This window comes from Streptomyces flaveolus, assembly GCF_014648815.1.
GTDB lineage: Bacteria > Actinomycetota > Actinomycetes > Streptomycetales > Streptomycetaceae > Streptomyces > Streptomyces flaveolus.
In genome coordinates, this window is sequence record NZ_BMRV01000004.1 from 55,680 (window position 1) to 111,565 (window position 55,886).

52 protein-coding genes, 1 tRNA gene and 2 pseudogenes (2 of these 55 cut by a window edge) are annotated in these 55,886 nt (G+C 72.4%); 21 read left to right on the plus strand and 34 right to left on the minus strand.

All coding sequences use genetic code 11. The features are described from left to right. On the minus strand, positions 1-255 hold the start of the coding sequence (locus IEZ05_RS11165) for a sensor histidine kinase (protein WP_189229909.1). Its footprint begins 948 nt before the window's first position; 255 of the gene's 1,203 nt are visible here — the first part of the coding sequence; the start codon lies at positions 253-255; its stop codon lies beyond the left edge, outside the window. Positions 256-373: 118 nt separating this feature from the next. On the opposite strand from IEZ05_RS11165, the pseudogene IEZ05_RS37070 reads away from it, so the two are divergent. Continuing rightward, positions 374-1,184 (plus strand): annotated as a pseudogene (locus IEZ05_RS37070) (SAM-dependent methyltransferase); the annotation flags it as partial. Positions 1,185-1,591: 407 nt separating this feature from the next. Beyond that, a pseudogene (locus IEZ05_RS37190) lies at positions 1,592-1,855 on the plus strand (SAM-dependent methyltransferase); the annotation flags it as partial. Here IEZ05_RS37190 and IEZ05_RS11180 read toward each other — a convergent pair. Continuing rightward, positions 1,820-2,971, minus strand: a complete 1,152-nt coding sequence (locus IEZ05_RS11180; protein WP_189229910.1) for an NADH-quinone oxidoreductase subunit D — start codon at positions 2,969-2,971, stop codon at positions 1,820-1,822. The pseudogene IEZ05_RS37190 and the gene IEZ05_RS11180 sit on opposite strands and share 36 nt — an antisense overlap. A gap of 31 nt (positions 2,972-3,002) precedes the next feature. Between IEZ05_RS11180 and IEZ05_RS11185 the strand changes: the two genes are divergently transcribed. After that, entirely contained in the window at positions 3,003-3,545 is a 543-nt protein-coding gene (locus tag IEZ05_RS11185) for a PH domain-containing protein (RefSeq protein WP_189229911.1), read from the plus strand. After that, entirely contained in the window at positions 3,530-4,858 is a 1,329-nt protein-coding gene (locus tag IEZ05_RS11190) for a PH domain-containing protein (protein ID WP_189230326.1), read from the plus strand. The genes IEZ05_RS11185 and IEZ05_RS11190 overlap by 16 nt, the downstream gene beginning before the upstream one ends. 64 nt (positions 4,859-4,922) lie before the next feature. Here IEZ05_RS11190 and IEZ05_RS11195 read toward each other — a convergent pair whose 3' ends face one another. Beyond that, complete coding sequence (locus IEZ05_RS11195; protein ID WP_189229912.1) at positions 4,923-6,158, minus strand: prolipoprotein diacylglyceryl transferase; 1,236 nt, start codon at positions 6,156-6,158, stop codon at positions 4,923-4,925. A gap of 181 nt (positions 6,159-6,339) precedes the next feature. Further along, entirely contained in the window at positions 6,340-7,461 is a 1,122-nt protein-coding gene (locus tag IEZ05_RS11200; RefSeq protein WP_189229913.1) for an alpha/beta hydrolase, read from the minus strand. 230 nt (positions 7,462-7,691) lie between these two features. Between IEZ05_RS11200 and IEZ05_RS11205 the strand changes: the two genes are divergently transcribed. The 6 genes from IEZ05_RS11205 to IEZ05_RS11230 all read left to right on the plus strand — a co-directional run bounded on the left by IEZ05_RS11205 (position 7,692) and on the right by IEZ05_RS11230 (position 13,189). Further along, positions 7,692-9,512 (plus strand): phosphatidylglycerol lysyltransferase domain-containing protein, encoded by a 1,821-nt coding sequence (locus tag IEZ05_RS11205; protein ID WP_189229914.1) that lies wholly within the window; start codon positions 7,692-7,694, stop codon positions 9,510-9,512. 425 nt (positions 9,513-9,937) lie between these two features. After that, the gene (folP, locus tag IEZ05_RS11210; RefSeq protein ID WP_229869678.1) at positions 9,938-10,888 is read left to right on the plus strand and encodes a dihydropteroate synthase; all 951 of its coding nucleotides are present in this window, start codon (positions 9,938-9,940) and stop codon (positions 10,886-10,888) included. Beyond that, positions 10,885-11,397 carry a nuclear transport factor 2 family protein gene (locus IEZ05_RS11215; protein WP_189229915.1) on the plus strand — a complete coding sequence of 171 codons (513 nt, stop codon included), beginning with the start codon at positions 10,885-10,887 and terminating at the stop codon, positions 11,395-11,397. Before folP ends, IEZ05_RS11215 begins: the two co-directional genes overlap by 4 nt. A gap of 236 nt (positions 11,398-11,633) precedes the next feature. Continuing rightward, positions 11,634-11,993 carry a dihydroneopterin aldolase gene (gene folB, locus IEZ05_RS11220; protein WP_189229916.1) on the plus strand — a complete coding sequence of 120 codons (360 nt, stop codon included), beginning with the start codon at positions 11,634-11,636 and terminating at the stop codon, positions 11,991-11,993. Then, on the plus strand, positions 11,990-12,601 hold the full coding sequence (folK, locus tag IEZ05_RS11225) for a 2-amino-4-hydroxy-6-hydroxymethyldihydropteridine diphosphokinase (RefSeq protein WP_189229917.1): 612 nt from the start codon (positions 11,990-11,992) through the stop codon (positions 12,599-12,601). The genes folB and folK overlap by 4 nt, the downstream gene beginning before the upstream one ends. Before the next feature lie 102 nt (positions 12,602-12,703). Next, on the plus strand, positions 12,704-13,189 hold the full coding sequence (locus IEZ05_RS11230; protein WP_189229918.1) for a DUF3180 domain-containing protein: 486 nt from the start codon (positions 12,704-12,706) through the stop codon (positions 13,187-13,189). A gap of 24 nt (positions 13,190-13,213) precedes the next feature. On the opposite strand, the gene folE is transcribed toward IEZ05_RS11230, so the two are convergent. The 6 genes from folE to dacB all read right to left on the minus strand — a co-directional run bounded on the left by folE (position 13,214) and on the right by dacB (position 20,804). Next, on the minus strand, positions 13,214-13,819 hold the full coding sequence (folE, locus tag IEZ05_RS11235; RefSeq protein ID WP_189229919.1) for a GTP cyclohydrolase I FolE: 606 nt from the start codon (positions 13,817-13,819) through the stop codon (positions 13,214-13,216). Between the two features lie 121 nt (positions 13,820-13,940). Then, positions 13,941-15,980, minus strand: coding sequence for an ATP-dependent zinc metalloprotease FtsH (ftsH, locus tag IEZ05_RS11240; RefSeq protein ID WP_189230327.1), 2,040 nt, complete (start codon positions 15,978-15,980; stop codon positions 13,941-13,943). 175 nt (positions 15,981-16,155) lie between these two features. Then, positions 16,156-16,716 (minus strand): hypoxanthine phosphoribosyltransferase, encoded by a 561-nt coding sequence (gene hpt / locus IEZ05_RS11245; RefSeq protein WP_189230328.1) that lies wholly within the window; start codon positions 16,714-16,716, stop codon positions 16,156-16,158. A gap of 73 nt (positions 16,717-16,789) precedes the next feature. Further along, entirely contained in the window at positions 16,790-17,836 is a 1,047-nt protein-coding gene (gene tilS, locus IEZ05_RS11250) for a tRNA lysidine(34) synthetase TilS (RefSeq protein ID WP_189229920.1), read from the minus strand. Between the two features lie 194 nt (positions 17,837-18,030). Beyond that, complete coding sequence (locus IEZ05_RS11255; RefSeq protein WP_189229921.1) at positions 18,031-19,158, minus strand: zinc-dependent metalloprotease; 1,128 nt, start codon at positions 19,156-19,158, stop codon at positions 18,031-18,033. Between the two features lie 62 nt (positions 19,159-19,220). Then, the gene (gene dacB, locus IEZ05_RS11260; RefSeq protein ID WP_229869679.1) at positions 19,221-20,804 is read right to left on the minus strand and encodes a D-alanyl-D-alanine carboxypeptidase/D-alanyl-D-alanine endopeptidase; all 1,584 of its coding nucleotides are present in this window, start codon (positions 20,802-20,804) and stop codon (positions 19,221-19,223) included. A gap of 79 nt (positions 20,805-20,883) precedes the next feature. On the opposite strand from dacB, the gene IEZ05_RS11265 reads away from it, so the two are divergent. Together IEZ05_RS11265 and IEZ05_RS11270 are read left to right on the plus strand one after the other, a co-directional pair. Then, complete coding sequence (locus IEZ05_RS11265) at positions 20,884-21,375, plus strand: inorganic diphosphatase (RefSeq protein WP_007452023.1); 492 nt, start codon at positions 20,884-20,886, stop codon at positions 21,373-21,375. 114 nt (positions 21,376-21,489) lie between these two features. Next, the gene (locus tag IEZ05_RS11270) at positions 21,490-23,202 is read left to right on the plus strand and encodes a threonine/serine exporter family protein (protein WP_189229922.1); all 1,713 of its coding nucleotides are present in this window, start codon (positions 21,490-21,492) and stop codon (positions 23,200-23,202) included. A 119-nt stretch (positions 23,203-23,321) separates the two neighbouring features. Here IEZ05_RS11270 and IEZ05_RS11275 read toward each other — a convergent pair whose 3' ends face one another. Next, positions 23,322-24,239, minus strand: coding sequence for a DedA family protein (locus IEZ05_RS11275; RefSeq protein ID WP_189229923.1), 918 nt, complete (start codon positions 24,237-24,239; stop codon positions 23,322-23,324). Positions 24,240-24,372: 133 nt separating this feature from the next. Between IEZ05_RS11275 and IEZ05_RS11280 the strand changes: the two genes are divergently transcribed. Then, a complete protein-coding gene (locus tag IEZ05_RS11280) occupies positions 24,373-24,738 on the plus strand; it encodes a YbjQ family protein (protein WP_003975421.1) in 366 nt (121 codons plus the stop codon). Between the two features lie 15 nt (positions 24,739-24,753). Here IEZ05_RS11280 and IEZ05_RS11285 read toward each other — a convergent pair whose 3' ends face one another. Further along, positions 24,754-25,515 (minus strand): MerR family transcriptional regulator, encoded by a 762-nt coding sequence (locus IEZ05_RS11285; protein ID WP_189229924.1) that lies wholly within the window; start codon positions 25,513-25,515, stop codon positions 24,754-24,756. A 99-nt stretch (positions 25,516-25,614) separates the two neighbouring features. Between IEZ05_RS11285 and IEZ05_RS11290 the strand changes: the two genes are divergently transcribed. Next, positions 25,615-27,033, plus strand: a complete 1,419-nt coding sequence (locus IEZ05_RS11290; RefSeq protein WP_189229925.1) for a glutamate decarboxylase — start codon at positions 25,615-25,617, stop codon at positions 27,031-27,033. A gap of 7 nt (positions 27,034-27,040) precedes the next feature. Here IEZ05_RS11290 and IEZ05_RS11295 read toward each other — a convergent pair whose 3' ends face one another. The 6 genes from IEZ05_RS11295 to IEZ05_RS11320 form a co-directional block, all read right to left on the minus strand. Then, entirely contained in the window at positions 27,041-27,802 is a 762-nt protein-coding gene (locus IEZ05_RS11295) for an ABC transporter permease (RefSeq protein ID WP_229869680.1), read from the minus strand. Beyond that, the gene (locus IEZ05_RS11300) at positions 27,799-28,740 is read right to left on the minus strand and encodes an ATP-binding cassette domain-containing protein (protein WP_189229926.1); all 942 of its coding nucleotides are present in this window, start codon (positions 28,738-28,740) and stop codon (positions 27,799-27,801) included. The genes IEZ05_RS11295 and IEZ05_RS11300 overlap by 4 nt, the downstream gene beginning before the upstream one ends. 74 nt (positions 28,741-28,814) lie before the next feature. Beyond that, entirely contained in the window at positions 28,815-29,456 is a 642-nt protein-coding gene (locus IEZ05_RS11305; RefSeq protein ID WP_189229927.1) for a PadR family transcriptional regulator, read from the minus strand. A gap of 10 nt (positions 29,457-29,466) precedes the next feature. Then, a complete protein-coding gene (locus tag IEZ05_RS11310; RefSeq protein WP_189229928.1) occupies positions 29,467-30,012 on the minus strand; it encodes a DinB family protein in 546 nt (181 codons plus the stop codon). Between the two features lie 103 nt (positions 30,013-30,115). Next, a complete protein-coding gene (locus tag IEZ05_RS11315; RefSeq protein ID WP_189229929.1) occupies positions 30,116-31,576 on the minus strand; it encodes an aldehyde dehydrogenase family protein in 1,461 nt (486 codons plus the stop codon). Positions 31,577-31,670: 94 nt separating this feature from the next. Continuing rightward, the gene (locus IEZ05_RS11320; protein ID WP_189230331.1) at positions 31,671-32,495 is read right to left on the minus strand and encodes a helix-turn-helix domain-containing protein; all 825 of its coding nucleotides are present in this window, start codon (positions 32,493-32,495) and stop codon (positions 31,671-31,673) included. A 377-nt stretch (positions 32,496-32,872) separates the two neighbouring features. Here IEZ05_RS11320 and IEZ05_RS11325 point away from each other — a divergent pair, with 377 nt between their 5' ends. Further along, a complete protein-coding gene (locus tag IEZ05_RS11325; RefSeq protein ID WP_229869681.1) occupies positions 32,873-33,352 on the plus strand; it encodes an ATP-binding protein in 480 nt (159 codons plus the stop codon). A 32-nt stretch (positions 33,353-33,384) separates the two neighbouring features. Here the strand turns inward: IEZ05_RS11325 and IEZ05_RS11330 are convergent, their stop codons facing one another. From IEZ05_RS11330 to rpmG, 5 genes are all read right to left on the minus strand, one after another. After that, positions 33,385-33,654 (minus strand): DUF397 domain-containing protein, encoded by a 270-nt coding sequence (locus IEZ05_RS11330; RefSeq protein WP_077799099.1) that lies wholly within the window; start codon positions 33,652-33,654, stop codon positions 33,385-33,387. Between the two features lie 295 nt (positions 33,655-33,949). Then, the gene (gene rpsR / locus IEZ05_RS11335) at positions 33,950-34,183 is read right to left on the minus strand and encodes a 30S ribosomal protein S18 (RefSeq protein WP_189229931.1); all 234 of its coding nucleotides are present in this window, start codon (positions 34,181-34,183) and stop codon (positions 33,950-33,952) included. A 6-nt stretch (positions 34,184-34,189) separates the two neighbouring features. Next, complete coding sequence (locus tag IEZ05_RS11340) at positions 34,190-35,350, minus strand: CobW family GTP-binding protein (protein WP_189229932.1); 1,161 nt, start codon at positions 35,348-35,350, stop codon at positions 34,190-34,192. Next, on the minus strand, positions 35,347-35,601 hold the full coding sequence (locus IEZ05_RS11345; RefSeq protein WP_189229933.1) for a type B 50S ribosomal protein L31: 255 nt from the start codon (positions 35,599-35,601) through the stop codon (positions 35,347-35,349). The genes IEZ05_RS11340 and IEZ05_RS11345 overlap by 4 nt, the downstream gene beginning before the upstream one ends. Positions 35,602-35,609: 8 nt before the next feature. Further along, positions 35,610-35,774 carry a 50S ribosomal protein L33 gene (gene rpmG, locus IEZ05_RS11350; protein ID WP_044382365.1) on the minus strand — a complete coding sequence of 55 codons (165 nt, stop codon included), beginning with the start codon at positions 35,772-35,774 and terminating at the stop codon, positions 35,610-35,612. 61 nt (positions 35,775-35,835) lie between these two features. Here rpmG and rpmB point away from each other — a divergent pair, with 61 nt between their 5' ends. The 4 genes from rpmB to IEZ05_RS11370 are packed head-to-tail and all read left to right on the plus strand — an operon-like array spanning position 35,836 to position 37,594. After that, positions 35,836-36,072, plus strand: coding sequence for a 50S ribosomal protein L28 (rpmB, locus tag IEZ05_RS11355; protein WP_189229934.1), 237 nt, complete (start codon positions 35,836-35,838; stop codon positions 36,070-36,072). Next, positions 36,072-36,377: a 30S ribosomal protein S14 gene (gene rpsN / locus IEZ05_RS11360; protein ID WP_189229935.1), complete on the plus strand. Its 306-nt coding sequence runs from the start codon at positions 36,072-36,074 to the stop codon at positions 36,375-36,377. The genes rpmB and rpsN overlap by 1 nt, the downstream gene beginning before the upstream one ends. A gap of 54 nt (positions 36,378-36,431) precedes the next feature. Continuing rightward, positions 36,432-37,046 (plus strand): hypothetical protein, encoded by a 615-nt coding sequence (locus tag IEZ05_RS11365; protein WP_308426923.1) that lies wholly within the window; start codon positions 36,432-36,434, stop codon positions 37,044-37,046. A gap of 26 nt (positions 37,047-37,072) precedes the next feature. Continuing rightward, positions 37,073-37,594, plus strand: a complete 522-nt coding sequence (locus IEZ05_RS11370) for a DUF4232 domain-containing protein (RefSeq protein WP_189229936.1) — start codon at positions 37,073-37,075, stop codon at positions 37,592-37,594. An 18-nt stretch (positions 37,595-37,612) separates the two neighbouring features. On the opposite strand, the gene IEZ05_RS11375 is transcribed toward IEZ05_RS11370, so the two are convergent. Then, positions 37,613-38,746, minus strand: coding sequence for a DUF2786 domain-containing protein (locus IEZ05_RS11375; RefSeq protein WP_189229937.1), 1,134 nt, complete (start codon positions 38,744-38,746; stop codon positions 37,613-37,615). Positions 38,747-39,017: 271 nt separating this feature from the next. Between IEZ05_RS11375 and IEZ05_RS11380 the strand changes: the two genes are divergently transcribed. Together IEZ05_RS11380 and IEZ05_RS11385 are read left to right on the plus strand one after the other, a co-directional pair. Continuing rightward, positions 39,018-39,782: a Clp protease N-terminal domain-containing protein gene (locus IEZ05_RS11380; RefSeq protein WP_189229938.1), complete on the plus strand. Its 765-nt coding sequence runs from the start codon at positions 39,018-39,020 to the stop codon at positions 39,780-39,782. Between the two features lie 184 nt (positions 39,783-39,966). Then, positions 39,967-41,649 (plus strand): bifunctional 3'-5' exonuclease/DNA polymerase, encoded by a 1,683-nt coding sequence (locus IEZ05_RS11385; protein ID WP_189229939.1) that lies wholly within the window; start codon positions 39,967-39,969, stop codon positions 41,647-41,649. A 7-nt stretch (positions 41,650-41,656) separates the two neighbouring features. Here IEZ05_RS11385 and IEZ05_RS11390 read toward each other — a convergent pair whose 3' ends face one another. The 10 genes from IEZ05_RS11390 to IEZ05_RS11435 all read right to left on the minus strand — a co-directional run. Beyond that, complete coding sequence (locus tag IEZ05_RS11390) at positions 41,657-42,007, minus strand: hypothetical protein (protein WP_189229940.1); 351 nt, start codon at positions 42,005-42,007, stop codon at positions 41,657-41,659. Between the two features lie 177 nt (positions 42,008-42,184). Beyond that, positions 42,185-42,261, minus strand: a tRNA-Thr gene (locus IEZ05_RS11395). Positions 42,262-42,367: 106 nt separating this feature from the next. Beyond that, positions 42,368-43,975, minus strand: a complete 1,608-nt coding sequence (locus IEZ05_RS11400; RefSeq protein ID WP_189229941.1) for an alpha/beta hydrolase — start codon at positions 43,973-43,975, stop codon at positions 42,368-42,370. 93 nt (positions 43,976-44,068) lie between these two features. Beyond that, the gene (locus IEZ05_RS11405; RefSeq protein ID WP_189229942.1) at positions 44,069-45,274 is read right to left on the minus strand and encodes a DNA polymerase III subunit delta'; all 1,206 of its coding nucleotides are present in this window, start codon (positions 45,272-45,274) and stop codon (positions 44,069-44,071) included. A 106-nt stretch (positions 45,275-45,380) separates the two neighbouring features. Next, positions 45,381-48,701 (minus strand): dTMP kinase, encoded by a 3,321-nt coding sequence (gene tmk / locus IEZ05_RS11410; RefSeq protein ID WP_189229943.1) that lies wholly within the window; start codon positions 48,699-48,701, stop codon positions 45,381-45,383. A gap of 153 nt (positions 48,702-48,854) precedes the next feature. Beyond that, entirely contained in the window at positions 48,855-51,698 is a 2,844-nt protein-coding gene (gene topA / locus IEZ05_RS11415; protein WP_189229944.1) for a type I DNA topoisomerase, read from the minus strand. A gap of 271 nt (positions 51,699-51,969) precedes the next feature. Continuing rightward, positions 51,970-52,167: a hypothetical protein gene (locus IEZ05_RS11420; RefSeq protein WP_189229945.1), complete on the minus strand. Its 198-nt coding sequence runs from the start codon at positions 52,165-52,167 to the stop codon at positions 51,970-51,972. Between the two features lie 193 nt (positions 52,168-52,360). Then, the gene (locus IEZ05_RS11425) at positions 52,361-53,878 is read right to left on the minus strand and encodes a DUF7059 domain-containing protein (protein ID WP_189229946.1); all 1,518 of its coding nucleotides are present in this window, start codon (positions 53,876-53,878) and stop codon (positions 52,361-52,363) included. Positions 53,879-53,963: 85 nt separating this feature from the next. Continuing rightward, positions 53,964-54,554 carry a small secreted protein gene (locus tag IEZ05_RS11430; RefSeq protein ID WP_189229947.1) on the minus strand — a complete coding sequence of 197 codons (591 nt, stop codon included), beginning with the start codon at positions 54,552-54,554 and terminating at the stop codon, positions 53,964-53,966. 206 nt (positions 54,555-54,760) lie between these two features. Beyond that, on the minus strand, positions 54,761-55,886 hold the end of the coding sequence (locus tag IEZ05_RS11435; protein ID WP_189229948.1) for a sodium-translocating pyrophosphatase. The gene runs 1,280 nt beyond the window's last position; the window shows 1,126 of its 2,406 coding nt (coding positions 1,281-2,406); the start codon falls outside the window, past its right edge — the gene reads right to left on this strand; the stop codon is at positions 54,761-54,763.

Sequence of the window (55,886 nt, forward strand, 5' to 3'; positions counted from 1 at the left end):
CGTGGGGATGTCCAGCGCCAGCTGGCCCACCCCGAGGGCGACGGCCAGCAGCAGCATCTTCTCCGGCATGCGCCGGCGCAGCGCGATCACCGCGCACAGCAGCACCACGAACGGGACGACCAGCGCCGTGGCGTCCTTCCCGTGGGCCTCCTGCTGTGTGGTCACGGACATCGCGGAGATCCCGAGCAGAACAAGGGCCCAGAAACAGTCGACCCCGGTCGGGTGTCTGCGGAGGAAATCGTAGAGGCGCTGCACGTAACCCAGCGTAGGGAAGCGGAATAGGTGCAGGGGTCAACCGGAGGGCCGATCCGCGTCTCCCGCGCATACTCCGCAAGGTGGAGGCTCCGTTCGCCTGTGCGCCTAGCCTGGGCCCGTGACGACGAGGACAGCGGGGACGGCAGAGGCCGGCGGGACGGGCGACGACTGGCGTGGCTGGCGGGAGGCCACGGCGGACGCCCTGTACGGGCCGACGGGGTTCTACCGCGGGCCCGAGGGGCCCGCCGGGCACTTCCGTACGTCGGTGCACGCGTCGCCGCTGTTCGCCGGGGCCGTGGCGCGGCTGCTGTGCCGGGTCGACGAGGCGCTGGGCCGGCCCGCGTCGCTCGCGTTCGTGGACATGGCCGCGGGGCGGGGAGAGCTGGTCACGGGCGTGCTGGCCGCGCTGCCCGCCGACGTGGCCGCCCGCACGCGCGCGTACGCCGTCGAGGTCGCCGGCCGCCCCGACGGGCTCGACCGGCGGATCGAGTGGCTGGCCGAGCCGCCGCGCGGGGTGACGGGGCTGCTGTTCGCCAACGAGTGGCTGGACAACGTGCCGGTGGACGTGGCGGAGGTGGACGCCGACGGAGTGGCACGGCGGGTGCTCGTCCGGGGCGACGGGACGGAGCGGCTCGGGGAGCCGGTGACCGGGGCGGACGCCGAGTGGCTGGCCCGCTGGTGGCCGCTGCCGGGCGAGGAGGGGCTGCGGGCGGAGATCGGGCTCCCCCGGGACGCGGCGTGGGCGTCCGCCGTCTCCACGCTCGAACGGGGACTGGCCGTGGCCGCGGACTACGCCCACACGCGGGACACCCGCCCGCCCTTCGGAACGCTCACCGGCTTCCGGGAGGGCCGGGAGACGGCCCCGGTACCGGACGGCTCGTGCGACATCACGTCCCACGTGGCCCTGGACGCGTGCGCGACGGCGGGCGGCGCGGGGCTCGGGGGCGGCGCGGGTATGGAGGGCGGCGCGGGTACGGAGGGCGGCGCGGGCGACACCGGGTCCGGGGCGGGGAACACCGTGCCCCACCCGGGCGGCACGGCCTCCGGCCCGGGTGACGCCGGGCGCGGGGAGGCCCACGGGCGCGATGCGGACGGCACCACGCCCCACCCGGGCGCAACGGCCACCACCGGATCCCGCACAGCCCACGCGGAGCGCGCGTGCACCGCGGCCCACCCGGGCGACACGGCCGCCGGCCCGGACGCCGCCGGGCGCGGCGAGGCCCACGCGGGGCGCGATACGAACGGCACCACGCCGTCCTCGGGCGGCACGGCCTCCGGCCCGGGCGCCACCGGGCGCGTCGCAGGCGAACCGGGGCGCGATGCCGGCGGCGCGGGGTGCGCGCCGGCGTGCACGCCCCCCGGCGCGCGGTTGCTCCCCCAGCGCGACGCCCTGCGTGCCCTCGGTGTCGCCGGCACCCGTCCCTCGCTCGCGCTCGCCTCCACCGACCCGGCGGCGTACGTGCGCGCCCTCGCGAGCGCCTCCGAGGCCGCCGAGCTCACCGCGGCCGGCGGGCTCGGCGACTTCGTGTGGCTGCTCCAGCCGGTCGGGCCCGACGCCGCGCGGCTACTTGTCGATGTCGCCGACGACGAAGAACAGTGACCCCAGGATCGCCACCATGTCCGCGACCAGCGTGCCGGGCAGCAGCTCCGTTAGCGCCTGGATGTTGTTGAACGAGGCCGAGCGCAGCTTCAGCCGGTACGGGGTCTTCTCACCCTTGCTGACCAGGTAGTAGCCGTTGATCCCGAGCGGGTTCTCGGTCCACGCGTACGTGTGCCCCTCGGGCGCCTTCAGCACCTTGGGGAGACGCTGGTTGATCGGCCCGGGTTCCAGCTCGGCCAGCCGGTCCAGGCAGGCGTCGGCGAGGTCGAGGGCGTTGTGCGTCTGCTCCAGCAGGCACTCGAAGCGGGCGAGGCAGTCGCCCTCGGTCCGGGTGACGACCTTCAGGGTGTCCTGCAGCTCACCGTAGGCGAGGTACGGCTCGTCGCGGCGCAGGTCGAAGTCGACGCCGGAGGCGCGCGCGATCGGCCCGCTGACGCCGTACGCGTGCACGGCCTCGGCGCTCAGGGCGCCCACCCCGCGCGTCCGCCCCCGGAAGATCTCGTTGCCGAGCACCAGGTCGTCGAAGACGTCCATGCGCGAGCGCACGGCGGCGACGGCGGCACGCGCGCGTGCGGCCCAGCCGGCCGGCAGGTCCTCCTTGAGGCCGCCGACGCGGTTGAACATGTAGTGCATGCGCCCGCCGGAGACCTCCTCCATGACGTTCTGGAGGACCTCCCGCTCCCGGAAGGCGTAGAAGACGGGGGTGATGCCGCCCAGCTCCAGGGGATACGACCCCAGGAACATCAGATGGTTCAGCACCCGGTTCAGCTCCGCGAGCAGCGTGCGGGTCCACACCGCGCGCGGGGGGACCTCCATGCCGAGCATGCGCTCCACGGCGAGGACGACGCCCAGTTCGTTGGAGAACGCGGACAGCCAGTCGTGCCGGTTGGCCAGCACGATGATCTGACGGTAGTCACGCGCCTCGAACAGCTTCTCCGCGCCGCGGTGCATATAGCCGATCACGGGCTCCGCGCTCGTGATGCGCTCGCCGTCCAGGACGAGCCGCAGCCGCAGCACACCGTGCGTCGACGGGTGCTGGGGGCCGATGTTGAGCACCATGTCGGTGCTCTCCGCGGCGCCGCCGATACCGACCATGGTCTCCGTCTTGGGAGTCATGCGCACAGTCTCCCCTACGTACGCTGGGTCCATGGAGACGGGGAGCCCTGACCACACGGGCACGGCGGGCACGGCAGGGGCGGCGGGGGCCGGGGTCGGCGCGGCGGCGGGCGAACCGGTGTGGACCGGGCTGCCGCCGGGGCTGCTGCGGATGCGGCGGCTGCTGCTGGTGGTGTGGCTGGGCCTGCTCGCTCTCGCCGCAGGTCTCCTTCCCGGACTGTTCGCGGGCCCCGCCTGGGCACTCTTCGCGCTGCCGCCCCTGGCCGTGCTGGTCTGGAGCTGGGTGATGGTGGAGCGCAACTGGCGCTCCTGGCGGTACGCCGAGCGCGCCGACGACCTGCTGATCAGCCGGGGCGTGCTGTGGCGGGAGGAGACCGTCGTGCCGTACGGCCGCATGCAGCTGGTCGAGGTGACCTCCGGGCCCGTCGAGCGGTACTTCGGGCTGGCCAGCGTGCAGCTGCACACGGCCGCCGCCGCGACCGACGCGACCATCCCGGGCCTGGACCCGGCCGAGGCGGAACGCCTGCGCGACCGGCTCACCGAGCTGGGCGAGGCCCGATCGGCGGGGCTGTGAGCGGCACGGACGCCGAGGGCGCGGTGACCGAGCGCCGGCTGCATCCCGTCACCCCGCTGCGGCGGGCCTGGGCCCCGGTCGCCGTGATCGTCGGGTGGGCCGTGCACGACCCCGACCAGGCGCAGCGCCAGCTGACGAGGCTGACCACGACCACGCTGCTGATCGGTCTCGCCGTACTGATCCCCGCCGCCGCCCTGTACGGCTTTCTGACCTGGTGGTTCACCCACTTCGCGGTGACGGACGCCGAGCTGCGCATCCGTACCGGCCTGCTGTTCCGGCGCACGGCGCACATCCGACTCGAACGCATCCAGGCCATCGACGTCACCCAGCCGCTGCTGGCCCGGGTCGCCGGGGTCGCCAAGCTGAAACTCGACGTCATCGGCACCGCCAAGAAGGACGAGCTGGCCTTCCTGGGCGCCGCCGAGGCGCGTGCGCTGCGGGCCGAGCTGCTCGCGCGCGCGGCGGGCTTCGCGCCCGAGACGGCGCACGAGGTCGGCGAGGCGCCGTCCCGGCACCTGCTGCGCGTGCCGCCCGGTGTCCTCGCCGTCTCGCTGCTGCTGACCGGCGCGACCTGGGGCACGCTGGCCGCCGCCGTGGTCGTACCGACGCTGCTGTGGTCGGCCACCCACAGCCTGTGGACAGTTCTGGCGACCGCCCTGCCGCTGCTGGGGGCGGCCGGCGCGAGCAGCGTGGGACGGTTCGTCGGGGAGTACGACTGGACGGTGGCCGAGTCGCCGGACGGGCTGCGCATCGACCACGGGCTGCTGGACCGGGCCCACGAGACGGTGCCGCCGGGCCGGGTGCAGACGGTGCGGATCGTGGAGCCGCTGCTGTGGCGCCGGCGGGGCTGGGTCCGGGTCGAGCTGGACGTGGCCGGGTCGTCGAACTCCGTGCTGCTGCCGGTCGCCCCGCGCGAGATCGCCGAGTCGGTGGTGGCGCGGGTGCTGCCCGGGGTGACCGTGCCGGTGCCGACGGCGCTGTCGCGTCCGCCGCGGCGGTCCCGGTGGTGCCTGCCGCTGTGGTGGCGCGGCCAGGGGCTGGCCGTCACCGACGCGGTGTTCGCCGCCCGCCGCGGACTGCTGCGGCGGAGCCTGGCGCTGGTGCCGCACGCCAAGGTCCAGAGCGTCCGCCTGACCCAGGGCCCGTGGCAGCGGGCCCGGCGGGTCGCCGACGTACGGGTGGACACGGGGGCGAACAAGACCGTGACCGCGCGGCTGCGGGACGCGGACGAAGCGGCGGAGCTGCTGCGCGGCCAGGCGGAACGCTCCCGCACGGGGCGCCGGGACGCGCTGCCGGACCGATGGATGGCGTGACCGCGAACCGGTGACGCGGCACGACGACGGGCGCCGGTGACGGGGCCCGCCGGATCCGCGCCGGTCAGGACACCGCGCTGCGCAGCCCCTGTACGTCGATCTGCTCGGTCTCGTCGTGGGCGGTCAGGTCGATCACCTGGCCCACCCCCCGGGACTCCTCGCCGGCCGGCTTGAAGGCGGCCTCCGTCTCGGCCTTGTGCAGGGCGAGCGCCTCCTGGCCGACGACGTCGGCGAGATCCTCGTTCTGGACGGCCTCCAGGGCGGCGGGCGACGCCGTCGCGTCCTTGGCGTTCTTCGTGCCGAAGAAGTCGAAGCCGCCCTCGACCACCGGGCGCCGCGCGGGAGCGGCCGGCACGACGGCCACCGCGGTCGGCACCGTGTAGTGCCCGGCGGGCTGCCGGGCGGACTGCTGCTCGGGCTGCTGCGCCGACTGATCGGGCCGGTCGTCGGTCCGGCCCGGCGCGGTGGTGGGCGCGGCCTCGTGCCCGTCGGCCGCCTCGGGCTGGCCCTGGGCCTCGTCCTCCTGCGGGGGCTCGGCCGCCGCGGCGCTCTCGCCGCCGCCGTTGCCACCGCCGTCACCGTCGTCACCGCCGTCGTCACCGCTGCCGTCGTCACCGTCGACGGGCTCACGGTCCTCACCGGCGGGCGTCTCGTCGTCGAACCGTGCCAATGCGGCGCTCGCCCGCAGGAACAGCCGGGAGCCGGCCGGAGAGAAGACGGCGGGCGGCTCGGGCGCCTCCTCGGCGGCCTCCGTGGACCCGGCGGCCTCGGAGGCGCCGGCCTCCGGCACACGCGTCTCCTCCGCCGGAGCCGGCCGGGCCGCGGGCAGCGCGGGTGTCGTCGGCGCGGCCTCGATCTCCAGCAGGCGGCGGCCCTCCAGCGCGCTGGCGCGCTCGGTCTCCGCGGTGGCGTACCGGCGCAGCAGGGAGGCGTGCTCGTTGCGCAGCCCCGCCAACTCCGTGCGCTTGGTGCGCAGCCGTTGCTCCAGCTTCATGCGCAGCTCGCGCGACTCCTCCAGGTCGGACTCCAGTTCGGCGACCCGTTCCTCGTAACGCCACTCGTCGCTCGCCCGCGCGCGCGTGAGGTCGGCGACGCGCTTGCCCGCCTGCGCGTCCCAGTGACGCATGACGACCGCGCCGACGACCGCCGTCACCGCGGCGGCCGCCGCCAGCGCGCGGAGGATCACCGCCTCACTGAACACCCAGGGGCCGGCCGCGCAGACGACCGATACGCCTGCAATCGCCGACGGAGGAAGCAGCCTGTGCAGAGGCGGGGAATGACGGTGACGTCCACGTGGCATGGCCAGAAACTTACCGCGCGTAGGCGAATCTTGGCGCCCCGCCCCGCAAAAACACGGCCGTCTCCGACGCGTTCACACGGCATCAGGATTCCACTTGCCCAGGGACAGCCGAAATGAACTCAAGATCATTCAATCAAGATCATTCCCGGGATAGCCCCGGCCGCTGATCAGCGACCACCCGTCAGCGGCCGCTCAGCCGCCCGCTGAGCCACTGCAGCGTCGCCGGGATCTCGCGCCGCCAGGTATTGAAGTTGTGCCCGCCTCTTTCGAGGATGATCGACGAGATCCGGGTCGGCTTCTTGTCCTTCACCAGCTCTATGAACTTCAGCGTGTCCTTGTAGTTCGTCTCGCCGGACTTGCTGCTGGTGACGAGCAGCGAAGTGGCGGGCGCGGGCTTGTGCTTGACGTACCACCAGAGGTCGGCGCGATTGCGCAGTTCCTTGTCGCCCTGGAAGAGGTCGCCCGTGGTCGGGTCGCTGGGGGCGTCGTAGTACGCGGACAGACCGGCGCCCGCGGCGTAGACGCCGGGGTGGTGCAGGGCGAGCTTCAGCGCGCAGTAACCCCCGGTGGAATTGCCGACGATGCCCCAGCTGCCCGGTTTCCGGCCCACCCGGTAGTGGGCGAGAACGGCCTCGGGGAGGTCCTTGGCGAAGAACGACTCCGTCTGCGGGCCGCCCGGGACGTCCACGCACTCCGTGTCGCGCGGCGGCGCCACCGTGGGCCGCAGCATCACCAGCACCATCGGCTGCATGCGGCCGTCCTTGGCCAGCTCCAGCGCCGTGCGCGGATAGTGGAGCTTGCTCACCAGCGCCTCGGTCGTCCCCGGATAGCCGGTCAGGACGACGGCCGCGGGGAACGTGCGTGTGCGGTACCGCGGCTGGAAGTACTCGGGAGGCAGGTACACCTCGGCGGGCGTCGCGATGTGCGTCGTACGGCCGACGATCCTGACGTGCTGGATCTGGCCGCCGACCGCCGGCCGGGCCCCGCCGGCCTGCTTCACCCGCCCCGCGCCGACCACCTGGAGCGGACCGCCGCCGCCCGCCGAGTGGTCGACCACCACGCCCTGGCCGGTCTCCCGCCCGAACAGGTCGGCCCAGCTCGCGTAGAACCCGAAGGACTGGTTGGCGGCGAGACCGACCGCGGCGAAGACCGCCAGCTGGGTGGCGAACAGCAGGCCCGTCCGTCCTATGACGGCACGCCAGTTCCGCCCGGCCAGGCGTGGCCACAGCCACACCGTGCCGACGAACAGCAGCACGCCGGACACAACCGCCAGCGCCAGCACCTTGTTGCTTGTCAGACCCATGCCTTGCTTCCTGCCTACGCTTCCACGGGGTGTCCGGCCCCCCGTCGGGTTCGCGAGGGGTTGTCCCGTAACTTTCCTCGGCCTTTGTCGTGGCTTTGAGAAGGGGAGTGAACCTCTCTCCCCAAGACACCGTCCTAGAGGGCGCAATGTCGCCGGATGCCCGAAACGGGTCCGGATCCACGGTCTCTCGCAGAACTACGGGTGCGATGTCTGTCAGGACAGATGAGGAAATGTCGGGTGCGGTTCCGGGGGTGGCCGCCCCCAAGGCCGTCGGCCCCACGCGCGCAGGCCGGGTGCTGCGCGGTCCGCGCCCGGAGTCCGTGCCCGTCCTCGTCGGCAGAGCCTGCACGCTGGTCGGCCTGCTGAACGTCGCCGCGGGCGTCTTCCCCCGCTTCCGGCACAGCCGTATGCACGCCCTCGCCGAGGTACTGCCCGGAGCGTTCGGTCCGTTCGCCGCGGCGCTCTCGCTCAGCGCGGGCGTCCTGCTCCTGCTCCTCGCGCACGGGCTCAAGCGCCGCAAGCGCCGGGCCTGGCGGGCCGCCGTCGCCCTGCTGCCGCTGGGCGCCGCCGCGCAGTTCACCTACCGTCATTCCCTCGCCGGGGTGCTCGTCTCCCTCGTGCTGCTCGCTCCGCTGTTGCGCCACCGCGACCAGTTCGCGGCGCTGCCCGACCCGCGCAGCCGCTGGAAGGCGCTCGCCAACTTCGTCCTGATGGGCGCCGGTTCACTCGCCCTGGGGCTGGTCATCGTCAGTGTCCACCCGGACCGCATGATCGGCGACCCGAGCCTGGCCGACCGCATCGCCCACGTGCTGTACGGGCTGTTCGGCTTCGAGGGACCGGTCGACTACCGGGGCAACACCTCCTGGACGGTCGCCTTCTCCCTCGGCGCCCTCGGCCTGCTCACCGCCGTCACCACGATCTACCTGGCCTTCCGCCCCGAACACCCGGCCGCGCGCCTGACGGAGGACGACGAGACCCGCCTGCGCGCCCTGCTGGCCAAGCACGGCAGCCGCGACTCCCTCGGCCACTTCGCGCTGCGCCGCGACAAGGCCGTCGTCTTCTCCCCCAGCGGCAAGGCCGCCGTCACCTACCGCGTCGTCTCCGGCGTGATGCTCGCCAGCGGCGACCCGATCGGCGACGTCGAGGCCTGGCCGGGCGCCATCGAACGGTTCATGGACGAGGCGCGCGCCCACTCCTGGACGCCCGCCGTGATGGGCTGCTCCGAGACCGGCGGCGAGGTGTGGACCCGCGAGACCGGGCTCGACGCCCTCGAACTGGGCGACGAGGCGGTGGTGGACGTAGCGGATTTCTCCCTCGCCGGCCGCGCGATGCGCAACGTGCGTCAGATGGTCAAGCGCATCGAGCGCGCCGGTTACGAGACCCGGGTACGGCGCGTGGCTGACCTCGGCGACGCCGAGCTGGACCGCGTCCGCCGCGCCGCCGACGACTGGCGCGGCACCGACACCGAGCGCGGCTTCTCCATGGCCCTGGGCCGCATCGGCGACCCCGCCGACGGGGACTGCCTGATCGCGACGGCGCACAAGCAGGACGCGGAGCCCGGCGAGTACGGCGACCTCAAGGCGATCCTCCACTTCGTGCCGTGGGGCACCGACGGCGTCTCCCTCGACCTCATGCGCCGCGACCGCTCGGCCGACCCGGGCATGAACGAACTGCTGATCGTGGCCGCACTCCAGGCCGCCCCGAAGCTGGGCATCGCGCGGGTCTCCCTGAACTTCGCCATGTTCCGCGCGGCGCTCGCGCGCGGCGAGAAGATCGGCGCGGGGCCGGTGCTGCGGGCGTGGCGCGGTCTGCTGGTGTTCCTCTCGCGCTGGTTCCAGATCGAGTCCCTGTACAAGTTCAACGCCAAGTTCCAGCCCCGCTGGGAGCCTCGCTTCGTCGTCTACCGCGCCTCCGCCGACCTGCCCCGCATCGGCTTCGCCGCGATGCAGGCGGAGGGCTTCGTGACGCTCACGCCGCCGCTCCCCCGCTTTCTGCGCCGCAGGGCGGCCGTACGACGCCCGTGCGCGCACGGGGAGGCGCGGGCGGCGTGACGCAGGGGGCACCCGGCGCGGGTGCGGGGCGGGTGGCCCGGCGCTGCCGGGGTGCCTCCCAGGCCGTTCAGGCACGGGGAAGGCACGACTTGCCCGCAGCTGAGCGGGACGGCGGTCCGCAGCGCGGCAGGATGGGGCGACGGCGGTCAGCCGCGTACGGCGCGAAGGGGACGTGTCGGGGGGTGTCCGCCCGCAGCGGTTGGCGCGTCCGCGCCGAGTACTTCTGTGGCCGACCGATTCCGCGCCGTTCCGAGGACGGACACCCCCCGGCGCGGCCCCGACCCACAAGACCACGCACCGCGCTACCCGCACCCCCACCGAACCCGCACAGGCCGCCGCAGGCACCCGACACCACCACCGCAGGCACCCGCAGGCACCCCGCACCACCACCGAAGCCACTCACCCACTGGGCCTACGCTGAACACATGAGCAAGCAGACCGGCCGCCGCCACCTGGCGGGACTGACCGCATGGGACCGCTGTGCGGTCATGGGGGTCGTCAACGTGACCCCCGACTCCTTCTCCGACGGCGGTCGCTTCTTCGACACCACGGCCGCCATCAAGCACGGCCTCGACCTCGTCGCCGAGGGCGCCGACCTGGTGGACGTCGGCGGTGAGTCCACCCGCCCCGGCGCCACCCGCGTCGACGAGGACGAGGAACTCCGCCGCGTCGTCCCGGTCGTCCGCGGCCTGGCCTCCGAGGGCGTCACGATCTCCGTCGACACGATGCGCGCCTCGGTCGCCGAGCAGGCCCTCGCCGCCGGCGCCGCCCTCGTCAACGACGTCAGCGGCGGCCTCGCCGACCCCCGGATGATCCCGGTCGTGGCCGACGCGGACGCCCCCTTCGTCGTCATGCACTGGCGCGGCTTCCTGGAGGGCGGCAACGTCCGCGGTACCTACGCCGACGTCGTCACCGAGGTCGTCGACGAGCTGCGGGCCCGCGTGGAGGCCGTCCTGGAGGGCGGCATCGCCGCGGACCGCATCGTCGTCGACCCCGGCCTCGGCTTCTCCAAGGACGCCGAGCACGACCTCGTCCTCCTCGCCCACCTCGACCGCCTGCTCGCCCTCGGCCACCCGCTGCTCGTCGCCGCCTCCCGCAAGCGCTTCCTCGGCCGCGTCCTCGCCGGCCCGCAGGCCTCCCCGCCGCCCGCGCGCGAACGCGACGCCGCCACCGCCGCCGTCTCCGCGCTCGCGGCGCACGCCGGCGCGTGGGCGGTGCGCGTGCACGAGGTGCGCGCGACGGCGGACGCGGTACGGGTCGCTCGCGCGGTGGAAGGAGCACGGACGCCCGAGCCCCAGCCCCGCCCCCAGCCCCAGCCCCAGCCCCAGCCGGAGGCAACGGCGTCGGACAGAGGCGGCCGGGAAGGAGCCCGGTGAACGCCCCTCACGTCGACGTCGAAGAGGTCGAGGCCACCAACACCGCCTTCTACGAGGCCCTCGAACAGGGCGACTTCGAGAAGGTGTCCGAGCTCTGGCTCACCCCGTCCGACCTGGGCATCGACGAGACCTACCACGACCCGGCGGACGCCGGCGTGGTCTCCTGCGTGCACCCCGGCTGGCCGGTCCTCACCGGCCGCGGCGAGGTCCTGCGGTCGTACGCGCTGATCATGGCGAACACCGACTACATCCAGTTCTTCCTCACCGACGTGCACGTCTCCGTCACCGGCGACACCGCCCTGGTGACCTGCACGGAGAACATCCTCAGCGGCGGCCCCGCCCCCGAGGGCGACGACGAGCTCGGACCGCTCGTCGGCCAGCTCGTGGTCGCCACCAACGCCTACCGCCGCACCTCCTCAGGCTGGAAACTCTGGTCGCACCACGCGTCGCCCGTCCTGGCGGAGAGCGACGACGAGGGCGGCGCGGACGCCGGGGACACACCCCCCTGAGCCGCCCGGAGCAAGAAGTGGTTGGAATCACGGACCGCCGGGTATGGGCGGCTACCAACCCGTGATCCACCGGGTCCGCCAGGGCAAACGCACGGTGAAACCTCCGGACGTCCGCCCGGACCCGCACCACCCGTGGCCCGGCCCTGTCAGTGCCCGCGGGTAGATTCGACTGAGGCCGGGGCGCCACCCGCACGTGGTGCGCCCGGCCGTGACCGACGACTGCAGGAGTGATTCGTGTGGATCGTGTCGCGCTGCGCGGCCTGAAGGCCCGCGGGCACCACGGTGTGTTCCCCAAGGAGCGCGAGGAGGGCCAGACCTTCCTCGTGGACATCGTCCTGGGCCTGGACACCCGACCGGCCGCGGCCGACGACGACCTGGCGAAGACCGTGCACTACGGCATCGTGGCCGAGGAGGTCGTGGCCGTCGTCGAGGGCGAGCCCGTCAACCTGGTCGAGACGCTCGCCGAGCGCATCGCCCAGGTCTGCCTGAAGCACGAAGGGGTCGAGGAGGTCGAGGTCTGCGTCCACAAGCCGGACGCGCCGATCACGGTGCCCTTCGACGACGTGACCGTCACCATCATCCGGAGCCGTGTATGACTGTCCCGTTCACCAACGGTCCCAGCGACCCGACCGTCCAGCCGGTGCCCGCGTCCGTCGTCGAGAGGGTGGACGCGGCCGACAGCACGCTGTCCAACCCCAAGCGCGCCGTGATCGCCCTCGGCGCCAACCTCGGAAACCGCCTGGAGACCCTCCAGGGCGCCATCGACGCCCTGGAGGAGACCCCGGGGGTGCGGATCAAAGGCGTCTCGCCGGTCTACGAGACGGAGCCCTGGGGCGTCGAGCCCGGCACCCAGCCGTCGTACTTCAACGCGGTCGTGGTCCTGAAGACCACGCTGCCGCCGTCCTCGCTCCTGGAGCGGGCGCACGCCGTCGAGGAGGCCTTCCACCGCGTCCGGGACGAGCGCTGGGGCCCGCGCACCCTCGACGTCGACATCGTCGCCTACGCCGACGTGGTCTCCGACGACCCGCACCTCACTCTGCCCCACCCGCGCGCCCACCAGCGCGCCTTCGTCCTCGCCCCGTGGCACGACGTGGACCCCGAGGCCGAGCTGCCCGGCCACGGCCCGGTCGCCGGCCTGCTGGACGCGGTGACGCGCGAGGGTGTCGCGCCCCGGGCCGACCTGGAACTTCACCTGCCCGAGTAGTCGTTAAGGTCGAGTCGACCGAAGTCCGTCGCCGGACGCCCACCGTCCGGGCGTGCGGCAGCCGGCGCCTGAGCCGGACGTCCGGGGGAGCGAAGGGGCACCGTGAAAGAGCTGCGCATCAGGATGCTGGCCGGCGTGTTCGTCGTCGCCGGAGTCCTGTCCTGGGCGGGCGCCCGCCTGTGGAACTCGATCGGGACCCTCCCGGGCGTCCCCCTCGCGGCCCCCATCGTGCTCGCGCTGATCGCCGTGGTCCTGCTGGCCACGGCGCTCTCGATCCGCGCCCGCCTGAAGGCCCAGCGCGACCGTGTCCCCGGCGCCAAGGGCGTCGACCCGCTGATGGCGGCCCGCGCGGTCGTCTTCGGCCAGGCCAGTGCCCTGGTGGCCGCCCTGGTCGCCGGGATGTACGGCGGCACGGGCGTCTTCCTCCTGGAGTACCTCGACATTCCCGCCCGCCGCGACCAGGCCATCTACGCCGGCTTCTCGGTCCTCGGCGGCATCGGCGTCATAGCGGCCGCCGTGTTCCTCGAGCGGGTCTGCAAGCTCCCGGAGGACGACGACGACCACTCGGGCGCGGCCCCCACCACCTGAGACCCGGCACGGCCCCGGGCGGACTCAGCGCGCCATGATCAGGCTCATCGCCTCGTTGCGGGTGGCGGAGTCGCGCAGCTGGCCGCGCACGGCCGAGGTGATGGTCTTCGCGCCGGGCTTGCGGATGCCGCGCATCGACATGCACATGTGCTCGCACTCGATGACGACGATCACGCCGCGCGGTTCCAGCATCTCCATCAGGGAGTCCGCGATCTGCGTGGTGAGACGTTCCTGCACCTGCGGTCGGCGGGCGTAGACGTCCACCAGGCGGGCGAGCTTGGACAGGCCGGTGATCTTCCCGCTGGTGGACGGGATGTACCCGACGTGAGCGACACCCCGGAACGGGACCAGGTGGTGCTCGCAGGTCGAGTACACCTCGATGTCCTTCACCAGGACCATCTCGTCGTGGCCGAGGTCGAACGTCGTGGTCAGCACGTCCTCCGGCCGCTGCCACAGCCCCGCGAATATCTCCTTGTACGCCCGCGCCACGCGCCCCGGCGTCTCCCGCAGACCCTCGCGGTCCGGGTCCTCGCCGACCGCGATCAGCAGTTCGCGTACGGCGTTCTCGGCCCGCTTCTCGTCGAACTCGCCGATCGGGCCCTGGCCGTCCAGCGTCACGGGGTCGGTCATCTGGTGCCTCGTTCCTGTCTTCTCACGTGCCAGCACACGAAAATGCCGCGCCCCCCAAGGCTAGAACCTGGGGGGCGCGGCATGCATTCCGGGCCTGGTGGGCCCGCGGGGAGGGCCAGGATCAGCTCTCCGGGCGGTCCTCCGGGGCTCGTTCCGGTGCCGGGGCGGGCTCCACCGTGGTGCTCTTGGCGGTGGAGATCGCCGCCGTCGCACCGTTCGCTCCGTTCGTCAGCGCGAGCTCCTTGGGGGAGAGCACCGGCGGACGGGTCGAGGGGGTGCGGCGGGAGGAGCCGGTCCAGGCGGGCCGGGGCGGACGCCTGACGATCGGGGCGAAGATCTCGGCGATCTCCTCCTTGCCGAGCGTCTCCTTCTCCAGCAGGGCGAGGACGAGGTTGTCGAGGACGTCGCGGTTCTCGACCAGGATCTCCCAGGCCTCGTTGTGCGCCGTCTCGATCAGCTTCTTGACCTCTTCGTCGACCAGCGCGGCGACCTCTTCCGAGTAGTCGCGCTGGTGCGCCATCTCACGGCCGAGGAAGGGCTCGGTGTTGTCGCCACCGAACTTGATCGCGCCGAGACGCTCGGTCATGCCGTACTGCGTGACCATCGCGCGGGCCACGCTGGTGGCCTTCTCGATGTCGTTGGCGGCACCCGTCGTCGGGTCGTGGAAGACCAGTTCCTCGGCCGCGCGGCCGCCCAGCATGTAGGCGAGCTGGTCGAGCATCTCGTTGCGCGTGGTCGAGTACTTGTCCTCGTCCGGGAGCACCATCGTGTAACCGAGGGCACGGCCGCGGGAGAGGATCGTGATCTTGTGGACCGGGTCGGAGTTCGGCGAGGCCGCCGCGACCAGGGCGTGACCGCCCTCGTGGTACGCGGTGATCTTCTTCTCCTTGTCCGACATGATCCGGGTCCGCTTCTGCGGGCCCGCGACCACACGGTCGATCGCCTCGTCCAGCATGTGGTTGTCGATCAGCTTCTGGTCGCTGCGGGCCGTCAGCAGGGCGGCCTCGTTCAGCACGTTGGCCAGATCGGCACCGGTCATGCCGGGCGTACGGCGGGCGACGGCCGACAGGTCGACGTCCGGGGCGACCGGCTTGCCCTTCTGGTGGACCTTGAGGATCTCCAGACGGCCCTGCATGTCCGGCCGGTCGACCGCGATCTGCCGGTCGAAGCGGCCCGGGCGAAGCAGCGCCGGGTCGAGGATGTCGGGCCGGTTCGTCGCGGCGATGAGGATCACGCCGCCCTTGACGTCGAAGCCGTCCATCTCGACGAGCAGCTGGTTCAGCGTCTGCTCGCGCTCGTCGTGACCGCCGCCCAGGCCGGCGCCGCGGTGGCGGCCGACCGCGTCGATCTCGTCGACGAAGACGATGGCCGGGGCGTTCGCCTTGGCCTGCTCGAACAGGTCACGCACTCGGGAGGCACCGACACCGACGAACATCTCGACGAAGTCGGAACCGGAGATCGAGTAGAACGGCACGCCCGCCTCGCCCGCGACGGCACGCGCGAGCAGGGTCTTGCCGGTACCGGGCGGGCCGTACAGCAGCACACCCTTGGGAATCTTGGCGCCGACGGCCTGGAACTTCGCCGGCTCCTGGAGGAACTCCTTGATCTCGTGGAGCTCCTCGACGGCCTCGTCCGACCCGGCGACGTCGGAGAACGTCGTCTTCGGGGTGTCCTTGGTGATGAGCTTCGCCTTGGACTTGCCGAAGTTCATGACCCGGGAGCCGCCGCCCTGCATCTGATTCATCAGGAACAGGAAGACGACCACGATCAGGACGAACGGCAGCAGGGACAGCAGGATGCCGACGAACGCGTTCTGCTTGGACGGCGACACGGTGTAGCCGTCGGGGATCTGCTTGTCCTGGTACTTGTTCTGCAGGGTGCCGGCGATGGTCACACCCTGGTCGCCGATGTAGCTCGCCTGGATCTTCGAGCTGCCCTTGATCTTCTCGCCATCCTTGAGCTGGACCTTGATGGTCTGCTCGTCACCGGTGGTGAGCTTGGCCGACTCGACCTTGTTGTCGTTGATCGCCTGGACGACCTGGCCGGTGTCCACCGTCTTGTAGCCGCCGGACGAGCCGACGACCTGCATCAACACGACCACGGCAAGGACGGCCAGCACGATCCACATGACCGGCCCACGGAAGTATCGCTTCACGTCCATCCACACGGAGCGGTGCCGCCCCGTCCCTCCTGCCATAGTGAGTTTGATAAGACAGTTCTTCTGACGGTACCCCAGCCTGGTGGCCCGAAGCCGCACAGGACGGTCGACGTTCCCGTCTGCATGCTCCAACGGCGCGGGGGCCGCCGGGGTTCCCGGTCCGCGCTACGGGGCTGTGCTAGCCACCGTAGACGTGGGGCGCGAGCGTACCGACGAACGGCAGGTTCCGGTACTTCTCGGCGTAATCGAGCCCGTAGCCGACGACGAACTCGTTGGGGATGTCGAAACCGACCCACTCCACGTCGATGGCCACCTTGGCGGCGTCGGGCTTGCGCAGCAGCGTGCACACCTTGAGGGAGGCGGGCTCGCGCGAGCCGAGGTTGGAGATCAGCCAGGACAGGGTCAGGCCGGAGTCGATGATGTCCTCGACGATCAGGACGTGCTTGCCCTTGATGTCGGTGTCGAGGTCCTTGAGGATCCGCACCACCCCGGAGGACTGGGTGCCCGCGCCGTACGAGGACACCGCCATCCAGTCCATGGTGACGGGGGTGGACAGCGACCGGGCGAGGTCGGCCATGACCATCACGGCGCCCTTGAGCACCCCGACGATGAGCAGGTCCTCGCCCTCGTACTCCGCGTCGATCTTCGCGGCCAGCTCGGCCAGCTTCGCGTCGATCTCTTCCTTGGTGATGAGTACCTTCTCGAGGTCGGCACCCATGTCGTTCGCGTCCACCCGCATCACTTTCGGTCGTCCCACCGGCCATTCCGGATCACCCTGGTGACCGCGGTCGGGTCGGTGGGAGGGTCCGGATTCAGCCTTGCCGAATCACCAGTCTGCCACCCTGCCGCTGGGCGACGACTTTGCCGGGGAGGTTGATGGCTCCCTGACCGCGCCAGCCGGTGATCAGCCGGTCGACTTCCTCGATGTGGCGGGCGAACAGCGCACCAGCCGGGGCGCCCGCGTCGATGGCGGCGCGACGCAGGATCCTGCGGCGTACGGCGGGCGGCAGGGCGTAGAGCTTGGCGCACTCCAATACGCCGGTGGCGTCGCGGACACCGGCCTCGGCCTGGCGGGCCCAGGTGTCGAGGGCGTCGGCGTCGTCCCGGGAGAGCTGGGCCGTACGGGCGAGGGCCTCGACGACACCCTTGCCGAGGGCCTTCTCGAGGGCGGGCAGACCTTCGTGGCGCAGCCGGGAACGGGTGTACGCCGGGTCGGCGTTGTGCGGGTCGTCCCAGACGGGCAGGGACTGGACCATGCAGGCCTTGCGGGCGGTCTGCCGGTCGACCTGGAGGAAGGGGCGCCGGTAACGGCCGCCGGCCCCCGAGACCGCGGCCATGCCCGACAGGGAGCGGATGCCGGAGCCGCGGGCGAGGCCCAGCAGGACGGTCTCGGCCTGGTCGTCGCGGGTGTGGCCGAGCAAGACGGCGGCGGCCCCGTGCCGGGCGGCGGCGGCGTCCAGGGCGGCGTAGCGTGCGTCGCGGGCGGCCGCCTCGGGGCCGCCGGCGCGGCCGACGGTCACGGCGGTCGCCTCGACGGGGTCGAGGCCGAGTTCGCGCAGGCGCAGGACGACTTCTTCGGCGCGCAGGTCGGAGCCGTTCTGCAGACCGTGGTCGACGGTGACGCCGCCGGCGCGGATGCCGAGCCGGGGGGCCTCGAAGGCGAGGGCGGAGGCGAGCGCCATCGAGTCGGCGCCGCCGGAGCACGCCACGAGCACGAGCGGCGACGGCGGACGCTCGGGCGCGCGCTCGGCGGCCGTCCCGGCGGGGACGGCGGCGGTGGTGTTCAGTTCGGTGAGGATGTCGTGGAGGACGCGGCGGACCGCCAGGCGTATCGCCGCGACCGCAGGATGGGGACCCATGTCCGGTGCCCTTCATGAAGTTTTTTCGGGGGGTGAGCCCGAGGTTCGGTCACGCAGAGTGCCTAGATGGTGACAGAAACGGGCCGTTCCCCGAGCATCGCACGCCAGTCGAGGGCTCACGGTCCCTCGGACGGGTGATTGAAGGGGCGTTTGCCTGCCGTCGGCCGGATTCGTTCACGACCCGTCCGCGGGGCTCACGACTCCGGCTTGCGGTGCACCCGCGCGATCCAGTCCGCCGGTTTGGCGATCTCCGACTTGGTGGGGAGGGTGTTGGGCGAGGTCCACACGCGGTTGAAGCCGTCGACGCCGCACTCGTCGACGACGGCCCGCACGAAGCGTTCACCGTCGCGGTACTGGCGGAGCTTGGCGTCCAGGCCGAGCAGCTTGCGCAGGGCCAGGTCGAGGCGGGAGGCGCCCTTGGCGCGGCGCTGCTGGAACTTCTCGCGGATCTCCCCGACGCTCGGCACGACCGAGGGGCCGACTCCGTCCATCACGAAGTCGGCGTGACCCTCCAGCAGGGACATCACGGCGGTGAGACGGCCGAGGACCTCCCGCTGGGCGGGGGTCTGCACCAGCTCGACGAGCGACCGGCCGCCGTCGTCCTCCTCGCCCTCGGGGCGTCCCCCGGCGAGCGTCTGGGCGGCCTCGCGGACGCGCTCCAGCACGGTCATGGGGTCGACGTCGGTCTCCGCGAGGAACGACTGGATTTCGCCCTCGAGGTGGTCGCGCAGCCAGGGCACGGCGGTGAACTGCGTGCGGTGCGTCTCCTCGTGCAGGCACACCCACAGGCGGAAGTCATGGGGTTCCACGTCGAGTTCGCGCTCGACGTGGACGATGTTCGGCGCGACGAGCAGCAGTCGGCCGCCGCCGTTCGCACCGGCGGGGAGCTCGCGGGTGGCCGGGGCAAAGGTCTCGTACTGGCCGAGGACGCGGGAGGACAGGAACGACAGCAGCATGCCCAGCTCCACGCCGGTGACCTTGCCGCCGACGGCACCGAGGACGGCGCTGCCGGGTGAACTGCCCCGGCGTTCCTCCATCTTGTCCAGCAGGGGCTTGAGGATCTCCCGGAAGCCGGCGACGTTCGCCCGGACCCAGCCGGGGCGGTCGACGACGAGGACGGGGGTGTCGTGGACCTCGTCGGTGGCCATACGAGTGAAGCCCCGGACGTGTTCCTCCGAGGCTTTGGCGTGGCGGCGAAGCTCCGCGACGACGGCCCGGGCCTCGTCGCGGCTCACCTCGGGGCCCGGCCGTACGAGCCGGGTCGCGGTCGCCACCGCGAGATTCCAGTCGACCATGCCGGAAGATGCGCCGATGCTCGTCATTCCTCAACGGTACGTGAGCGCCGCCGCTGGGGGCAGGCTGTGTGGGGCGGTGGGGTGCCGCCCTACGGCACCAAGGCGGTCGCCGCTCTGTCCAGGGCCGTCTGGGCTGCCTGCGGATTCGTCGTGTCCTGAGCCAGGAAGGCGAAGGCCAGGAGGCGGCCGTCGGGGGTGGCCACGGTGCCCGCGAGGGTGTTCACGCCGGTCAGGGTGCCGGTCTTGGCGCGGACGAGGCCGGCGGCGCCGTCCGTGTAGCGGCCGCTGAGCGTGCCGGTGAAGCCGGCGACGGGGAGACCGGTGAGGACCGGGCGGAGTTCGGGCCGGGCGGGATCGGCCGCCTCGGCGAGCAGGGCCGTCAGGAGGTCGGCGGTGAGCCGGTCGGTGCGGTCCAGACCGCTGCCGTCGTGGAACACCGCGCCCCGCACGGGCAGACCGAGCTGCTTCAGCCGGGCGGTGACGGCGGCGGAGACACCGCCGAAGTCGGCGCGCTGCCCGGTCGCCACGGCCGTGTGGCGGGCCAGCGCCTCGGCGAGGTCGTTGTCGCTGTTGGTCAGCATCCGCTCGACCAGGGCGGACAGCGGAGGCGAGGAGACGGTGGCGAGGGTGGTGGCGCGGGCCGTGGCCTTGGACGGGCCCGGGGCCGACGTCTTGATGCCGTGCCCGCCCAGGAAGCCCGCGAAGGCGCGGGCCGCGTCCGCCGCCGGGTCCGCCGCGCGGGGGGCCGGGCCGCTGGTGGAGTCGTCCGTGCGGGCCTCGTCGGCCATCAGGGCGGTGACGGGGGCGAGGTTCTCGTTGACCCCGATCGGGTGCATTTCCGTACCGGCGTAGAGCGTCGTGTCGTACGACAGCGTCACCTCGCGCACGCCCCGCTTCTTCAGGGCGGCGGCGGTCTGCTCGGCGAGGGTGCGCAGGCTCGCCTGACCGCCGGCCCGCGCGCGGGCGGTGAGGGTGGGGTCGCCGCCGCCGACCAGGACGAGTTCGCCCGTGTCGGACTCCAGGGCGGTGCGGGTGGTGAGGCGGTGGTCGGGGCCGAGGGCGCTGAGGGCGGCGACCGCGGTGGCGATCTTGGTGGTGGAGGCGGGCGTCAGCGCGGTGCCGGCGCCGACGCCGTACAGCCGCTTGCCGGTGGTGAGGTCGACGACCGCCGCCGCGCGCCGGGTGCCGAGTGCCGGGTCGTCGAGGAGGGGCCCGAGGGCGTCGGCGAGGGCCTCACCGCGCGGTGCCGCCTTGACGCCGCCGGGGGCGGTGCCGGAGGTGCCGGCGAGCGCGGTCAGGACGGACGCGGCGCTGGGTGCGGGCCGGGGCGTCCCGGAGGCCGCGCCGGGCCCGGCGGAGCCGTGATCTGCGCCACCCGTGCGTTCCAGGGCGACTGCCCGGTCCCGCTCGGCCGTACGCTGACCCGTGGAGTCCCAGGGGCCGGCGGCGGTCACCACACCGGCGGCCAGTGCCAGCCCGGCGGTGGCGGCACCGGCGGTGTACTGCCAGGTCTTCGGCCCGCGGGTGAGCTGCGGCGTCGTGGCCCGCGCGAGCAGCGTCAGACGCGGCCGGGCGGCCCGGGCGGCGCGTGCGAGACGCGGTCGTACGGCACCCGCGGCCCGCACCACGTGCGGTCTCGCGGCCCGCCAAGGCCTCAGCTCTGGCACTACCACCAGCCCCTTTCGCGATCACACACCTGCGTGAGGGACACTTAACCACCAGAACTATGTGCTGATCATGGAGGAGCGTCCGGTGGAGTTCGACGTCACGATCGAGATCCCGAAGGGTTCGCGGAACAAGTACGAGGTGGACCACGAGACCGGTCGTATCCGCCTGGACCGCCGCCTGTTCACCTCGACCGCCTACCCGACCGACTACGGCTTCGTCGAGAACACCCTCGGCGAGGACGGCGACCCGCTGGACGCGCTGGTCATCCTGGACGAGCCGACCTTCCCGGGCTGCCTCATCCGCTGCCGCGCGATCGGCATGTTCCGCATGACCGACGAGGCCGGCGGCGACGACAAGCTGCTGTGCGTGCCGTCGACGGACCCGCGTGTGGAGCACCTGCGTGACATCCACCACGTGTCGGAGTTCGACCGCCTGGAGATCCAGCACTTCTTCGAGGTCTACAAGGACCTGGAGCCCGGCAAGTCCGTCGAGGGCGCCGACTGGGTGGGCCGCACCGACGCCGAGGCCGAGATCGAGCGGTCCTACAAGCGCTTCAAGGACCAGGGCGGCCACTGAGCAGGAGCCCCTCCCGTAACGGGCCGCACGCGAGACGCGTGCGGCCCGTCGACGTTTGGGTGCGCATACTGAGGGTTACAGGAGGGTGTGTCGTACCCAGGGAGCACAACGCAAGTGACGGAGGCGGAGGACCGCAAGCCGCAGTCGGACGAGGCGCACAGCGCCTTCCGGCAGCCGCAAGGGGTCGCGGCGTCGGGCGACGGCGAGTCGTCGACGACGTCCGAGTTCGAGATCCCGCAGGGGCTGGCCGTCTCTCGGGCCGCCGGCTCGGAGTCCGAGACGACCTCGGAGTTCGCGCTGCCGGAAGGGCTGGACGTGCCCCCGGCACCGCCTGCCGAATCGGAGGGGTCGGCGTTCAGCACGCCGAGCACCTACAGCGCGTGGACCGCGCCGGCCGCCTTCACCCCGGCGAGCGGCGTCCCGCTGGTGAGCCTGACCAAGGACGTGCCCTGGCAGGACCGGATGCGCGCGATGCTGCGCATGCCGGTGGCCGAGCGCCCCGCGCCGGAGACACCGCAGCGGCACGACGACGACACCGGCCCCGCCGTGCCGCGCGTGCTCGACCTGACGCTGCGTATCGGGGAGCTGTTGCTGGCGGGCGGTGAGGGCGCCGAGGACGTGGAAGCGGCGATGTTCGCGGTCTGCCGTTCCTACGGCCTGGACCGCTGCGAGCCGAACGTCACCTTCACGCTGCTGTCGATCTCCCACCAGCCGTCGCTGGTCGAGGACCCGGTGACGGCGTCCCGCACGGTGCGCCGCCGGGGCACCGACTACACGCGGCTCGCGGCCGTGTTCCATCTGGTGGACGACCTCAGCGACCCGGACACGCAGACCTCCCTGGAGGAGGCCTACCGGCGTCTCGCGGAGATCCGCCGCAACCGGCACCCGTACCCGACCTGGGTCCTGACCGTGGCGAGCGGATCGCTGGCCGGCGCGGCCTCGCTGCTGGTCGGCGGTGACGTGATCGTGTTCTTCGCGGCGCTGTTCGGCGCGATGCTCGGCGACCGGCTGGCCTGGCTGTGCGCGGGGCGCGGGCTGCCGGAGTTCTACCAGTTCGCGGTGGCCGCGATGCCGCCGGCCGCGATCGGCATCGCGCTGACGCTGACACATGTCGACGTGAAGGCGTCCGCGGTGATCACCGGTGGTCTGTTCGCCCTGCTGCCGGGACGGGCACTGGTCGCGGGCGTGCAGGACGGTCTGACCGGCTTCTACATCACGGCCGCCGCGCGCCTGCTGGAGGTCATGTACTTCTTCGTCAGCATCGTCGCCGGGGTGCTGGTGGTGCTGTACTTCGGCGTCCAGCTGGGCGCGGAGCTCAATCCGGACGCCGCGCTGGGCACGGGCGACCAGCCGGTCGTGCAGATCTTCGCGTCGATGCTGCTGTCGCTGGCCTTCGCGATCCTGCTCCAGCAGGAACGGTCCACCGTGCTGGCGGTGACCCTGAACGGCGGCGTCGCCTGGTGCGTGTACGGCGCCATGCACTACACCGGCGGCATCTCGCCGGTGGCCTCCACGGCCGCGGCGGCGGGGCTGGTGGGCCTGTTCGGGCAGCTGATGTCCCGGTACCGGTTCGCGTCGGCGCTGCCGTACACCACCGCCGCGATCGGGCCGCTGCTGCCCGGTTCGGCGACCTACTTCGGGCTGCTGGCGATCGCGCAGAGCGAGGTGGACGCGGGGCTGCTGTCGCTGTCGAAGGCGGTGGCACTCGCCATGGCCATCGCCATCGGGGTGAACCTCGGTGGGGAGATCTCGCGGCTGTTCCTGAAGGTGCCGGGGGCGGCGAGTGCCGCCGGCAGGCGGGCGGCCAAGCGGACGCGCGGTTTCTGACGCCGGGCGCCTACAGGCCGGGGGCTGCGGGTTCGTGGGCGGCCCCGGCCCCGTGTGCGCTGGTCGCGCCCACGCGGCGGAGCCGCACATCGATACAGTCCCGCGCCCCTTCGGGCGCTTCAGTGGCCCTGGTTGTACGGGTACTGGCCGCCCTGCTGGTCGCCGTAGGGCTGCTGGCCGTAGTTCTGCGGGTACTGCTGTGCGTACGGCTGCTGCTGGTTGCCGTAGCCCTGGTTTCCGTAGTTCTGGTTGCCGTAGCCCTGGTCGTACTGCGGCTGCTGCGGCTGCTGCGGCTGCTGCGGCTGCTCGTACTGGTCCACGCGGCGGAGCTGGGTCGTCGCGTCGTCCATGACCGGGTACTGCGGCCGCTGGGGCTGCTGCTGGGCCGCCGGAGGCACCGGCTCGCTCGCCGCGGCGCGCTTCTTCTTTCCGCGCTCGCGCAGGAACTCGATGCCGATCGGGACCACCGAGACCAGGACGATCAGGACGAGGATCGCCTCGACGTTGGTGCGGATGAACTCGATCTGGCCGAGCCAGTAGCCCGCGAGGGTGACGCCCGTGCCCCAGGCCACACCGCCGATGACGTTGTACGTGAGGAACGTGCGGTACTTCATGCGGCCGGCGCCCGCCACGATGGGGGCGAAGGTGCGCACGATCGGCACGAAGCGGGCCAGGACGATCGCCTTGGGGCCGTACTTCTCCATGAACTCGTGGGCCTTCTCCAGGTTCTCCTGTTTGAAGAGCTTGGAGTTGGGCCGGTTGAAGAGCTTGGGGCCGAAGAACTTGCCGATCATGTAGCCCACTTGGTCGCCGAGGACGGCGGCGGCCACGATCAGGGTGCACACCAGCCACAGCGGCTGGCTGATGTACTGCCCCTGGGCGACGAACAGGCCCGCCGTGAACAGCAGCGAGTCGCCGGGCAGGAACGCGAAGAGACCGGACTCGGCGAAGACGATCAGCAGGATGCCGGCCAGGCTGAAGGTCTCGATCAGGTAGTCCGGGCTCAGCCACTCGGGGCCGAGCGCAAGCGTGGTCACGGGATTGTGGCTCCTGCACTGGGGGGCGGGCGGGGGCTTGGCTGCCCCAACGTATCAACGCGGCCGTCGGGGTCCAGGTTCCACGGACGTCCCAGGGGTGCGCTGCGCGCCCGGCCGGGGAACCCTGTGAACCATGGGCATTGAAGAATACGGCGGCGGACAGGGCCCTCAGCCCGACGTACTCGTCGTGACCACGAACGACCTGCCCGGCCACCGTGTGCAGGAGGTGCTCGGGGAGGTCTTCGGACTGACCGTACGCTCCCGGCACCTGGGGAGCCAGATCGGCGCCGGGCTGAAATCGCTGGTCGGCGGTGAGCTGCGCGGACTCACCAAGACCCTCGTCGAGACCCGCAACCAGGCCATGGAGCGGCTCGTGGAGCAGGCACGCGCGCGGGGTGCCAACGCGGTGCTGTCGTTTCGCTTCGACGTGACCGAGGCGGCGGACGTGGGCACCGAGGTGTGTGCGTACGGGACGGCGGTGGTCGTGGCCCGGGAGTGATCCGGGCCACGACGCTCAGGAGGTGTGCCGGACGGCGTTGGCGAGGATCGCGTCGCGCATGTAGGCGGCGAGGCCCGGCTTGGCCGCGTCGATGTTTCGCGTGAAACGTTCGTCCGATACGTACATCTCGCCCAGGCAGGTGTGCATCTCGTACCCGCAGTCGTAATGGTTGCGGGCGATCCCCTGCCGGTGGTCCTCGGCGGCGTCCATGGCCGCCTCGGAGTCGGCGGGCTCACCGGCGTCCATCAGGGCGACGAAGCGCCGGGCGAGCTCGTCGGCCTCGTCCTGGATGCGCTGCCAGTCCTCCTTGGTGTACGAGGCGGCCTTCTGCTGCGACTGGCGGTAGGCGTCGGTGTCGCCCCAGCGTTCCTGGACCTCCTCCTGGTACTGGTCGGGATCGAAGTCGCCGAAGACCTCGAACTTCTCCTCGGGCGTGAGGTTGATGCCCATGCTGCGTGCCTCCATGGCGTGCTCCACGGCCGCCGCCATCTTCTGCAGCTTCTCGATCCGGGCGGTCAGCAGCTCGTGCTGGCGGCGCAGGTGCGCACGGGGGTCCGCTTCCGGGTCGTCGAGCAGGGCGGCGACCTCGTCGAGCGGGAAGCCCAGCTCGCGGTAGAACAGGATCTGCTGCAGCCGGTCGAGGTCGGCGTCGCTGTAACGCCGGTGGCCCGCGTGGCTGCGCTCGCTCGGGGCGAGCAGGCCGATGTCGTCGTAGTGGTGCAGGGTGCGCACCGTCACTCCGGCGAAGCCGGCCACCTGTCCCACGGAGTAGCTCACTTCCGCTCCCTTCTGTGACGCCGTCCACGCTGCCTCCTCACGTCACGTGAGGTGCAAGCCCGGATGCGTGGCGCACGGACCGGACCTACCGTCGGACGCATGCCACTGCACCACGGGCACCACCCGCACCGCGAGGACGCCGACCTCCGCCGACTCTCCGCGAACCCGTTCCACGGTGCGGCGAATCCGGCCAGTGGCATGACCGAGGCACCGCCCACGCACCGCCTGCCGGACTCTCCCCTGCCGCCGTCGACCGCCTACGAGCTGGTCCACGACGAGCTGATGCTGGACGGCAACGCCCGGCTGAACCTGGCCACCTTCGTCACCACCTGGATGGAGCCGCAGGCCGGGGTGCTGATGAGCGAGTGCCGGGACAAGAACATGATCGACAAGGACGAGTATCCGCGCACCGCCGAGCTGGAGCGGCGCTGCGTGGCGATGCTCGCCGACCTGTGGCACGCGCCCGACCCGTCGGCGGTCGTGGGCTGCTCGACGACGGGTTCGAGCGAGGCGTGCATGCTGGCCGGGATGGCGCTGAAGCGGCGGTGGGCGCTGCGGAACGCCGACCGGTATCCGGGGGCGCGGCCCAATCTGGTGATGGGCGTGAACGTCCAGGTGTGCTGGGAGAAGTTCTGCAACTTCTGGGAGGTGGAGGCCCGGCAGGTGCCCATGGAGGGCGACCGCTTCCACCTCGACCCGCAGGCCGCCGCGGAGCTGTGCGACGAGAACACCATCGGCGTCGTCGGCATCCTCGGCTCCACCTTCGACGGGTCCTACGAGCCGGTCGCCGACCTGTGCTCGGCCCTGGACGCCCTCCAGGAGCGGACCGGCCTCGACATCCCCGTGCACGTCGACGGGGCCTCCGGGGCCATGGTCGCGCCCTTCCTGGACGAGGACCTGGTGTGGGACTTCCGGCTGCCGAGGGTCGCCTCGATCAACACGTCGGGGCACAAGTACGGGCTCGTGTACCCGGGCGTCGGCTGGGCGCTGTGGCGGGACGCGGCCGCTCTGCCCGAGGAGCTGGTGTTCCGGGTCAACTACCTGGGCGGCGACATGCCGACCTTCGCGCTGAACTTCTCCCGCCCGGGGGCGCAGGTGGTCGCGCAGTACTACACCTTCCTGCGGCTGGGCCGCGAGGGTTACCGGGCCGTGCAGCAGGCGGCGCGGGACGTGGCCCGGGGACTGGCGGAGCGGGTGGAGGCGCTCGGCGACTTCCGGCTGCTGACGCGGGGCGACCAGCTGCCCGTGTTCGCGTTCACCACGGCGGACGACGTGAGCGCGTACGACGTCTTCGACGTGTCCCGCCGGCTGCGCGAGGGCGGCTGGCTGGTGCCCGCGTACACCTTCCCGCCGCACCGCGAGGACCTCTCCGTGCTGCGGGTGGTGTGCCGCAACGGTTTCTCCGCCGACATGGCGGACCTGCTCCTTCAGGACCTGGAGCGGCTGCTGCCTGAGCTGCGCCGGCAGCCGCACCCCCTGACGCACGACAAGGGCGCGGCGACCGGCTTCCATCACTAGGCCCGGTCTACCGGCTCAGGCGCGCGAACCTGCGGACCGCGAGCGAGAAGAACACGGCGAGCAGGACCAGCGGCCAGACGACGGCCGCCCAGAGGTGTCCGGGCTCGCCGCCGGGGCTGCCGAACAGGTCGCGTACGGCCGTGGCGGTCTGGGACATCGGGTTCCACTGGACGACCGTGCCCAGCCAACCGGGCATGGACTCCGGTGTGGCGAAGGCGTTGGAGAGGAAGCCGACCGGCCAGACCAGGATCTGCACCGCCTGCACGAATTCCGGCTTCCCCGCCACCAGGGCCAGGAAGATGCCGGTCCACAGCATCGCGAACCGGAAGAGCAGGAGCAGGCCCACCGCGGCCAGGAACGCGCCGGGGCCGCCGTGGGAGCGCCAGCCGAGCGCGTACCCGACCGCGATCATCACCGCGAGTCCCGCGGCCGACTGCAGCATGTCGGCGGCCGCACGTCCCACCAGCACCGCACCGTTGGCCATCGGCAGCGAGCGGAAGCGGTCGATGACGCCCTTCTCGAGGTCCCTGGTGACGGCGATCATGGTGCCCTCCAGGCCGAAGGCCATGGTGAGCGCCAGCATCCCGGGGACCAGGTAGTCGACGTAGTCGCCGCTCACGCCCCGGCCGCCGCCGACCAGGTACCCGAACATCAGCAGCAGCATGACGGGGAAGACCAGGTTGACGACGACCGTGACGGGCTGCCGTGCCCAGCGGGCCAGCTCGCGGCGGGTCATGGTCCAGGAGTCGGTCAGGGCATCGGTGGTCACACGGCCTCCTCGGTGCGGTCGGTCAGGTGCAGGAACACCTCGTCCAGGGTCGGCCGCCGCAGGGCCACGTCCTCGGCCTCGACCCCGGCCTCCCGCAGCGCCCGTACGACGCCGGAGAGCGCTGCCATGCGGTCGGTGACCGGCGCGCTGAGCAACCGGCGGTCGGGGTCGACGCGGACGCCGGTGAGCGGCAGCAGGCAGGCCGCGGCGGCCAGTTGGCCGGCGTCGCGCAGGACGACGTCGATGCGGTCGCCGCCGGTGGCGGCCTTCAGTTCGTCCGCCGTGCCGTCGGCGACGACCCGGCCGGCGTCCACCACGGAGATGCGGTGGGCGAGCTGATCGGCCTCCTCCAGGTACTGGGTGGTGAGCAGGACCGTCGTACCGCCGCCGACCAGGGAGCGGACCGAGTCCCACACCTCGGCGCGGCCCCGCGGGTCGAGCCCGGTGGTCGGTTCGTCGAGGAAGAGCACCTCCGGCTCGGTGATCAGAGACGCCGCGAGGTCCAGGCGGCGCCGCATGCCGCCGCTGTAGGCGCTGACCGGCTTGCGTCCGGTGTCGGTGAGACCGAAGCGCTCCAGCAGTTCACCGGCACGCGCGCGTGCCCGCCGGGCGCCGAGGTGGTGCAGGCGGCCGAACATCTCCAGGTTCTGCCGGCCGCCGAGTTCCTCGTCGAGCGCCGCGTGCTGGCCGAGCAGGCCGATGCGCAGCCGTACGGCGTACGCCTCGGTGACGACGTCGTGGCCGGCCACCTCGATCCGGCCCGCGTCCGGCCGCAGCAGGGTGGACAGGATGCGGACCAGGGTGGTCTTGCCCGCGCCGTTGGGCCCGAGGACCCCGTGCACCGTGCCGCGCGTGACCGACAGGTCGAGCCCGTCCAGCGCGTTCTTGCCGCCGTACCTCTTGCGTGCCCCTTCGACGGTGATCGCCGCGTCGGCCACTGAGCCTCCCTATTAGTCAAACTTGACTACCGACTCGCGAAGGTATCCCCACCCAGGCGTTTGGTCAAACTTGATCAGTGGGCATCCCGGGGGTGCCGCTCCCCCGTCGCGTACGGGTTCTCCTCGCCCTCCGCCAGGATGCCGACGAACGGCTCGCCCTCCCCGGCGAAGGTGTACGCGCCCTCGCGGATGCGCTCCACCAGCGCGCGGGTCCACTCGGCGCCCGTGTCGGCGGAGTGCACCCAGAGGTTCATGATCTCGCCGATGTGACCGAGCTGTCCGGGGCCGTCCTCGGGCGTGTAGTACGTGGTGACGGACTCGCGCCACTCCCCGATGGCCCGGATCCGCTCCTCCAGGAGGGCCAGCACCTCCTCGCGGCCGAGGTCGACCATGAAGCCGAGTCCGGCGGAGAGCACGTCCGGTTTCTGGTCGTAGGCGGTGAGGGACTCCCGCAGCAGGGCGAAGTACTCCTCGGTGCCCTTCTCGGTGATCTCGTACTCGGTGCGCGGCGGGCCGCCCGCGGTCGACGGGGCGACCTCGTGGGCGTGCAGCAGTCCCTGCTTGGCCATCTGCTTGAGCGCGTGGTAGATCGATCCGGGCTTGGCGTTGGACCACTCGTGCGCGCCCCAGTACTCCAGGTCGTTGCGCACCTGGTAGCCATGGGCCCGCCCGTGCTGACGCACCGCGCCGAGCACGAGGAGACGGATCACTGACATGCGGTCCAGGTTAGGCGGGAGCGCCCTGTTCCTTCGCCACCAGGTCCCAGGCGGAGGCGCCGTCCAGCGACTCCCGGATGATGTCGGCGTGCCCCGCGTGCCGGGCGGTCTCACGGATCAGGTGCAGGCACAGCCAGCGCATCGAGACCCGCTCGTCCGGCGGGAACCAGGGAGCGTCCGGCAGCGGAAAGGTGTCGTCGAGGCTGGGCACGTCGCGGAGGAACGCCTCGGTCTCCGCGGCGACCTTCCCGTAGTACGCGAGCTGCGAGGCGACGGTCTCGTCGCCGGTCAGCCGGAAGCACTCGTGCCAGTTCGACTCGTCCCGTCTGACGGCCGGCGGCTCCTGCCGCGCGCGGGCGATCCAGCCCTGCTCCGTCTCGGCGACGTGCTTCAGCAGACCCGCCAGAGACAGCTCACTGGCGCTGGGACGGCTGTTCGCCTGCTCCTCGGTCAGGCCCAGCACCGAGCGGCGGATGCCGCCGCGCTGCTCGGCGAGGAAGGACAGCAGCGCCCCGCGCTCGTCGCCCTGCGCTTCGGCTCGCACGTGCGTGACCATGACCGGCCGCCTTTCGTCGCTGTCGGGGGCTTTCCCGGTACCGACGAAGCTACGGGCCCTTGCGGTCAGCCTCTGTCCGCAAGGGCCCGTGGCGAGAAAGGAACTAGAACGGGAAGCCGCTCCGGCCGTGCTGTACCGAGATCCACTTCTGCGTGGTGAAGGCGTCCAGCATCGTGTCGCCGTTGAGCCGGCCGATGCCGGAGTGCTTCTCGCCGCCGAAGGGCACGATCGGCTCGTCGTGCACGGTGCCGTCGTTCACGTGGAACATGCCGGTGTCGATCCGCTTGGCGAACGCGACGCCCCGCTCGACGTCCGCCGTGTGCACGGCGCCGCTCAGGCCGTAGGGGGTGTCGTTGACCAGGCGTACGGCCTCCTCCTCGCCGTCGAAGGGCACGAGGAAGGCGACGGGGCCGAAGACCTCCTGCCGGAGCAGCGCGGAGCCGGCCGGGACGTCGGTCAGGACCGACGGCGTGACGAGGTTGTCGGTGACCGTGCCGCGCACCAGGGCGGTCGCGCCCTCGGCGAGTGCCTGCTCGACGACTCCGGAGACGGCGTCCGCCTGCGAGGAGTTGATCACCGGGCCGATGACGGTCGACGGGTCGCGCGGGTCACCGGCCTTGAGGGTCTTGACCTTGGCGACGAACTTCTCGGTGAACTCGTCGGCGACCGCGCGGTCGACCAGCACCCGGTTGGCGGCCATGCAGACCTGGCCCTGGTGGACGAAGCGGCTGAAGACGGCGGCGTCGACCGCGTAGTCGATGTCGGCGTCGTCGAGGACCACCAGGGCGCTGTTGCCGCCCAGTTCGAGCACCGAGCGCTTGAAGTTCGCGGCGCAGACGGTGGCCACGTGGCGGCCCACCTTGTCCGAGCCGGTGAAGGAGATGACCTTCGGGACCGGGTGCTCCAGGAAGGCGTCGCCGATCTCCGCGATGTCGGTGACCACGACGTTGAGCAGACCACCCGGCAGGCCGGCGTCCTCGAAGAGCTTCGCGACCAGGGTGCCGCCGACGATCGGCGTGTTCTGGTGCGGCTTGAGGACGACGCCGTTGCCGAGGGCGAGGGCCGGGGCGACCGACTTCAGGGAGAGCAGGAAGGGGAAGTTGAAGGGGCTGATGACGCCCACGACGCCGACCGGCACCCGGTAGACGCGGTTCTCCTTGCCGTCGACCGGCGAGGGGATGATCCGGCCCTCGGGGCGCAGCGCCAGGTGGACGGCCTCGCGCAGGAACTCCTTGGCGAGGTGCAGCTCGAAGGCGGCCTTCAGGCGTGTACCGCCCAGCTCGGCGATGATCGCCTCGCTGATCTCCGCCTCGCGCTCCTCCACCAGGCGCAGCGCCTTCTCGAACACCGCGCGGCGCGCGTACGGGTTCGTCGCCGCCCACTGCTTCTGCGCACGCTCGGCCGCCCGGTAGGCGGTGTCGACCTCGTCGACGGTGGCTATCGTGATCGAGGCCAGCTTCTCGTCGTCGTACGGGTTGAAGTCGATGATGTCCCAGGACCCGGTGCCCGGACGCCACTCGCCGTCGATGTACTGCTGGGCGAGGTCGGTGAAGTACGACGACATGTGAACCCTCAATCCCCTAGCTGCCGCAGCTGCCGCGAGCGAGCCGCCTGATCGAGCGTCATCGTACTTATGTTTCAGGCGAGTTGGAGAAGTCCTAGGAGAGTTGGAGAAGCCCCCGCAGAAGGTCGCGGCTCTCGTCCGGCCCGGGGCTGTCCTGCTGGAGCTCCTTGAGCGCCGTCTCGTACTGGGTGACGTCCTCGCGCTTGTCCAGGTACAGGGCGCTGGTGAGCTGCTCCAGGTACACGACGTCCGAGAGGTCCGACTCGGGGAAGCTGAGGAGCGTGAACGCGCCACTTTCGCCCGAGTGCCCGCCGAAGCCGAACGGCATGACCTGAAGCCGCACATTGGGGCGTTCCGACATGTCGATCAGGTGCTGGAACTGCCCGCGCATCACCGTGCGGTCGCCGTACGGACGGCGCAGCGCGGCCTCGTCCAGGACGATGTGGAACTCGGGGGCGTTCTCGGCGACGAGGTGTTTCTGCCGCTCCAGGCGCAGTGCCACCCGCCGCTCGACGTCCGCCTCGCTCGCGCCCTTCATGCCGCGCCGGACGACCGCGCGGGCGTACTCCTCGGTCTGCAGCAGGCCGTGGACGAACTGCACCTCGTACACGCGGATCAGCGAGGCGGCACCCTCGAGGCCCACATAGGTGGGGAACCAGCTGGGCAGCACGTCGGAGTAACTGTGCCACCACCCCGCGACGTTGGCCTCCTTGGCCAGGGAGAGCAGGGAGGCGCGCTCCTGCTCGTCCGTGATGCCGTACAGCGTCAGCAGGTCCTCGACGTCCCTCGTCTTGAAGCTCACCCGGCCCAGCTCCATCCGGCTGATCTTCGATTCCGAGGCGCGGATCGAGTAGCCCGCCGCCTCGCGCGTGATCCCCCGCGTCTCACGCAGTCGCCTGAGTTGTGATCCGAGCAGCATGCGCCGCACCACCGATCCGGGCTCTCCCGCGCTCACGTTCGCCAGCCTCCCCAACCGTCTTCAGGGGCCGAAGTCTGCCACTAAAACACTCCGAGCAGTACTCGCCCGGTTACGGAAACGGAATCGAGCCAAAGAGAACGCGCAGGAGCGGACCGGGAGTTGACGCCGCCCGTTCGTGATGTGAGGTGAAGACGGCGCGAAGACGACGGAAAAATTGCCCAACAAGCGGTACGGGCAGGTCCATTTCGGTCACGTGCACGTGCATCTGCCCTTGCATCTGCGGTACGCATCCGAAACCATGGTCCCGCACCACCGCGCCGCATCGCTACGACCGCGAATTCCCGGGAGTGCCTCGCATGGGGACGAATGGATCGACCATGCTCGAGCCGTTACGGCAGGGCCTTCCGCCACTCGACCCCGCAGCCGTCTCCAACGCCGCCTCCTGCGCCCTGCCGCCCCGTTACGAGGCGGTGCGCGAAGCCCGCCGGTTCACCCGCAGAACGCTCGACGGCTGGGAGATGGGCGACCGTTTCGACGACGTCTGCCTCGTCGTGTCCGAGCTCGTCACCAACGCCCTGCGGCACGCGCTGCCGGCCGACGCCCCGCGACTGGCCGACCAGAACGGCCCGGTACGGCTGCACCTGATGCGCTGGACCGAGCGACTGGTGTGCGCGGTGCGCGATCCCAGCCACGACAGCCCGGTCGCCCGGGACACCGACGACTTCTCGGCGGAGTCGGGCCGCGGCCTGTTCCTCGTCGACTCCTTCAGCGACAGCTGGGGCTGGCACCCGCTCGCCGGGACGCTCGGGGGCAAGGTCGTGTGGGCGCTGTTCCGGCTTCAGCGGACCACCGACTGACCGTTCGCGCTCAGCAGGCGGCCGGCTCGCGGTCAGCTCGCGATCAGGTGGTCGAACTCCCCGTCCTTGACGCCCAGCAGCATGGCCTCGATCTCGGCGCGCGTATAGACGAGCGCGGGACCGTCGGGGAAACGGGAGTTGCGCACGGCGACACCGCCGTCGGGCAGCCGCGCGAACTCCACGCAGGACCCTTGCGAGTTGCTGTGCCGGCTCTTCTGCCAGGCCACGTCGTGCAGCTGCGTGGCGGCCATGCCGTTGTACACGCCGGACGCGTCGTCAACGTCGTACACGTCGTGGTCCACAGGTCGCTCCCCGGTGGTGCACTGGCTGGTGTGGCCATTGATGCAGCGGTCAACTGGTCCGGATCATAACCCCGTCCACGTGCAGATGCATGAGCAAATGCACGTGCACGCGCGGTGTTCCTCCGGTTACAGCGTCGACGACCGCTCCGCCGAAAGCCCTTGCCCTCTTTGACGCCCACTCCGAGGAAGTCGTTCCCGCGTCTGCCCGGGGATCAGGAGAACATGCGGCGACGCCGGGGCCCGCCCGGCGGAGCGGACCCCGGCGACGCCGGTGCCTCGGCGAAGCCGCCGCCGGTCAGCGGCCCGCGTACGGCAGCAGCGCCATCTCCCGCGCGTTCTTGATCGCCCTGGCGAGCTGCCGCTGCTGCTGGGACGTCACACGGGTGACGCGGCGGCTGCGGATCTTGCCGCGGTCGGAGAGGAACTTCCGCAGCAGCTCGGTGTCCTTGTAGTCGACGTACGTCACCCCGTCCCGGTCCAGCGGATTGGGCCGGTGCTTGGCGGGCTTGCGGTCACTCGTGCGGGGCATGGGCGGTCAGACCTCCAGGAGGGTGTCGAAGGCGGGCGGCAACCGCTGCCAGGCGGCGCGCCCGGCGGCGTACTCGGCGTCGGTCAGCAGGCAGGACTCCAGGAGCCGTTCGAGTCCGTCGCGGTCGAGCCCCGGCGACGTGAAGACCAGGTGCTGGCAGCGGTCGCCGTGCTCGGGGTGCCAGTCCAGCGCGGCGGCGGCGCGGCGCACCGGCGGGACCAGGTCCCAGGCAGCGTCGGGAAGCGACGCCAGCCACGGCCCCGCGCTCTCCACGCACAGGGCCCCGCCCGCGGCGTCCCAGTGCAGCAGCGCGTCGGCCTTGTCGGCCAGCCAGAACCGGCCCCGGCTGCGGGCGGCGGCGCAGGTCAGGTCCTCCAGCGCCTGGTACAGCCGTTCCGGGTGGAAGGGGCGGTGCCGGCGCCAGACGAAGGTGGCCACACCGTGCGCGTCGGCCTCCGCGGGCAGGAGCGCGCAGGCCGGGTGCTGGGCGGCCGCCGCGGCCTCCACGTCGAAGCCGGCGAACGCCGCCCGCGCCAGGGCGGAGGGCGCGCCCGCCGGGTCACCGTGGCCGATCGGGACCCGGCGGGCTGTCGGGTGCAGCTGGGACAGCAGCTCCCGGTCCTCGTCGTCGGCCTCCGGGGAGTCGGCGACGGCGAGGACGGGGGCGTACTCCAGCTGGCGTGCGAAGGTGTCGGCGACGGTGCGCTGATCGGTGGCCGCGGCGGCGAGGCCGCCCTCCGCGAGGTCGTCGCCGTTGCCGAGGTACGGCAGCACCAGTGCCGGGTCGACGGCCGTGATGACGCCGGTGACGGTGAAGCCGCCGGCCGTGACCACCTCGGCCATCGCCCGGGGCTCGACCGAGTCCCACAGCTCGACCACGGCGAGCGGGGTGCCGCCGGCGTCCGCCAGCCGTGCCAGCTCGGGGACGAGGTCCTCGCGCAGGGCGCAGCAGGCGCAGTCGTTGACCAGGGGCGCCTCGCCGGTGGACAGGACGCCGGTGGCGTCCCGGACGGTGCGGACGACCGTGCCCGCGGCGGCCGTCGCCAGGTCGTGGTGGAGGACCACGCTGCCGGGCACGTCGGCCAGCAGCCGCGCCACGGCCGCCCGGCGGGCGTCGGCGTGCAGCCCGCCGACGATCACCACCGGCAGGGCCGTCGACGGGCTCATGCCCCGCCCCGCTTCCCGTACCGGCGCTCGAAGCGCTCCACGCGTCCGGCGGTGTCCAGGACGCGGGCGGTGCCGGTGTAGAAGGGATGGCTGACGTTCGAGGTCTCGACGTCGACGACCGGGTAGGTGCGGCCGTCCTCCCACTCGACCGTCCGGTCACTGGTCATCGTGGACCGGGTGAGGAAGGCGTGGTTCGCGGCGCGGTCGCGGAAGACGACCGGGCGGTACTCGGGGTGGATTCCCTTGCGCATGGCGGCGGTCAGCGCTCCTCTCGGAAGTCGACGTGGCGGCCGGCGACCGGGTCGTACTTGCGCAGCGTCAGGCGGTCCGGGTCGTTGCGGCGGTTCTTGCGGGTCACGTAGGTGAAGCCGGTCCCGGCGGTGGACCGGAGTTTGATGACCGGGCGGAGTTCGTTGCGTGCCATGCTGGTACCTTACTGAAAATGAATTCCATTAACACCTGGACCTGACGAGAGGTACGTCACCATGTCCGCGCACTGCATGCTCACCGGCGCACAGCCCGGTTTCGGCAACCGCATCTCCCACTCCCACCGGCGGACTTCGCGCCGCTTCGACCTCAACATCCAGACCAGGCGCTACTGGCTGCCGAGCGAGGGCCGGCACGTACGGCTGCGACTGAGCACCAGGGCGATCAAGACGATCGACGCCATCGGCGTCGAGGCGGCCGTGGCGCGCATCCGCGCGCGAGGGGTGCGGATCTGATGGCGAAGAAGAGCAAGATCGCGAAGAACGAGCAACGGCAGAAGACCGTCGCGCGGTACGCCGCACGGCGGGCCGAACTGAAGCAGATCATCCGCAGGCCGTCGTCCACCGATGCCGAACGGCTCGCCGCACAGCAGGAGTTGCGCGGTCAGCCGCGGGACGCGAGCCCCACGCGGGTGCGCAACCGCGACCAGGTCGACGGGCGCCCGCGCGGCTACTTCCGCGTCTTCGGCCTGTCCCGGGTGAACCTGCGTGAGCAGGCACACGCCGGACATCTGCCGGGAGTTCGCAAGTCGTCCTGGTAGCTTGCGGCTGACGTGGGGCCCACCCGGCCGTCCGGCTACAGCTTGGAGCTTGCGGTGACACTGGTGACTGCGGAGAGCACGGCGAGTACGGCGAACGCGACGACTACGGCGGACGTGGCGTGCCCGGCGGTCCGCACGGACGGCTCCGCTGGCGCCCGCGGGCGCGCGCGGCGCTCCGTCCGGGCGACCGCCGCGGCCCTCGCCCTGGTGGGCGCGCTGGCCCTGACCGCGTGCACCGACGGCGGTGACTCCGACGGCGACCCGGCCGAGGACGGCACGTCCTCGGCCGCGCCCGGCGCCTCGGCGAGCGCGGACACGGGCGGTACCGGCGGCGGCTCGCCGTCCGCCGCCGCCGGTGAACTTGAGGGCAGCTGGCTGGCGACCACCGACGGCCACGCCGTCGCCCTGATGGTCACCGGTGACAAGGCCGCCCTCTTCGCCACGGGCGGGTCCGTGTGCAGCGGCACCGCGGGCGAGGAGTCCGGCACCCGCACCATCCGCCTGAAGTGCACCGACGGCAGCGAAGACCGGACGAAGGGGACGGTCGAGTCGGTCGACGGGACATCGCTGAAGGTGAGGTGGCAGGGCGCACCGGGCGAGGAGACGTACACCAGGTCCGAGGGCGGATCGCTGCCGCCCGGACTGCCGACGGCCGGTCTGGGGTCCTGAACCGCACGCACGAAGGAACGACACTCATGCGCACCACCAAGCCGACCGTCGTCGCCACGGCCGCCGTCACGGCGGCCCTCCTCCTCACCGCCTGCGACGGCGGTGGCGGCGACGCCGGCAAGAGCAGTACCGACGACCGTGGCCCCGCCGCCTGCCGGATCGGGAAGATGGGCGTGGACATCGCGCCGAGCCCCGCTCCGGCCGCCGGGGACACGGGCACCGTCGCCGTGAACCTCGCCAACCGCGGCCCGGCGTGCACGCTCGACGGCTTCCCCGCCGTCACCCTCACCGCCGACGGCGCCTCGGCGGAGGTCCCCGAGGAGGAGGCCGCCACCGCGCAGCGACTGACCCTCGCCGCGGACGGCACGGCCACCTTCACGCTGACCTATGTACGGGGCGGCACCGACGGCCTCGCCGTGTCGTCCGCGGAGTTCGCCCTGCCCGGTGACGCCGCCACCCACCGCTTCCCGTGGTCGTACGGCGAGGTGGCGATGAAGGGCGGTGCACCGGACACCACGGTGAGCCCGTTCCAGCGCGCCGGGGACTGACCGCGCGGGAGCCCGGGTCTACTGCCCGGGCAGCGGGCGCCGCCGGCCGACCTGGGCCCGGTCGGCCGCGCGGGTGCCCTCCGTCCAGCCCGCCGCGTCGTCGGCGCCCCGCAGCCGGGTCGTGGTCGTCTGCGGGAACATTCGCTCCAGGCGGTCGGTGACCGCGACCTCGCGGGAGGCGAGCACGGGGAGCAGGTCGGCGTCCGCCGCCCCGGTCTCGGCGGCCGTCCGCTCGGCGACGGCCCGCAGGCGGGTCCCCGCGCGATGGGCGTAGGCCACGAGGAACGACTGACGGAAGGTCTTGGTCCGCTTGCGGCCGCCGGCGCGCTGGGCGGCCTCCGCCTTCGTCATCGCCGTCTCGGCCTGCACCAGCAGGGAGGTGTAGAGGAGTTCGACCGCCTCCAGGTCGGTCTCGAAGCCGACGACGGTGGAGAAACCGAACGCCTCGTTCCACACGGCCCGGCAGTGGTTGGCGTCGGCCACCGCGTCCAGCAGCACCGCCTTGGCCTGCTCGTAGGGCGGCTCCACGCCGATCCGGCAGGCGCCCGGCGCGTCGGGCGAGGGCGCGTGCGCCGACAGCAGCGCCTCGTCGACGCTGTGCCGGGCCATCAGCTCCTGCGCCTTGGCGCTGAGCGCCTCCGCCTCCTGCGGATAGCCGGTCGCCTCCGCCTTGGCGAGCAGCGCGCGGATGCGGGCGAGGGCGCGGGACTCCGGCCGGGGCTCGTGGCGCGGCGCCCCCGCCTCGAGCGGCTCCAGCACGGGCAGGCGCAGCAGCAGGCGGTAGAGCTCCAGTACGGCGGTGGCGTGCGAGAAGCGGTCGGTGCGGGGCGCCGCCGCCGGGTCCGGCAGGTCCTCGAGCTGCCCGGCCCAGCGGGGGCCGCGCGGGCGGTCGTGCGCCGCCTGGGCCCGGATCAGCCCGGCCACCAGCCGTACGTGCACGTCGTCCAGCTCGCGCCGCACGATCCGTACGACGTCGGCGGGCTGCCAGCCGCGCCGCCAGGCCGTGGTCACGAACTCCTCGCCGCGCCGGGCAAGTTCGGCGTCCGCCGACGGATCGGCCGCGAGCAGCGAGGCCGCGGTGTCGAGGGCGGTGTCGGCGGTGTCGTACAGGGCGGCCTCGAAGGCGCGGTCGACGGTGGTGGACGTACTCACCCGGTGATGGTGCCACGGTCCCCGGATCCGGCCTCGCGGCGTGTCTCACTCCGCGGAATGCGGTCGGCTGCCGCGGCACAAGGCGCCGAGCATGGCGCGCATGGTGGACACGACTCTCTACGCGGCGGCGTCGCCTCCGGGACGTGTTCACGGGGCCGGCGGTGCGGTGGGCGGTGGCCTCGCCGAAGCGGCCGGCACCGGGCTTTCCGCCACGGCCCGGGACTGTCAACCGTCGGTTGACAGTCCCGAGGGCGCAACCTACGGTTGACACATGACGACGAACCCGAGCAGCATCACGTCATCCGTACGTCTCGACGAACTCATCAACGCCATCAAGAAGGCGCACGCGGAGCCGCTCGAACAGCTCCAGGACGCCGTCATCGCGGGCGAGCACCTCGGCGAGGTGGCCGACCACCTCATCGGCCATTTCGTGGACCAGGCCCGGCGTTCGGGCGCGTCCTGGACGGACATCGGCCGGCGCATGGGCGTCACCCGGCAGGCGGCGCAGAAGCGCTTCGTGCCCAAGGAGTCGGCCGACCTCGACGCGAGCCAGGGCTTCAGCCGCTACACGCCCCGCGCGCGCAACGCGGTGATGGCCGCGCACAACGAGGCCGTGGCCGCGGGCGCCGCCGAGGGCCTGCCCGAGCACCTGCTCCTCGGCGTGCTCACCGAGCGCGAGGGCCTCGCCGCCAAGGCGATCACCCAGCAGGGCGTCCCCCTCGACGCGGTCCGCGAGGCAGCCGTGGCGGTGCTCCCGCCGGCCGCCGCCGAGGTCCCGGAGCTGGTGCCCTACGGGCCGGCGGCCAAGAAGGTCCTGGAACTCACCTTCCGCGAGGCCCTGCGCCTCGGCCACAACTACATCGGCACCGAGCACATCCTGCTCGCCCTGCTGGAGCACGAGCACGGGAAGGGCGTACTGAGCGGCCTCGGCATCGGCAAGGAGGCGGTCGAGCGGTACGTCACCGAGATGCTGTCCCAGTTCCTGAAGACGGCCGAGGAGTCGGGGCAGGGGGCTGCCGGGGCGGAGGACCGCTGAGGCGGGGGCGTCCGGGGCGGGAGGCGTCCGAGGCGGGAGCGTCTGGGGCAGGGGAAGCTACGGCGGGGGCACCTGAGCAGGGCCGACGCCCGAACCGCGCCTTCGCTCCACGCCCCCGTCCGCACCCCCGGTCCGCGCCCCCGGTCCGCGGGCCGTTGTCAGACCCTCCTGTCACACTCGCGGCATGGCCGACCGGTGGGCGCTCGCCGTGGCCGAGGACGGTGGCGTGGACGTCGCCCCCCTCGGCCCCGACGGGCTGCCCACCGGACCGGTGCGGTGGGAGCCCGACCTCGCCGAAGCCGTACGCGGCCGGCCGGACGTCACCCGGTGGGTGTGGCGCTCGACCGCGGAGATCTATCCGCGCCTGCTCGCCACGGGGGTGCGAGTGGAGCGGTGCTACGACATGGAGGCCGCCGAGACCCTCCTGCTCGGCCACGAGGGGAGGTACGGGCAGCCGCACTCGGCAGCCGCCGCCCTCGCCCGTCTGCGCGGCGGCCCCGTGCCGCCCGACCCGCCCCAGCGGTCCGCCGAACCGGGCGCGCAGTCCCCGCTGTTCGAACCGCAGGGCGTGCACCTGCCCCTGGATGACCTCCTCGCCGTCTACGCCGAGCAGCAGCGCCGCCACGACCGGTCCGCGCACCCCGACCGGCTGCGGCTGCTGACGGCGGCCGAGTCGGCGGGGATGCTGGTCGCCGCCGAGATGAACCGCGCCGGACTGCCCTGGCGGGCCGACGTGCACCGCGAGGTACTCCACGACCTGCTCGGCGAGCGGTACGCGGGCGGGGGCGAGCCGCGCCGCCTGGCCGAGCTGGCGGAGGAGGTGTCCGCCGCGTTCGGGCACCGGGTGCGGCCCGATCTGCCGGCCGACGTCGTCAAGGCGTTCGCCCGGGCCGGGATCAAGGTCGGCTCGACCCGCCGCTGGGAACTGGAATCGGTCGACCACCCGGCCGTGAAGCCCCTGCTCGCGTACAAGAAGCTGTACCGGATCTGGGTCGCCCACGGCTGGTCCTGGCTGCAGGACTGGGTGCGCGACGGACGCTTCCGCCCCGAGTTCCTCGCCGGCGGCACCGTCACCGGACGCTGGGTGACCAACGGCGGGGGCGCGCTGCAGATCCCCAAGGTGATCCGGCGGGCCGCCGTGGCCGACCCGGGGTGGTGCCTCGTCGTCGCCGACGCCGACCAGATGGAGCCGCGCGTCCTCGCCGCGATCTCCCGCGACCCCGGGCTGATGGAGGTGGCCGGCCGGGAGACCGACCTCTACCAGTCGGTGTCCGACCGGGCCTTCTCCGGCGACCGCGCCCAGGCCAAGATCGCCGTGCTCGGCGCGGTGTACGGCCAGACCTCCGGCGACGGCCTGAAGAACCTCGCGGCGCTCAGACGCCGTTTCCCGAGGGCGGTGGCGTACGTCGACGACGCGGCCCGCGCGGGCGAGGAGGGCCGGCTCGTGCGGACCTGGCTGGGACGCACCTGCCCCCCGGCGGCCGGGACGAGCGGCGACGACCCCGCCGAGGAGGCGGGCATCCCCCAGGACGCCCCCGGCACCGAGGAGTGGGTGCCGGGCTACGCCTCCACCAACGCCCGCGCGCGTGGCCGCTTCGCCCGCAACTTCGTCGTCCAGGGCAGCGCCGCCGACTGGGCCCTGCTGATGCTCGCCGCGCTGCGACAGGCCTGCGCGGACATGGCGGCCGAGCTGGTGTTCTTCCAGCACGACGAGGTGATCGTGCACTGTCCGCGTCAGGAGGCCGACGCCGTCGTCGCGGCGATCCGCGAGGCAGCCGACCTGGCGGGCCGCCTCACCTTCGGCCGGACGCCGGTGCGGTTCCCGTTCACGACGGCGGTGGTGGAGTGCTACGCGGACGCCAAGTGAGCAGGTGTCAGGTCTTCCACAGCTGCCAGAGCCACCAGCCCCGCATGGCGCCGTGGCGGGCGTAGGCCCCCACCGTGAACCCCAGGATCTGTCCGTAGGCCGCTGTCTCCCACGGGTCGAACGTCACACTCGGCCCAAGGCCCACCTTGGCCACCGAAATGATGCCGACCTCAGCGTGCTCGGCCTCGTGGCGGGCGAGGCCGACGTGGACACACACGTCCCAGCCGTCGGGCGGAGGCGGAATCTGAAGGCCCTTGATCATGACGTTCACCGTGGTCGTGGGATACGCCGTGTACGAGCCGTCATCGGGGTGGAAAGCTTCGATGGGCCGGGACTCTTCCATGATGAGCGTGGACATACGCACCTCCGAGGAGAATTCGTCGGTCGCTCGGATCGTCCAATCTCGGGCGTACGCATAAAGCATCGGGCCACTGAGCCGTTCGAGCTACTCGGCATCCGCCGAACGAGTGAATCCGCCGCGCGGTCCCCTGAACGCAAAAACCCAGCTCAGACACTGTCTGGGCTGGGCTTCGAGTGGAGCCGCCTTCGGGATTCGAACCCGAGACCTACGCATTACGAGTGCGTTGCTCTGGCCATCTGAGCTAAGGCGGCGCGCCGTGCGCACCATGGTGCGATCAGCAACGTCGGTAAGTCTACACAGTTTCCGGGGGTGCTTCGCACCCGCCCCGGAGGTGGGGTTCCGGGGCGGGCGGGGCGGTCACGAGCAGCGCGTGCCGTCCGCCGGCGGGGTGCCCCGCAGGAGGTAGGTGTTGATCGCCGAGTCGATGCAGGTGCTGCCGCGGCCGTAGGCGGTGTGGCCGTCGCCCTCGTAGGTGAGGAGGTGGCCGGAGGAGAGCTGGCCGGCCAGGGCCCGGGCCCAGCGGTACGGGGTCGCCGGGTCGCGGGTGGTGCCGACCACGACGACCGGCGGCGCTCCCGCGGCCTCGATGCGGTGCGGCTCGCCCGTCGGGTGCACGGGCCAGTAGGCACAGTTCAGCGAGGACCAGGCCAGGCCCTCACCGAAGACGGGGGACGCCTTCTCGAAGACGGGGAGGGCCTCGCGCACCTGGTCCGGGGATGAGAAGGCCGCCGGGAGGTCCAGGCAGTTCACCGCCGCGTTCGCGGACATCAGGTTGCTGTACCCACCGCCGGTCCCGCGCTCGTAGTAGCTGTCCGACAGGACCAGCAGGCCGGCGCCGTCGCGCTGCTTCATCGCCGAGCCCAGCGCCTCGCGCAGGTGCTGCCAGGCGCCCTCGTCGTACATCGCCGCGATCACCCCGGTGGTGGCCAGGGACTCGGTGAGCGTGCGCCGGTCGGCGTCCCCGGTGGGGATCGGCTTGGCGTCCAGATCGTCGAAGAAGGCCTTCAGGTTCTTGCCGACCTGGTCGGGGGAGGCGCCCTTGCCGCCGAGCGGGCAGTCCGACTGCCGGACGCAGTCCTTCGCGAAGGACCGGAACGCCGTCTCGAAGCCCTCCGTCTGCTCCTGGTTCAGGCGGCGCGCGGACAGCGACGGGTCCATCGCGCCGTCCAGGACCAGGCGTCCCGTCCGGCTCGGGAACAGTCCGGCGTACGTCGCCCCCAGGAACGTGCCGTACGAGGCTCCGACGTACGTCAGCTTCTCGTCGCCCAGCACCGCTCGCAGGATGTCCATGTCCCGGGCCGCCTCGACGGTCGAGACGTGGCGCAGCAGCTTCGGCGCGGCCGCTCCACAGCCCTCGGCGAACCCCTTGAAGGCGTCGACCAGCCGGTCGGCCTCCCCCGCGTCGTCCGGGGTGACGTCCGTCTGCGTGTACGCGTCCATCTTCCGGCCGTCGAGACACTTCACGGGCTCGCTGCCGGCCACGCCCCGGGGATCGACCGCCACCATGTCGTACCGGGCGCGGACCTGTGCCGGGTAGCCGATGCCCGCGTACTGCTGGAGGTAGCCGATCGCGGAGCCGCCCGGCCCGCCCGGGTTCACCAGCAGGGAGCCGAGCCGCTTGCCGGGGCCGGTGGCCTTCTTGCGCGCCACGGCGAGGCGTACGTCCCCCTCGGCCGGCTTCGCGTAGTCGAGCGGCGCCTTCATCGTGGCGCACTGGAAGCCGGGGACGCCGCAGTCGCGCCAGCTCAGCTTCTGCCCGTAGTACGAGACCAGGGACGGCGGCGTGGACTCGGGCAGCGCGGCCAGGGTCAGCTGCGCCGCCTCGGTCGCTCCGGCCGCCCGATCCGCGGCCGGCGAACCGGCCGAGGTCGACGCGCCCCCGGCCGAACAGGCCGTGGCGAGCAGCGCGGCGGCGAGCAGCGTGATTCCGGTACGGGTTCTGCGGTGGGTACGCCTGGTGTCCATCCAGCGAGCGTAACTCTCCGCGACGACATGGATGCTCTACGTACTCGCCGTGCCCCGAACGAGTCCCCGGTCAACCACCGTCGGTGTACTTCGTCAGCCCGATCTGAGCGCCATCGTCATGGCCTCGACCGCGAGCAGTGGCGGCACATTGCGGTCCAGGGCCTCCCCGCAGGCGGCGATCGCCTCGATACGGCGGAGGGTGGACTCCGGCGAGCCGGCGCGGGCGAGGCGCTCCAGGACGTCCATGGCATCGGCGTTGGCGATCGCCACGCGGGAGCCGAGCTGGAGGGCCAGGACGTCCCGGTAGAAGGTGGTGAGGTCACTCAGGGCGAGGTCGAGGCTGTTGCGCTGCGTGCGCGTTCTGCGGCGCTTCTGGTTCTCCTCCAGATCCTTCATCACCCCCGCCGTGCCGCGCGGCAGCCGGCCGCCCTGGACCGCACCGAGGGCGGCCTTGAGCTCGTCCGCCTCCTTGCCGTCCATCTCCTCGGCGAGTTCCTTGGCGTCCGCCGCCGCCGCGTCCACCAGTTCCTGTGCCGCCTTCAGGGCGCTGCCGACGTCGTCGACCCGCAACGGCAGCTTCAGCACGGCCGCCCTGCGGTCCCGGGCGGTCGCATCCGTCGCGAGGCGGCGGGCACGGTCGACGTGGCCCTGGGTGGCCCGGGCGGCTGCGGCGGCGACGTCCGGCTCGATGCCCTCGCGGCGTACGAGCATGTCGGCGACGGCCTCGACCGGGGGCGTGCGCAGGTTCAGGTGGCGGCAGCGGGAGCGGATCGTGGGCAGGACGTCCTCGACGGACGGGGCGCACAGCAGCCACACCGTGCGGGGGGCGGGCTCCTCGACGGCCTTGAGGACGGCGTTGGCCGACTTCTCGTTCAGCCGCTCGGCCTCCTCGACGAGAATGACCTGCCAGCGGCCGTTCGCGGGTGAGGTGAACGACTTGCGGACGGTGTCCCGCATGTCCTGGGCGCGGATCTCCGCGCCCACGGCGACCACCGTGCTGACGTCCGCGTGGGTGCCGATCAGCGCCGTGTGACACCCGTCGCAGAAGCCGCAGCCCGGCGAGCCGCCGAGGGCGCGGTCGGGGCTCACGCACTGCAACGCGGCGGCGAAGGCCCGCGCCGTCTGCGTCACCCCCGCACCGGGCGGGCCGGTGAACAGCCAGGCGTGCGTCATGCTCGACGCCTCGGGGAGGGGGCCGTCGGTCGCGGCCGCGGTGACGAAGGCGTCGGCGTCACGGGCGGCGGCGGCGAGCTGCTCGCTCACCTTCTCCTGCCCGACGAGGTCGTCCCACACGGTCATGGGTCACGCCGTCCTTCCGTCACACTCCGCCGCACACTCTGCGCCACGCCCTCCATTGTGGGGGCCGCCTCTGACAACGGGCGCCGGGCCGCTCGGCGGGCGCCGGTCAGCGCCGCCCCCGGCCCTTCCCGCGGCCTCCCCCGTCGCCGTCGCGGCCCTCGTCGCGGTCGTCGTCCCGCGGGCCGAGCAGTTCGTCCGCCAGGGTCGGCAGATCGTCCAGCGGGGTCTCCTCGGCCCAGTCGGAGCGACGCCTGCGGGGCGGCGCCTGGTCGGGGTCGATCCGGGGCAGCTCACGCGTGGTGTCCTGGGGTTCCCGGGACCGGTCGGCACCGGCCGGTCCCTCCTCCCGGAAGTAGCCCGGCGGGACCCGGTCGGCGGGGTCGTCCCCGCGCACGGGGGGCAGCACCGCGGTCTCGTCGGCGGCTCCCGGTGTCACGGGCGGCAGGACGGCCGTCTCGTCGGCGGCCCGGGGCTCCACCGCCGGCAGCACCGCCGTCTCGTCCGCCGCGCCGGACGGCACCGGCGGCTTGGGCAGCTCGGCCGTCACCTCGGACTCGGACACGCCGGACGCCCGGCCGTCGTCGCCGCGCCCGTCCCGGGCCCGGTCCTCGGCGTCACCGCGCTCGCCGCCCCGGTCGTCGTCCCGTGCGTCCCGCACCGGCCGCAGTACCGCCGTGTCCTCCACCGGACCGCCGGAGGCGTTCGTCGGCGTCACGAGGGGCGTCGGAACGGTCAGCGCGTCCGAGGGATCGGCGGCCGCCGCAGTACGCCGGGGACCGTCCGCCACGGGCGGAGCCGCCGGCCCGGGGCCCGCCGCGGCCGCGGCCGCCGCCTGCTCCGCCGCCCGGCGTGCCTCCTCGGCGCGCATCAGGGCCTCCTCGGCCTTGCGCTGCTTCTCCAGGCGCCGGGCCTCGGCCTCGGCGCGCAGCCGCTCCTCCTCCTCGGCCTGCTTGCGGCGCCGCTCCTCCTCGGCCCTGCGGCGGGCCTCCTCCTCGGCGCGGGCCTTCTCCTCCGCGAGGAGCCGGGCCCGCTCCTCCTCCGCCTTCCGGCGCGCTTCCTCGGCCCGCTGCCGGGCCTCCTCGGCCTGCCGCTCCGCCTCGCGCCGCTGCGCCTCCTCCAGCTCGCGCCGCTTGCGCTCCTCCTCCTCGGCGCGCAGCCGCTCCAGCTGCTCGAGGCGCTCACGCTCCAGGCGCTCCTCCTCGGCCTTGCGCGCGGCCTCTTCCTCGGCCCTGCGCCGGGCCTCCTCCTCGGCCTTGCGGCGCGCCTCCTCCTGGGCCTTGATCTCGGCCTCGGACAGCGGCAGCACCTGGTCGAGCCGGTGCCGTACGACGGTGGTGACGGCCTCGGGCTCCTGGCCCGCGTCCACGACGAGGTAACGGCCGGGGTCGGCGGCGGCCAGCGTCAGGAAACCGGCCCGCACGCGCGCGTGGAATTCGGCGGGCTCCGACTCCAGACGGTCCGGTGCCTCGGTGAACCGCTCGCGCGCGGTCTCCGGCGGCACGTCCAGCAGGACCGTCAGATGCGGGACGAGACCGTTGGTCGCCCAGCGGTTGATCCGGGCGATCTCGGTCGGCGACAGGTCGCGGCCGGCGCCCTGGTAGGCGACCGAGGAGTCGATGTACCGGTCGGAGATGACCACGGCGCCGCGCTCCAGCGCGGGCCGGACCACGGTGTCCACGTGCTCCGCGCGGTCGGCGGCGTACAGCAGCGCCTCCGCGCGGTGCGACAGACCGGCACTCGACACGTCCAGCAGGATCGACCGCAGGCGCTTGCCCACCGGCGTCGCACCCGGCTCGCGCGTCAGCACGACCTCGTGCCCCTTGCCCCGGATCCACTCGGCGAGAGCCTCCGCCTGGGTGGACTTCCCGGCGCCGTCGCCGCCCTCCAGGGCGATGAAGAAACCGTTCGCCGCGGGGGTCGGCACCGGGTCGTCGCCGCCGAGCAGCGCGTCCTTCAGGTCGTGCCGCAGCGGCACCCCGGAACGGTCGTCGACCTTCGCCAGCACCAGCGCGGCCACCGGCAGCAGCAGCGCGCCGACCAGCATCAGCACGAACGCGGCACCGCCGTGCGCGAAGACGAACTTGCCGTTCTCCAGCCGGTGCGGCCCGATCGCCGCCGCCACCACGGGCGCGATCACCGCGCCGAGCGCCACGCAGACCCGGACGACGGCGTGCAGGTGCTCGGTCGTCCGCGTCCGGCGCTGGTCCTCGGTCTCCTGGTCGAGCAGCGCGTGCCCGGTGTTGGCGGCCACGCCCGCGCCGACGCCGGCCAGCGCGAGGAGCAGCAGCACGCTGGTGACGTCCGGGACGAGACCGGCGGCCAGCAGGACGACGCCGACGAAGGCGATCGCCAGGGCCAGCAGCCGCCGGCGCGACAGGGAGGGCAGCAGGGCGGGGGCCGTGCGGATGCCGACGACCACTCCGCCGGTCAGCGCGCCCACCATCAGCCCGTACAGCACCGGGCCGCCGCCCAGGTCCTTGGCGTGCAGCACCGCCACGGCGACCGCGGCGGACACGGCGGCGGCGACGGCCGCGCAGGCGAACACCAGCAGCGGCAGGGCGCCGGTGCGGCCCTTGTCGACGCCGGCGGCCGTCTTCGGGCGGCGCAGGCCCTCCAGCGGCGACCGGGCGCGCGGGGTGCGGGCCCCGGGCAGCTCGAGGAAGGTCACCAGCGACAGGGAGGCGGCGAACAGCCCGGCCGCCACGTACGAGCCGAGTGCGGCCTGGTGCTGGGCGAACCAGTCGACGCCGGCGCCCAGCAGGTTGTTCAGCAGGCCCGCCACGACGAGCACGACGCCGGCGAGGGGGATCGCCACGAAACCGGTGCGCAGCGACAGGCGGCGCAGGGCGTCCATGTGGTCCGGCAGCGGCCGTACCGTCGCGCCTTCCGGGGGCGGGCCGGGCAGCAGCGCGGGGGCCGCGCTCTCCCGGCACACGGTCCAGAAGCGCTCGGCGACGCCGGTGACGAAGCCGGTCACCAGAAGGGCGGCGAGGGCGTCGTCCGGCGTCCAGTCGATCCACAGCGGCGCCACGATCAGCAGCACCGCCCGCAGACCGTCCGCGCCCACCATGGTCCAGCGGCGGTCGAGCGGACCGTCCTGCGAGGTGAGCGACGTGAGCGGGCCGAGCAGGACCGCGCCGAAGAGCAGCGTCGCCAGGACGCGGACACCGAAAACGGTCGCCACTGCGAACGCCACGCCCCGGTAGCCCCCGCCGAACGAGCCCGCGCCTATGGCGGCCTGCACGGCGAGGAGGACGAGCACCAGCAGGGCGAGGGTGTCGCCGACACCCCCCACGAGCTGTGCGCTCCACAACCGCCTCAACTGCGGTCGGCGCAGCAGGGCGCGGACGGCGCGCTCGCGGGAGTCCGCGACCAGGGCGTCGTCCGAGGCGGGGTGAGGGGCCGTTGGCTGCTCGGCTCGCGTCATGCGTTCAGCCTATCGGGCGCCACCGACAGGCCGTGGCACCCGGCCGAACGTACGCACGCCCCGACACCGAATCGATGCCGGGGCGTTCGCTCAGCGAACGACAGCGCGTGCCGCGGGGGCCTGAGACCGGCTCAGTCCCCCTCTCTGTGGCCCTCAGTCCTCCGAAGACTCGGAAGCGGCCGCCTTGGTGGCCGTCCTCGTCGTCTTCTTCGCCGTCGTCTTGGCGGCCGTGCTCTTCGCGGCCGTCGTCTTGGCCGCGGTCTTCTTCGCCGCCGCCTTCTTGGCCGGGGCCTTCTTGGCGGTGGACTTCTTGGCCGCGGTCTTCTTCGCCGTCTTCTTGGCGGGCCCCTTGGCGCGCTTCTCGGCGAGCAGCTCGTAGCCGCGCTCCGGCGTGATGTCCTCGACGCTGTCGCCGGAGCGCAGGGTCGCGTTGGTCTCGCCGTCGGTGACGTACGGGCCGAAACGGCCGTCCTTGACGACGACCGGCTTCTCGCTGACCGGGTCGGTGCCCAGTTCCTTCAGCGGCGGCTTGGCCGCCGCCCGGCCACGCTGCTTGGGCTGGGCGTAGATCGCCAGCGCCTCCTCGAGCGTGATCGTGAAGAGCTGCTCCTCGGAGGTGAGCGACCGCGAGTCCGTGCCCTTCTTCAGGTACGGACCGTAGCGGCCGTTCTGCGCGGTGATCTCGACGCCCTCGGCGTCGGCGCCGACGACCCGCGGCAGCGACATCAGCTTCAGGGCGTCGTCCAGGGTGACCGTGTCCAGCGCCATCGACTTGAACAGCGAGGCCGTCCGCGGCTTCACGGCGTTCTTGCCGGTCTTCGGGGTGCCCTCGGGGAGCACCTCGGTGACGTAGGGGCCGTAGCGGCCGTCCTTGGCGACGATGGTGTGGCCGGTGGCCGGGTCGGTGCCCAGCTCGAAGTCGCCGCTCGGCTTGGCGAGCAGTTCCTCCGCCAGCTCGACGCTCAGCTCGTCCGGCGCCAGGTCGTCGGGGACGTCGGCGCGCTGGTGCTCCTCGGTGTCCTTCTCGCCGCGCTCGACGTACGGGCCGTAGCGCCCGACGCGCAGCACGATGCCGTTGCCGACGGGGAAGGACGAGACCTCGCGGGCGTCGATCGCGCCGAGGTCGGTCACCAGTTCCTTGAGGCCGCCGAGGTGGTCCCCGTCGCCGTTGCCGGCGTCGGCGGCGCCGCCCTCGCCCGTGCCCTCGCCGAAGTAGAACCGCTTCAGCCACGGCACGGACTGCGCCTCGCCGCGGGCGATGGCGTCGAGGTCGTCCTCCATCTTGGCGGTGAAGTCGTAGTCGACGAGCCGGCCGAAGTGCTTCTCCAGCAGGTTGACCACGGCGAAGGACAGGAAGGACGGGACGAGGGCCGTGCCCTTCTTGAACACGTAGCCGCGGTCCAGGATCGTGCCGATGATCGACGCGTACGTCGACGGGCGGCCGATCTCGCGCTCTTCCAGCTCCTTGACCAGCGACGCCTCGGTGTAGCGGGCCGGGGGCTTGGTGGCGTGGCCGTCGACCGTGATCTCGTCGGCGGTCAGCGCGTCGCCCTCGGCGACCTGCGGCAGCCGGCGCTCGCGGTCGTCCAGCTCGGCGTTCGGGTCGTCGGCGCCCTCGACGTAGGCCTTGAGGAAGCCGTGGAAGGTGATCGTCTTGCCGGACGCGCTGAACTCGACGTCCCGGCCGTCGGAGGCGGCGCCGCCGATCTTCACGGTGACGCTGTTGCCGGTCGCGTCCTTCATCTGGGAGGCGACGGTCCGCTTCCAGATCAGTTCGTACAGCTTGAACTGGTCGCCGGTCAGTCCGGTCTCGGCGGGCGTGCGGAAGCGGTCGCCGGAGGGACGGATCGCCTCGTGCGCCTCCTGCGCGTTCTTGACCTTGCCGGCGTACGTCCGCGGCTGCGCCGGCAGGTAGTCGGCGCCGTACAGCTGCGTGACCTGGGCGCGCGCGGCGGTGATCGCCGTGTCGCTCAGGGTCGTCGAGTCCGTACGCATGTAGGTGATGTAGCCGTTCTCGTACAGCTTCTGGGCGACCTGCATGGTCGCCTTCGCACCGAAGCCGAGCTTGCGCGAGGCCTCCTGCTGGAGCGTCGTCGTACGGAACGGGGCGTACGGCGAGCGGCGGTACGGCTTGGACTCGACGGAGCGGACGGCGAAGCGCGTGTTCTCCAGCGCGGCGGCGAGCGCGCGGGCGTTCGCCTCGTCGAGGTGGAGGGTGTTCGCGCCCTTGAGCTGTCCCAGGGAGTCGAAGTCGCGGCCCTGCGCGATCCGCCTGCCGTCCACGGTCTGGAGCCGGGCGACCAGCGTCGACGGGTCGGAGGCGTCGCCGGCCCGGCCGGTGCCGAAGGTGCCCGTCAGGTCCCAGTACTCGGCGGTGCGGAAGGCGATGCGCTCGCGTTCCCGCTCGACCACGAGCCGCGTCGCGACGGACTGGACACGGCCGGCCGACAGGCGCGGCATGACCTTCTTCCACAGGACCGGCGAGACCTCGTAGCCGTAGAGGCGGTCGAGGATACGGCGGGTCTCCTGGGCGTCGACGAGCTTCTGGTTGAGCTGGCGCGGGTTGGCGACGGCGGCCCGGATCGCGTCCTTGGTGATCTCGTGGAACACCATGCGCTTGACCGGGATCTTCGGCTTGAGGACTTCCTGGAGGTGCCAGGCGATGGCCTCGCCCTCGCGGTCCTCATCGGTGGCGAGGAAGAGCTCGTCCGAGTCCTTCAGCAGGTCCTTGAGCTTCTTGACCTGCGCCTTCTTGTCAGCGTTGACCACATAGATCGGCTGGAAGTCGTGTTCGACGTCCACACCGAGGCGGCGGACCTCACCGGTGTACTTCTCGGGCACCTCCGCGGCGCCACTGGGAAGGTCGCGGATGTGCCCGACGCTCGCCTCGACGACGTAGCCAGGGCCGAGATAGCCCTTGATCGTCTTCGCCTTGGCAGGCGACTCGACGATGACGAGTCGGCGGCCGCCGTTCGCGGTCTCGCTGGTCGGGGACAACTTCGCTCTTCTCTCCGGTCGACGCTGGGGCCTGACCCAGGCAGTGCTCCCGGGGTCGGGTCGTGCTGCATTTCGGTCGTGACGCTGCGGAGTGTGACGGTACCTCCCGCCCCCGTGTCAAACGGGAAAAGCCCGCAACGGCCACTCGAACGGTAACCCGACGAACCCTGTTCCTGCCGCCCGGAGTGTCCACCAGCCATGATGCGCGTATCCGGAGCGCGATCCCCCGATTACCGGGGCGAGGCCGCGGCCGGCGTCCGGATCCGGCCCCTCACACGCGCGTCAGGCACCAGGCCCCGGCGGCCAGCGCGGCCACGGCGACGGCGCTCGCGACGGTCGCCGATGCGACGGGCCTCACACCGAGCGCGACGGGCCGGCCGTGCCGCACCCGTGTCACGGTCCACACCAGCAGGCCGCCTCCGAACAGGGCGAACACCAATCCCGCGAAGATCGCCGGCCCGCTTTCCATGGTCCCCGTGCCCCTTTTCTCCGTCCGCGAGTGCCCAGCCTCCGGGAGGCTGTCACGCGCGGGCGGCGGGCAGGCGAACCCGAGGTGAACGGGGAGCCGACGGGCCCTGCCCGTGGCGCGTTCCGCCGGGGTCCGCCGCCGGTGCCGAGGCGCACCGGGTCGCCCGGCCGCGGCTTCTCGCCGCGGCGAGAAATCACTGCGCCGGTTCCAGGAATCCCTGCTCCACCAGCAGCCGGATCTGCGCGGGCGTGCGGTCGCGCAGCGCCACCGGGTCCTCGCCGACCAGCTGGGCGATGGCGTCCAGGATGCGGCCGGCGCTCATCGTGCCGTCGCAGACGCCCGCGAAGCCGGCGCCGACGGTGTCGACCCGGGTGGCCCGGCGCATACCGCGGTTCTGGCGCAGCACGACGTGCTCCGGGTCCTCGGCGCCGGGCAGACCGACCTGCTCCTGGACGACCTCGGCGGCCAGCGCGAAGTGCGCTTCGAGCAGGGCCGCGTCGTCGTGTTCGCGCAGGTAGTCGAGGCGGGCGAAGTGCGCCCGCACCGTCTCGCCGAGCGGCTGCTCGATCGGGTGCGGCCACTCCTCCGCCGTGATCGACGGCTCCGCGGCCGCCGTCCTGTGCAGCGTGATCCAGCCGAAGCCGACGGCCCTGACCTTGCGCGCCTCGAACTCGTCCAGCCACGCGTCGTAGCGCGCCTGGTACTCGGTCTCGTCGCCGCGGTGGTCACCCGCGTCCCTGAGCCACAGCTCGGCGTACTGCGTGATGTCCTGCACCTCGCGCTGCACGATCCACGCGTCGCAGCCGCGCGGCACCCAGGAGCGCAGCCGGTCCGTCCAGTCCTCCCCCTCCACGTGCTGCCAGTTGGCGAGGAAGTGCGCGAACCCGCCCTCGTTCAGGCGCTCCCCCGTCAGCTGAACGAGCGTGCGGCACAGATCGTCCCCGCCCATCCCGCCGTCCCGGTAGGTCAGCCGGGCCCCCGGGGAGATCACGAAGGGCGGGTTCGACACGATCAGGTCGTACGTGTCCCCCTCGTCGATCGGGTCGTAGAGCGAGCCCTCGCGCAGGTCGGCGGCCGGGGCCCCGGACAGGGCGAGCGTGAGCGCGGTGATGTGCAGCGCGCGCGGGTTGACGTCCGTCGCCGTCACGCGCGTGGCGTGCCGGGCCGCGTGCAGTGCCTGGATGCCGGAGCCGGTGCCGAGGTCGAGGGCGGCGGAGACGGGGGTACGGACGGTGAGGCCGGCGAGGGTCGTGGAGGCGCCGCCGACGCCGAGGACGACGCCCTCCGCGCGATTGCCGATGCCTCCGGCGCCGCCGACCGCGCAGCCGAGGTCGGACACGATGAACCAGTCCTCGCCGTCGGGCCCGCCGTACGGCCGTACGTCCACGGTGGCCGCCAGCTCGCCGTCGACGGACACGAGCCATCCGCTCTCCAGGCACGCGTCGACGGGCAGGACGTCCGCCGCGCGCGCGTGGGGCACCGGTTGCTGGAGGAGGAACAGCCGGACGAGCAGTTCCAGCGGCGTGTCGCCGCGGGTGGCCCGGAGCGCGGGCACGACCTCGCTGCGCGACAGCGCCGCGTAGGCGGGGGCGCCGAGCAGCTCCAGCAGCCCGTCGGCGGTGAAGGACGCCCCGAGCAGGGCGTCCCGCAGCCGCGCGGTGACGTCGGGACGGTCGGCAGAGGGCAGGGGGGAGAGGCTGGCGTTACTCACACCCCCATTGTGGCCCGCGCTCCGCCTCGCGCCCCCCGGGCGGAGGCCGGTTCGCCCCGGCCTCCGCATCCGCCGTGCCGTGGTGTCAGCTCGTGGCCGCCGGTGCCGACGGAGTGGCCGACGTGCAGCTGGGCTGCTGGGCCATCGCCTTGCCGACGTCGCCCTCCTCGAGGGTCTTCAGCGCGTCGCTGCCGGACTTGCTGAGCTTGTTCAGCTCGGTGGCGACGTCCTTGAGGCCGTCGGCGAACTTCGCCTGGTCCTTGGTGTCGAGGGCCTCCACCTGCTTCTTCAGGGAGGCGTAGGAGGCCGAGAGGCCGTTGAGCTCCTTGACCGCGTCCTGCTGCTTCTTCTCACCGTCGTCGACGTCCGGCGCCCCGGCGTTCTGGACCGTGCCCGCCATCGCCTTGTAGGCGTCGGACATGTCCTGGAAGGCCTTCGCGTCGGTCTTCTGGACCTGCTCCGGCGTGCTGTTGTCCGAGGTCTCCTTCTGGATCGCGGCGTTGGCGGCCTCGATCTTCTTCGCCTGCGGCTGCACTCCGTCGCAGACCTGCTTGGCCCAGGAGTCCAGCTTGTCGTTGCCGTCGTCGCTGCTGCATCCCGTCAGCGCCAGTACCAGTACCGCACCGCCGGACAGTGCGGCCGCGAGCTTCTTGTTCACCGGATTGGTCCCTTCCATGGCTCTCGGCCCCGGAACATACACGCCGGATGGGGGACACTCGCAGGACGAACATCCATTAAGACCGTATTGCAGCCATTTGCACCATGAGAGAGAAGGCTCACGGTGAGGGCGCGCAGACGCACCGCACGGGCGGACAGCGCGTCAGTACGCGCTGTCCGCCCGTGCTTTGAACAGGGCTGCCCGGCCGCCGCCCGGAGCGGCGTCTACGAAACGACCGCCGGATCGGGCGACTTGGGCTGCTGGTCGGTGTTGTCCTCGTCACCCACCGCGATGCCGCGCCGCTTGGACACGTACACCGCCGCGGCGATGACGACGAACGCGACGACCGCGATCAGCACCCGGACGCCGACGCTCTTGTCGGCGCCGTAGGAGAACTTGATGACCGCCGGCGCGATGAGCAGCGCCACCAGGTTCATGACCTTCAGCAGCGGGTTGATGGCGGGGCCCGCGGTGTCCTTGAAGGGGTCGCCGACCGTGTCGCCGATGACGGTGGCCTCGTGGGCGGCGCTGCCCTTGCCGCCGTGGTGGCCGTCCTCGACGAGTTTCTTGGCGTTGTCCCAGGCGCCGCCGGAGTTGGCGAGGAACACCGCCATCAGCGTGCCCGCGCCGATCGCGCCCGCCAGGAACGCGCCGAGCGCGCCCACGCCGAGCGTGAACCCGATGAAGATGGGCGCCATCACCGCGAGCAGTCCGGGCGTGGCGAGTTCGCGCAGGGCGTCCCTGGTGCAGATGTCGACGACCTTGCCGTACTCCGGTGTCTCGGTGTGGTCCATGATCCCGGGTTTCTCCCGGAACTGCCGGCGCACCTCGAAGACCACCGAACCCGCCGACCGCGACACCGCGTTGATCGCCAGTCCCGAGAAGAGGAAGACGACCGCCGCGCCCGCGATCAGCCCGACGAGGTTGTTGGGCTGCGAGATGTCCATCATCAGACTCATCGGCGCGCCGTCGCCGCTGAGTTTCTCGCCCACGTCCCGCGCACCGGTGGTGATGGCGTCGCGGTACGAGCCGAACAGCGCCGAGGCCGCGAGGACGGCCGTGGCGATGGCGATGCCCTTGGTGATGGCCTTGGTGGTGTTGCCGACGGCGTCCAGGTTGGTGAGCACCTGGGCGCCGGCTCCCTCGACGTCGCCGGACATCTCGGCGATGCCCTGGGCGTTGTCGGAGACCGGCCCGAAGGTGTCCATGGCGACGATCACGCCGACCGTGGTGAGCAGGCCGGTGCCGGCCAGCGCCACCGCGAACAGCGCCAGCATGATCGACGTGCCGCCGAGCAGGAAGGCCCCGTAGACGCCGAGGCCGATCAACAGGGCGGTGTAGACGGCGGAT

Excerpts from the sequence above, each read along its gene's own strand:
- IEZ05_RS11195 (WP_189229912.1), bottom strand. The coding sequence starts at position 6,158 with ATGCCACGTGGACGTCACCGTCATTCCCCGCCTCTGCACAGGCTGCTT.
- IEZ05_RS11385 (WP_189229939.1), top strand. The coding sequence starts at position 39,967 with ATGGCCGACCGGTGGGCGCTCGCCGTGGCCGAGGACGGTGGCGTGGAC.
- IEZ05_RS11320 (WP_189230331.1), bottom strand. The coding sequence starts at position 32,495 with ATGCTGCTCGGATCACAACTCAGGCGACTGCGTGAGACGCGGGGGATC.
- IEZ05_RS11390 (WP_189229940.1), bottom strand. The coding sequence starts at position 42,007 with ATGTCCACGCTCATCATGGAAGAGTCCCGGCCCATCGAAGCTTTCCAC.
- IEZ05_RS11180 (WP_189229910.1), bottom strand. The coding sequence starts at position 2,971 with ATGACTCCCAAGACGGAGACCATGGTCGGTATCGGCGGCGCCGCGGAG.
- IEZ05_RS11185 (WP_189229911.1), top strand. The coding sequence starts at position 3,003 with ATGGAGACGGGGAGCCCTGACCACACGGGCACGGCGGGCACGGCAGGG.
- folK (WP_189229917.1), top strand. The coding sequence starts at position 11,990 with ATGACTGTCCCGTTCACCAACGGTCCCAGCGACCCGACCGTCCAGCCG.
- folP (WP_229869678.1), top strand. The coding sequence starts at position 9,938 with ATGAGCAAGCAGACCGGCCGCCGCCACCTGGCGGGACTGACCGCATGG.
- IEZ05_RS11340 (WP_189229932.1), bottom strand. The coding sequence starts at position 35,350 with ATGAGCCCGTCGACGGCCCTGCCGGTGGTGATCGTCGGCGGGCTGCAC.
- IEZ05_RS11290 (WP_189229925.1), top strand. The coding sequence starts at position 25,615 with ATGCCACTGCACCACGGGCACCACCCGCACCGCGAGGACGCCGACCTC.
- ftsH (WP_189230327.1), bottom strand. The coding sequence starts at position 15,980 with ATGGACGTGAAGCGATACTTCCGTGGGCCGGTCATGTGGATCGTGCTG.
- tilS (WP_189229920.1), bottom strand. The coding sequence starts at position 17,836 with ATGGGTCCCCATCCTGCGGTCGCGGCGATACGCCTGGCGGTCCGCCGC.
- IEZ05_RS11310 (WP_189229928.1), bottom strand. The coding sequence starts at position 30,012 with ATGGTCACGCACGTGCGAGCCGAAGCGCAGGGCGACGAGCGCGGGGCG.
- IEZ05_RS11405 (WP_189229942.1), bottom strand. The coding sequence starts at position 45,274 with ATGACCGTGTGGGACGACCTCGTCGGGCAGGAGAAGGTGAGCGAGCAG.
- hpt (WP_189230328.1), bottom strand. The coding sequence starts at position 16,716 with ATGCGGGTGGACGCGAACGACATGGGTGCCGACCTCGAGAAGGTACTC.
- IEZ05_RS11205 (WP_189229914.1), top strand. The coding sequence starts at position 7,692 with ATGTCGGGTGCGGTTCCGGGGGTGGCCGCCCCCAAGGCCGTCGGCCCC.
- IEZ05_RS11255 (WP_189229921.1), bottom strand. The coding sequence starts at position 19,158 with ATGACGAGCATCGGCGCATCTTCCGGCATGGTCGACTGGAATCTCGCG.
- IEZ05_RS11370 (WP_189229936.1), top strand. The coding sequence starts at position 37,073 with ATGCGCACCACCAAGCCGACCGTCGTCGCCACGGCCGCCGTCACGGCG.
- IEZ05_RS11420 (WP_189229945.1), bottom strand. The coding sequence starts at position 52,167 with ATGGAAAGCGGGCCGGCGATCTTCGCGGGATTGGTGTTCGCCCTGTTC.
- IEZ05_RS11400 (WP_189229941.1), bottom strand. The coding sequence starts at position 43,975 with ATGGACACCAGGCGTACCCACCGCAGAACCCGTACCGGAATCACGCTG.
- tmk (WP_189229943.1), bottom strand. The coding sequence starts at position 48,701 with ATGACGCGAGCCGAGCAGCCAACGGCCCCTCACCCCGCCTCGGACGAC.
- IEZ05_RS11305 (WP_189229927.1), bottom strand. The coding sequence starts at position 29,456 with ATGTCAGTGATCCGTCTCCTCGTGCTCGGCGCGGTGCGTCAGCACGGG.
- IEZ05_RS11430 (WP_189229947.1), bottom strand. The coding sequence starts at position 54,554 with ATGGAAGGGACCAATCCGGTGAACAAGAAGCTCGCGGCCGCACTGTCC.
- rpmG (WP_044382365.1), bottom strand. The coding sequence starts at position 35,774 with ATGGCACGCAACGAACTCCGCCCGGTCATCAAACTCCGGTCCACCGCC.
- rpsR (WP_189229931.1), bottom strand. The coding sequence starts at position 34,183 with ATGCCCCGCACGAGTGACCGCAAGCCCGCCAAGCACCGGCCCAATCCG.
- folE (WP_189229919.1), bottom strand. The coding sequence starts at position 13,819 with ATGACCGACCCCGTGACGCTGGACGGCCAGGGCCCGATCGGCGAGTTC.
- rpmB (WP_189229934.1), top strand. The coding sequence starts at position 35,836 with ATGTCCGCGCACTGCATGCTCACCGGCGCACAGCCCGGTTTCGGCAAC.
- IEZ05_RS11200 (WP_189229913.1), bottom strand. The coding sequence starts at position 7,461 with ATGGGTCTGACAAGCAACAAGGTGCTGGCGCTGGCGGTTGTGTCCGGC.
- rpsN (WP_189229935.1), top strand. The coding sequence starts at position 36,072 with ATGGCGAAGAAGAGCAAGATCGCGAAGAACGAGCAACGGCAGAAGACC.
- IEZ05_RS11325 (WP_229869681.1), top strand. The coding sequence starts at position 32,873 with ATGCTCGAGCCGTTACGGCAGGGCCTTCCGCCACTCGACCCCGCAGCC.
- IEZ05_RS11380 (WP_189229938.1), top strand. The coding sequence starts at position 39,018 with ATGACGACGAACCCGAGCAGCATCACGTCATCCGTACGTCTCGACGAA.
- IEZ05_RS11345 (WP_189229933.1), bottom strand. The coding sequence starts at position 35,601 with ATGCGCAAGGGAATCCACCCCGAGTACCGCCCGGTCGTCTTCCGCGAC.
- IEZ05_RS11315 (WP_189229929.1), bottom strand. The coding sequence starts at position 31,576 with ATGTCGTCGTACTTCACCGACCTCGCCCAGCAGTACATCGACGGCGAG.
- IEZ05_RS11280 (WP_003975421.1), top strand. The coding sequence starts at position 24,373 with ATGGGCATTGAAGAATACGGCGGCGGACAGGGCCCTCAGCCCGACGTA.